The 57,671-nt window shown below is 59.8% G+C and carries 46 protein-coding genes and 1 pseudogene (1 of these 47 running past the window's edge); 25 read left to right on the forward strand and 22 right to left on the reverse strand.

Annotation, left to right across the window (positions count from 1 at the left end; all coding sequences use genetic code 11):
* From CKW15_RS10130 to CKW15_RS10145, 4 genes are all read left to right on the forward strand, one after another.
* The coding region (locus CKW15_RS10130) for an S-type pyocin domain-containing protein (RefSeq protein ID WP_095058378.1) at positions 1-951 on the forward strand (951 nt) is incomplete at its 5' end.
* A gap of 15 nt (positions 952-966) precedes the next feature.
* A complete protein-coding gene (locus tag CKW15_RS10135) occupies positions 967-1,206 on the forward strand; it encodes a pyocin S6 family toxin immunity protein (RefSeq protein ID WP_095058379.1) in 240 nt (79 codons plus the stop codon).
* Positions 1,207-1,375: 169 nt separating this feature from the next.
* A complete protein-coding gene (locus tag CKW15_RS10140) occupies positions 1,376-2,437 on the forward strand; it encodes an S-type pyocin domain-containing protein (protein ID WP_095058380.1) in 1,062 nt (353 codons plus the stop codon).
* A 15-nt stretch (positions 2,438-2,452) separates the two neighbouring features.
* Complete coding sequence (locus CKW15_RS10145; protein ID WP_095058381.1) at positions 2,453-2,692, forward strand: pyocin S6 family toxin immunity protein; 240 nt, start codon at positions 2,453-2,455, stop codon at positions 2,690-2,692.
* A gap of 120 nt (positions 2,693-2,812) precedes the next feature.
* On the opposite strand, the gene CKW15_RS10150 is transcribed toward CKW15_RS10145, so the two are convergent.
* Positions 2,813-3,040 carry a Mor transcription activator family protein gene (locus CKW15_RS10150; protein WP_095058382.1) on the reverse strand — a complete coding sequence of 76 codons (228 nt, stop codon included), beginning with the start codon at positions 3,038-3,040 and terminating at the stop codon, positions 2,813-2,815.
* Between the two features lie 497 nt (positions 3,041-3,537).
* Between CKW15_RS10150 and CKW15_RS10155 the strand changes: the two genes are divergently transcribed.
* On the forward strand, positions 3,538-3,843 hold the full coding sequence (locus CKW15_RS10155; RefSeq protein WP_095058383.1) for a DUF6388 family protein: 306 nt from the start codon (positions 3,538-3,540) through the stop codon (positions 3,841-3,843).
* A 51-nt stretch (positions 3,844-3,894) separates the two neighbouring features.
* Here CKW15_RS10155 and nadC read toward each other — a convergent pair whose 3' ends face one another.
* Positions 3,895-4,743, reverse strand: coding sequence for a carboxylating nicotinate-nucleotide diphosphorylase (gene nadC, locus CKW15_RS10160; RefSeq protein ID WP_095058384.1), 849 nt, complete (start codon positions 4,741-4,743; stop codon positions 3,895-3,897).
* A gap of 214 nt (positions 4,744-4,957) precedes the next feature.
* Between nadC and ampD the strand changes: the two genes are divergently transcribed.
* From ampD to CKW15_RS29050, 3 genes are all read left to right on the forward strand, one after another.
* Complete coding sequence (gene ampD, locus CKW15_RS10165; protein WP_095058385.1) at positions 4,958-5,518, forward strand: 1,6-anhydro-N-acetylmuramyl-L-alanine amidase AmpD; 561 nt, start codon at positions 4,958-4,960, stop codon at positions 5,516-5,518.
* The gene (gene ampE / locus CKW15_RS10170; RefSeq protein ID WP_095058386.1) at positions 5,515-6,354 is read left to right on the forward strand and encodes a regulatory signaling modulator protein AmpE; all 840 of its coding nucleotides are present in this window, start codon (positions 5,515-5,517) and stop codon (positions 6,352-6,354) included. The genes ampD and ampE overlap by 4 nt, the downstream gene beginning before the upstream one ends.
* A gap of 1,513 nt (positions 6,355-7,867) precedes the next feature.
* Positions 7,868-8,572, forward strand: coding sequence for a methyl-accepting chemotaxis protein (locus CKW15_RS29050; RefSeq protein ID WP_371856293.1), 705 nt, complete (start codon positions 7,868-7,870; stop codon positions 8,570-8,572).
* A 108-nt stretch (positions 8,573-8,680) separates the two neighbouring features.
* Here CKW15_RS29050 and CKW15_RS10180 read toward each other — a convergent pair whose 3' ends face one another.
* Together CKW15_RS10180 and cra are read right to left on the reverse strand one after the other, a co-directional pair.
* Positions 8,681-9,460 (reverse strand): TatD family hydrolase, encoded by a 780-nt coding sequence (locus CKW15_RS10180; RefSeq protein ID WP_095058388.1) that lies wholly within the window; start codon positions 9,458-9,460, stop codon positions 8,681-8,683.
* A 3-nt stretch (positions 9,461-9,463) separates the two neighbouring features.
* On the reverse strand, positions 9,464-10,459 hold the full coding sequence (gene cra / locus CKW15_RS10185) for a catabolite repressor/activator (protein WP_095058389.1): 996 nt from the start codon (positions 10,457-10,459) through the stop codon (positions 9,464-9,466).
* A gap of 289 nt (positions 10,460-10,748) precedes the next feature.
* On the opposite strand from cra, the gene ptsP reads away from it, so the two are divergent.
* From ptsP to CKW15_RS10205, 4 genes are all read left to right on the forward strand, one after another.
* Entirely contained in the window at positions 10,749-13,610 is a 2,862-nt protein-coding gene (gene ptsP, locus CKW15_RS10190) for a phosphoenolpyruvate--protein phosphotransferase (RefSeq protein WP_095058390.1), read from the forward strand.
* Entirely contained in the window at positions 13,610-14,551 is a 942-nt protein-coding gene (gene pfkB, locus CKW15_RS10195) for a 1-phosphofructokinase (RefSeq protein WP_095058391.1), read from the forward strand. Before ptsP ends, pfkB begins: the two co-directional genes overlap by 1 nt.
* A gap of 11 nt (positions 14,552-14,562) precedes the next feature.
* Positions 14,563-16,302: a PTS fructose-like transporter subunit IIB gene (locus CKW15_RS10200; RefSeq protein WP_095058392.1), complete on the forward strand. Its 1,740-nt coding sequence runs from the start codon at positions 14,563-14,565 to the stop codon at positions 16,300-16,302.
* Positions 16,303-16,491: 189 nt separating this feature from the next.
* Positions 16,492-18,033 carry an alkaline phosphatase gene (locus CKW15_RS10205; protein ID WP_095058393.1) on the forward strand — a complete coding sequence of 514 codons (1,542 nt, stop codon included), beginning with the start codon at positions 16,492-16,494 and terminating at the stop codon, positions 18,031-18,033.
* 120 nt (positions 18,034-18,153) lie between these two features.
* Here CKW15_RS10205 and CKW15_RS10210 read toward each other — a convergent pair whose 3' ends face one another.
* Together CKW15_RS10210 and CKW15_RS10215 are read right to left on the reverse strand one after the other, a co-directional pair.
* A complete protein-coding gene (locus CKW15_RS10210) occupies positions 18,154-20,682 on the reverse strand; it encodes a sulfite reductase flavoprotein subunit alpha (protein ID WP_095152083.1) in 2,529 nt (842 codons plus the stop codon).
* A 235-nt stretch (positions 20,683-20,917) separates the two neighbouring features.
* A complete protein-coding gene (locus CKW15_RS10215; RefSeq protein WP_095058395.1) occupies positions 20,918-23,242 on the reverse strand; it encodes a TonB-dependent siderophore receptor in 2,325 nt (774 codons plus the stop codon).
* A 208-nt stretch (positions 23,243-23,450) separates the two neighbouring features.
* On the opposite strand from CKW15_RS10215, the gene CKW15_RS10220 reads away from it, so the two are divergent.
* A complete protein-coding gene (locus tag CKW15_RS10220; RefSeq protein ID WP_095058396.1) occupies positions 23,451-24,131 on the forward strand; it encodes a Fe2+-dependent dioxygenase in 681 nt (226 codons plus the stop codon).
* A 57-nt stretch (positions 24,132-24,188) separates the two neighbouring features.
* Positions 24,189-24,902 (forward strand): tetratricopeptide repeat protein, encoded by a 714-nt coding sequence (locus CKW15_RS10225; protein WP_095058454.1) that lies wholly within the window; start codon positions 24,189-24,191, stop codon positions 24,900-24,902.
* 146 nt (positions 24,903-25,048) lie between these two features.
* On the opposite strand, the gene CKW15_RS10230 is transcribed toward CKW15_RS10225, so the two are convergent.
* The 5 genes from CKW15_RS10230 to CKW15_RS10250 form a co-directional block, all read right to left on the reverse strand.
* Positions 25,049-26,212 (reverse strand): type III PLP-dependent enzyme, encoded by a 1,164-nt coding sequence (locus CKW15_RS10230; RefSeq protein ID WP_053154457.1) that lies wholly within the window; start codon positions 26,210-26,212, stop codon positions 25,049-25,051.
* Positions 26,213-26,872: 660 nt separating this feature from the next.
* On the reverse strand, positions 26,873-28,030 hold the full coding sequence (locus CKW15_RS10235; protein WP_095058397.1) for a betaine/proline/choline family ABC transporter ATP-binding protein: 1,158 nt from the start codon (positions 28,028-28,030) through the stop codon (positions 26,873-26,875).
* Positions 28,027-28,680: an ABC transporter permease gene (locus CKW15_RS10240; protein WP_095058398.1), complete on the reverse strand. Its 654-nt coding sequence runs from the start codon at positions 28,678-28,680 to the stop codon at positions 28,027-28,029. Before CKW15_RS10240 ends, CKW15_RS10235 begins: the two co-directional genes overlap by 4 nt.
* Before the next feature lie 12 nt (positions 28,681-28,692).
* Positions 28,693-29,586, reverse strand: a complete 894-nt coding sequence (locus CKW15_RS10245; protein WP_095058399.1) for a glycine betaine ABC transporter substrate-binding protein — start codon at positions 29,584-29,586, stop codon at positions 28,693-28,695.
* Between the two features lie 20 nt (positions 29,587-29,606).
* The gene (locus tag CKW15_RS10250) at positions 29,607-30,323 is read right to left on the reverse strand and encodes an ABC transporter permease (protein ID WP_095058400.1); all 717 of its coding nucleotides are present in this window, start codon (positions 30,321-30,323) and stop codon (positions 29,607-29,609) included.
* Positions 30,324-30,852: 529 nt separating this feature from the next.
* Between CKW15_RS10250 and CKW15_RS10255 the strand changes: the two genes are divergently transcribed.
* A complete protein-coding gene (locus tag CKW15_RS10255) occupies positions 30,853-32,436 on the forward strand; it encodes a peptide chain release factor 3 (RefSeq protein ID WP_053154472.1) in 1,584 nt (527 codons plus the stop codon).
* 280 nt (positions 32,437-32,716) lie between these two features.
* Here the strand turns inward: CKW15_RS10255 and CKW15_RS10260 are convergent, their stop codons facing one another.
* Both CKW15_RS10260 and CKW15_RS10265 read right to left on the reverse strand, forming a co-directional pair.
* The gene (locus tag CKW15_RS10260) at positions 32,717-33,085 is read right to left on the reverse strand and encodes a DUF4440 domain-containing protein (RefSeq protein ID WP_095152084.1); all 369 of its coding nucleotides are present in this window, start codon (positions 33,083-33,085) and stop codon (positions 32,717-32,719) included.
* Positions 33,086-33,132: 47 nt separating this feature from the next.
* On the reverse strand, positions 33,133-33,786 hold the full coding sequence (locus CKW15_RS10265) for an HD domain-containing protein (RefSeq protein WP_095058402.1): 654 nt from the start codon (positions 33,784-33,786) through the stop codon (positions 33,133-33,135).
* 275 nt (positions 33,787-34,061) lie between these two features.
* On the opposite strand from CKW15_RS10265, the gene CKW15_RS10270 reads away from it, so the two are divergent.
* The gene (locus tag CKW15_RS10270; RefSeq protein ID WP_095058403.1) at positions 34,062-34,319 is read left to right on the forward strand and encodes a hypothetical protein; all 258 of its coding nucleotides are present in this window, start codon (positions 34,062-34,064) and stop codon (positions 34,317-34,319) included.
* Positions 34,320-34,473: 154 nt separating this feature from the next.
* Here CKW15_RS10270 and CKW15_RS10275 read toward each other — a convergent pair whose 3' ends face one another.
* From CKW15_RS10275 to CKW15_RS10315, 9 genes are all read right to left on the reverse strand, one after another.
* Complete coding sequence (locus tag CKW15_RS10275; protein ID WP_095058404.1) at positions 34,474-35,454, reverse strand: peptide ABC transporter ATP-binding protein; 981 nt, start codon at positions 35,452-35,454, stop codon at positions 34,474-34,476.
* Positions 35,454-36,422 (reverse strand): ABC transporter ATP-binding protein, encoded by a 969-nt coding sequence (locus CKW15_RS10280; protein WP_095058405.1) that lies wholly within the window; start codon positions 36,420-36,422, stop codon positions 35,454-35,456. The genes CKW15_RS10275 and CKW15_RS10280 overlap by 1 nt, the downstream gene beginning before the upstream one ends.
* 10 nt (positions 36,423-36,432) lie before the next feature.
* Positions 36,433-37,359, reverse strand: a complete 927-nt coding sequence (locus tag CKW15_RS10285) for an ABC transporter permease subunit (protein WP_095058406.1) — start codon at positions 37,357-37,359, stop codon at positions 36,433-36,435.
* A 10-nt stretch (positions 37,360-37,369) separates the two neighbouring features.
* Positions 37,370-38,380, reverse strand: coding sequence for an ABC transporter permease subunit (locus CKW15_RS10290; protein ID WP_095058407.1), 1,011 nt, complete (start codon positions 38,378-38,380; stop codon positions 37,370-37,372).
* 73 nt (positions 38,381-38,453) lie between these two features.
* Positions 38,454-40,049: an ABC transporter substrate-binding protein gene (locus CKW15_RS10295; protein ID WP_095058408.1), complete on the reverse strand. Its 1,596-nt coding sequence runs from the start codon at positions 40,047-40,049 to the stop codon at positions 38,454-38,456.
* 79 nt (positions 40,050-40,128) lie between these two features.
* Positions 40,129-41,547, reverse strand: coding sequence for an OprD family porin (locus CKW15_RS10300; protein ID WP_095058409.1), 1,419 nt, complete (start codon positions 41,545-41,547; stop codon positions 40,129-40,131).
* A gap of 173 nt (positions 41,548-41,720) precedes the next feature.
* Positions 41,721-43,319: an ABC transporter substrate-binding protein gene (locus tag CKW15_RS10305; protein ID WP_095058410.1), complete on the reverse strand. Its 1,599-nt coding sequence runs from the start codon at positions 43,317-43,319 to the stop codon at positions 41,721-41,723.
* A 299-nt stretch (positions 43,320-43,618) separates the two neighbouring features.
* Positions 43,619-45,244 carry an ABC transporter substrate-binding protein gene (locus tag CKW15_RS10310; protein ID WP_095058411.1) on the reverse strand — a complete coding sequence of 542 codons (1,626 nt, stop codon included), beginning with the start codon at positions 45,242-45,244 and terminating at the stop codon, positions 43,619-43,621.
* Between the two features lie 446 nt (positions 45,245-45,690).
* Complete coding sequence (locus CKW15_RS10315) at positions 45,691-46,407, reverse strand: SIMPL domain-containing protein (RefSeq protein ID WP_095058412.1); 717 nt, start codon at positions 46,405-46,407, stop codon at positions 45,691-45,693.
* Positions 46,408-46,636: 229 nt separating this feature from the next.
* Between CKW15_RS10315 and CKW15_RS10320 the strand changes: the two genes are divergently transcribed.
* From CKW15_RS10320 to CKW15_RS10360, 9 genes and pseudogenes are all read left to right on the forward strand, one after another.
* A complete protein-coding gene (locus CKW15_RS10320) occupies positions 46,637-47,899 on the forward strand; it encodes an ATP-binding protein (RefSeq protein ID WP_095058413.1) in 1,263 nt (420 codons plus the stop codon).
* Positions 47,892-48,452 (forward strand): response regulator transcription factor, encoded by a 561-nt coding sequence (locus CKW15_RS10325; RefSeq protein ID WP_085611319.1) that lies wholly within the window; start codon positions 47,892-47,894, stop codon positions 48,450-48,452. The genes CKW15_RS10320 and CKW15_RS10325 overlap by 8 nt, the downstream gene beginning before the upstream one ends.
* Before the next feature lie 97 nt (positions 48,453-48,549).
* Positions 48,550-50,277 (forward strand): ABC transporter ATP-binding protein/permease, encoded by a 1,728-nt coding sequence (locus tag CKW15_RS10330; RefSeq protein ID WP_095058414.1) that lies wholly within the window; start codon positions 48,550-48,552, stop codon positions 50,275-50,277.
* Between the two features lie 179 nt (positions 50,278-50,456).
* Positions 50,457-51,206 carry a FadR/GntR family transcriptional regulator gene (locus CKW15_RS10335; protein WP_095058455.1) on the forward strand — a complete coding sequence of 250 codons (750 nt, stop codon included), beginning with the start codon at positions 50,457-50,459 and terminating at the stop codon, positions 51,204-51,206.
* Positions 51,207-51,580: 374 nt separating this feature from the next.
* Positions 51,581-52,492, forward strand: a complete 912-nt coding sequence (gene kdgD, locus CKW15_RS10340; RefSeq protein WP_095058415.1) for a 5-dehydro-4-deoxyglucarate dehydratase — start codon at positions 51,581-51,583, stop codon at positions 52,490-52,492.
* A 60-nt stretch (positions 52,493-52,552) separates the two neighbouring features.
* The gene (locus tag CKW15_RS10345) at positions 52,553-53,998 is read left to right on the forward strand and encodes an aldehyde dehydrogenase family protein (RefSeq protein ID WP_095058416.1); all 1,446 of its coding nucleotides are present in this window, start codon (positions 52,553-52,555) and stop codon (positions 53,996-53,998) included.
* 138 nt (positions 53,999-54,136) lie between these two features.
* Positions 54,137-55,537 (forward strand): annotated as a pseudogene (locus CKW15_RS10350) (MFS transporter); the annotation flags it as partial.
* A gap of 11 nt (positions 55,538-55,548) precedes the next feature.
* Positions 55,549-57,102, forward strand: coding sequence for a galactarate dehydratase (garD, locus tag CKW15_RS10355; RefSeq protein WP_095058418.1), 1,554 nt, complete (start codon positions 55,549-55,551; stop codon positions 57,100-57,102).
* Between the two features lie 156 nt (positions 57,103-57,258).
* On the forward strand, positions 57,259-57,671 hold the 5' portion of the coding sequence (locus CKW15_RS10360; RefSeq protein WP_095058419.1) for an AEC family transporter. 529 nt of this gene lie beyond the right edge of the window; only the first 413 of its 942 coding nucleotides appear in the window; the start codon lies at positions 57,259-57,261; its stop codon lies beyond the right edge, outside the window.

Genomic DNA, 57,671 nt, shown 5'->3' on the forward strand with positions numbered 1-57,671 from the left:
CCTGAAAACTGGTGTCGCACCGAGGCAGGCGCGACCCCGGAGCCTGCCTCCAATTTTGGGACGGTCATGGTGGCAGCTTCGATGCTGCTGCCTGACGCTTCTACGGCGATTGCAATGGCCATCGGCGCCGATGCTGGGCTAGGTCGAATGGCCGGTGGTGGCATCATGCAAAACCGCATGAATTGGGTGTTGCGCGGGGCGGCTGGGCCAGCCAGCATTTTTGTTATGGGGATGCTCCCCAGCAAAATGGGGGACGGTACGCTGCACACTGATGAGCAACTGCGCACCATGACTCAAGCCACCACCCGTGTACGTTTCCAGTTCCGTCGTGATGCCGAGGGCGTGCTACAGGTGTATGGCATCCACACTGGCGCATCAGGTGATGATTCCGTGCGTACCGTGCAGGTCAAATGGAACGCCACCAAAACCGCAATGGAAGCCACGCTCAATGGCCTCACCATTCTCTGGACGCCTCAGCGCGGGCCATTGGGTTTGATGCCGCCGTTGACCTATCCCGACAACAGCGGCGCGCACCTGGGCACGATCCTGGTACACCCGATTGCCGATGGTATCGACAGTCAGATTGAAGGCTTGCCAGGCGAGAACATCACCACTGATGACTGCATTCTAGTGTTCCCTGTTGATACAGGCCTGAAGTCGCTGTATGTGGTGTTCGCACGACCTATTGGCGGCGACCACAGCTATCACCCAGCCCCCAAAGGGCTGACGGCTTTCCCAGATGCAGTGAGGGACAAGTCAAAAAACTCGGTAAAGGGCGGCGGCGGCCTGCGCAGACGCTGGAGAGATCGCAAGGGCCGGATCTATGAATGGGACTCCGAGAATGGAAGGGTTGAGCTATACGACAAGCAAGGCAAGCATCTCGGAGAGTTCAACCCTGAAACGGGAGAGCGAACAAAAGACGCCGAGCCTGGCCGAAAAACACCGAAGTAATTAAAGGGGAAAATCATGCATCTATGCATCACTGGTTTTTTGAAGGGCGACAGCGACGACACCGCGCTGAAGTATGAGTTAGACGTAGGGCTAGGCTCTGAACAAGCTGTACTGGAGGTAATGGGGTGGAAAAGCCTTGCAGAAAGCCCTGATGGCGAGTGGCTGCTAACGGACGAGCAATCTCAAAGAATTGCGGTTGCGGTTGATGAGCTGCTACCAAGCGATCTAGATCTATTCATCGCTGTAGAGGCTTAAGTCGCATTGCGGGCGCCTGTTGAGACCTGGATCAGTACCTCAAACAACTGCACTGATGTGCATTGAACCGGGATGAAGTGCACTGCTGTGCTCCGGCGTTCGTATGGTACTGGCGGCTGTCAAAGTGGGATGAGCCGGGATAAAACGGGATGAGGCGGGATGGCGCCTGGTGTTAATCGCTTGGCGCCACCCCAAGGATTACCCAAACCTGACGGTCAGCCAAGGAAGATTGGCGCGTCCGAAAGCACGCACCGACCAAGTTTTTGCGAAGTCCTGCACCTCTGAAAACTGGTGTCGCACCGAGGCAGGCGCGACCCCGGAGCCTGCCTCCAATTTTGGGACGGTCATGGTGGCAGCTTCGATGCTGCTGCCTGATGCTTCTACGGCGATTGCAATGGCCATCGGCGCCGACGCCGGGCTAGGTCGAATGGCCGGTGGTGGCATCATGCAAAACCGCATGAATTGGGTGTTGCGCGGGGCAGCCGGTCCGGCCAGTGTTTTTATTTTGGGCATGCTCCCCAGCAAAATGGGAGACGGCACGCTGCACACTGATGAGCAGCTGCGCACCATGACTCAAGCCACCACCCGTGTACGTTTCCAGTTCCGTCGTGATGCCGAGGGCGTGCTACAGGTGTATGGCATCCACACTGGCGCATCAGGTGATGATTCCGTGCGTACCGTGCAGGTCAAATGGAACGCCACCAAAACCGCAATGGAAGCCACGCTCAATGGCCTCACCATTCTCTGGACGCCTCAGCGCGGGCCATTGGGTTTGATGCCGCCGTTGACCTATCCCGACAACAGCGGCGCGCACCTGGGCACCATCCTAGTACACCCGATTGCTGATGGTGTTGACAGTCAGGTTGAAGGCTTGCCAGGCGAGAACATCACCACTGATGACTGCATTCTGGTGTTCCCTGTTGAGACCGGCCTGAAGTCGCTGTATGTGGTATTCGCTCGACCTATTGGCGGCGATCACAGCTATCACCCCGCGCCCAAGGGACTGACTGCGTTTCCAGACGCAACACGCGCAAAACAGATGTCGAGCGTCCAAGGTGGAGGCAAAAAACGAAGTCGTTGGAAAGATCGTAAGGGCAAAATTTATGAATGGGATTATGAAAACGGCAGGGTTGAGCTATACGACAAGCAAGGTAAGCATTTGGGAGAATTCGACCCTGACACGGGGGTGCAAACCAAAGATGCTGAACCGGGGCGCACTACATCAAAGTGATATCGGAGAGCAAAAATGTTTTTAGAGATTACGGGTTTTCTGGCGGAACACGACGAAGATGATTCAATCAAATTTGAACTCGATATAAGTCCTGAGTTTGAGCAAGCAGTTATGGCGGTGCTGGGCTGGCAGGATTTAGCGGCAGAGGCTGATGGCGAGCTTCCGCTAACCAGAACGCAAGTGCAGCAGATTGCCGTAGCAATCAATGAGCAATTGCCGACGAGTCTGGACCTATTCATCGGAGTACGAGCATAGCAACGCCGATCATGAGCGGGCATCAAGCACACTAAATGCGCTGGCCGGGATGAAATGCACCGGCTTCTGTAGTGTATTTACGGTTTTTAAAGTGGGGGGAGGCGGGATGGCTTCGGGTTGTTAGTCGCTTGGCGCCGTCCCCAGGATTACCCAAACTTGACGCTCAGACAGGGCGTACTCGAGCGCTATTCCCGTCACGATTGAACCAATTGAACGCCCCTGGGCAACGCCGTTTTCGACGGCCAGACATATGGACCTATTGCGTAACAGCTTTCTGGCAGCGGTGCGCGACGAGAGATACAGCGACGTGCCGCCGTAATGCTGCACCAGCAGCTTTGCCAGATGCATGTTTCCAACGGTCTTTGCGAATTGTTCCAGCGGGCGCTGCTGTAATCCCACGGGCACCCTGATGTGGTCCCACCCAGCCTCTCAACCAATCCAAGCGCTTTGTCGGCCCCAAGCCTGTGCACCAACCCATCAAAGCCGCTGAGTGGTTTTTGGCTGGCGTCGCTTGTCGCGTTCGGGCGATGCTCTGTATTTGTGTCGGTCATGATTGTTATCCGCGCTGATCGGAACTATTGTCGTGATGGCTGGGAGGCGTCTGTTTTTTTGCAACTGAGTTCCCAAGTGAGTACCCATTTTGTAATTGAACGATTCTGTTGTCAGCAAATATAGGGTGTTGAGTGGGTTGGTTTGGTTCCTGTCTCGGCACCAGCAACACTTGTTTTCAGATGATCCCGAATGGTTCTGAAGGCCAGACAACCGCGCTTCATACGGTTTTTTGCGTCAGAGAGATCCTTGATGATCCAGATCCATCTTCCATTCCCCAGATCAGCGAGAACGCCATGACCGTTAAAGAATTGACCCAAGAAGCCCGTCACGAAGAAGCGCTGAAAAAGTATGTGCTGGACGCGCCCGAGTTGATGGAAGAGATCAAGGACTTGCCTGCCGACGATCAGAAAGACCAGATCCAGTGGGCGTTCGAGGACGAAGCGGAGGCTCAGGGCTTGCAGCCGTGGGAGCTGACACTCAAGTACACCTCAACCCCTGAAGAGTTCGAAGCCAAACGCCTTGCTCTGCACAAGGAAGCGGCCGAAGTCCTGGGTGTCGCGTGGGAAGAGTACTGCGAGATGAACAATCTGGTGGTCTGACAAAAACGCCAGCCTCGAAAGGGCTGGCGTTTTTCATTTCGCAAGAAGCATTCAGATACTCAGGCGCATCGACAGGTCTACCGCCTTCACGTCCTTGGTCATCGCACCAATCGAGATGTAGTCCACCCCGGTCTGCGCAATCGGCAGCAACGTGCTTTCGTTGATTCCGCCGCTGGCCTCCAGTTTTGCCTTGCCTGCGTTCAAGCGTACGGCTTCGCGCATGTCATCCAGGCTCAGTTCGTCGAGCATGATGATGTCGGCACCGGCCGCCAGCGCTTCCTTCAGTTCGTCCAGGCTTTCAACTTCAATCTCTACCGGTTTGCCCGGTGCGATCTTGTGTGCGGCAGCGATGGCTTCAGGGATGCCACCGCTGGCAGCAATATGGTTTTCCTTGATCAGGAAGGCGTCATACAGGCCGATGCGGTGGTTGTGGCACCCGCCGCAGGTCACGGCGTACTTTTGCGCCAGGCGCAGCCCCGGCAGGGTCTTGCGGGTATCGAGCAGCTTGACCTGGGTTTCGGCGACGAAATCCGCCAGGTATTGCGCGCGAGTGGCCACGCCCGAGAGCATTTGCAGGAAGTTCAGGGCACTGCGTTCGCCCGTCAGCAGTGAGCGCGCCGGACCTTCGAGGTGGAACAGCACCTGATTGGGTACCACCCGTTCGCCATCAGCGACTTGCCAGTGCACCGCCACCCGAGGGTCCAGTTGCCGAAACACGGTATCTACCCAGGCAGTACCGCTGATGACGGCCGCGTCCCGGGTAATGATGGTGGCTTTAGCCAGGCGTTCGGCCGGGATCAACTGCGCGGTGATGTCGCCGCTGCCGATGTCTTCACGCAACGCACGGCGTACGTTGGCTTCGATTTCGGCGGTCAGATCGGCGAGACGTAGATTCGGCATAACGGACTCCACAAACAAAGTGGCTCGATTATAGGGGCATGGCGGGCCTCGACCCAAGACACCCGATGGGCTCAAGTTCTGCATTTGGTCGAATGCGTGACCAATCGCTTGTGGTGACAGGCCTCTCAAACACCTCAATCGCGGCAAGTGATCGCGCCCGGAGGGTCTATCGCGGCATACTGTTGCCAACACTGTCGTCGTAGAAGGAACCGGTATGCAGTTGGACCCCGCGAGCGGTTGGTGTCAGGGCGCGAAGTTATGCCCCTCGCCCAACTTCAATGCGCGCCCTGAGGGCGAAGTTTCCCTGTTGGTGATCCATAACATCAGCCTGCCGCCAGCGCAGTTCGCCACCGGCAAGGTGCAGGAGTTTTTCCAGAATCGTCTGGATGTCACGGAACATCCCTACTTTGAGGGGATTGCTGACCTGCGTGTGTCTGCGCACTTTTTGATCGAGCGTGATGGGGCCGTCACCCAGTTTGTCTCTTGCCTTGAGCGGGCATGGCACGCGGGTATCTCGTGTTTCGAAGGGCGGGAAACCTGTAACGATTTTTCGGTGGGCATCGAGCTTGAAGGCACGGATGATCTGCCATTCACCGATGCGCAATACCGCGCATTGACCGCCCTGACCCGACAACTGCAAAAGACCTACACGGCCATTACGACACAGCGCATCTGCGGGCATAGCGACATTGCACCCGGGCGCAAAACCGATCCGGGGCCGGCGTTCGACTGGGCACGCTATCGTACCGCCCTGGCACAAGAGGAAGGACAATGAGTTTTCTGGTGTTGCTGTTGGCGGTCTGGATCGAGAAGTTCTCGGCCCTGCGCCACAGGATTCAGCACGATGGTGGCTGGGTACGCGAGCTGAACAAGCTTGAAACCAACCCGCGACTGGAGAACCGCCCGTGGCTGGTATTGACGGTCTTGGTGCTGCTGCCGGTCGCGTTGCTGGGCTTGTTGCTGGTGGTACTGGAACCGGTGGCCTATGGATTGCTGGCGTTGCCGATTCACCTGCTGGTGGTTATCTACAGCCTGGGGCGGGGTGATTTGCTGGCGGATCTTGGACCGTTTCGCGATGCCTGGCGTCGAGAGGATCTGCAAGGCGCGGCTCATGTGGCCAATCGAGATCTCGGCATTTGCGCAGACAGTGCCGAGCAACTGCTGGAAAAGGTCGAGGGGCATTTGCTCTGGGAGGCGTACCAGAGCTTCTTTGCGGTGATTTTCTGGTATTTCCTGCTCGGCCCGGTGGCGGCGCTGAGTTATCGATTGCTGGCACTGGCGCAAGAGCATTCCCGGAACCCGGCCGTCGTCGAGCGTGCGGCCCAGCTGCGTCATGCGTTCGATTGGGTGCCGGTACGCCTGCTGGCGGCGAGCGTTGCCCTGGTCGGCAATTTCGTGGCGGTCAGCCGGGTGATGTTGCATGAGTTGCTGAACTGGAACATCAGCGCCGCGCAGCTGATCGAAAAGGTTGGGCTGGTAGCGGGTGAAATCCCGGCCCCGGTGGTGGGGCCTGAGGGCATCAACAACCTGGACCGGCTCTGGGAACTGCTGCTGCGTGCCGCCGTGCTGTGGTATGCCGGATTTGCGCTATGGACTGTTTTTCGGCCCTGATTTGCGCCTGGAAATAAAAGATCGCATTCATCTGGCGCTGCCGGTGTCTGCGATCTTTTGCCGTTTACCTTAAGTTACAAAACCTTCCGCCGATTTAAGTTATACAGAGATAGCGCCGCATAGTGGCTATCTGCTGTCGTTCTGCGCCTGCTTATAAAAAAAATAAGAAATCGAAGGGAGACACCCAGTGAAGAGCTTGCTCTATCCCGCTGTCGCGCTGATGAATCGGCTGAGTTTCGGCATGAAGTTCAGTCTGATCAGCGTACTGTTCCTGGTGCCGATGCTGGTGACCAACTTTTATCTGGTGCGTGACTCCTATCGCGAATTCCAGGGTACGCAGGTCGAACTGCAAAGCCTGGACCTGTTGGGCAGCAGCCTGACATTGCGTCGCGATCTGGAAACCCTGAACAATCTGGTGCAGATCAACGTCACGCTGGGTCAGTCCGGCAAGGCCAGTAACGTCGAGTCGAAAATCAGTGCCCTTGAACAAAATATTCTGACGCGCCTGCAAGGGCTGACGGCGATGACCACCGACCCCGAGCAGGTCGCGGTGTTTGATGGCAAACGCGATGAAATGATCGCCGCATTCAAGACCCAGCAAGCGGAAAGCTCCCTGCAAAGCAAAAGTGCGCTGATCGGCAAACTGGTGAGCAATGCCCAGGTTTTCAGCCAGGTCATCACCGGTCAGGCCGGTCTGAGCCGCGATAACCAGAGCGACATTCGTCAACTCAGCGAACTCGTTACCCTCGTCACCCCGCGCGTCACTCAGATTCTGGGAGAAGGTCGGGCGATGGGTTCTTATTCGCTGGGGCAGGGGTTTATCAACTCGGCTTCGAGTACCCGTTTCGATGAGTTACTGGCGCAGATTGAAAAGCTCCAGGCCGAGTATGGCCTGAAGTTGCAGGACGCTTTGAGCTCCAGCCCGGCGGCGCGCGCGACCCTGGCCGCCCAGGCCGATAGCAGCCGGGCATCCTTGAAGAAGGCCAGTGAGCTGTTCGAAGAACAGGTGGTCATGGCCGACACCCTCGATACGCCATGGCAGGGCTTTTACGATCAAGTGACGGTCTTGATCGATCAGACCTACCAGCTCAACGAAGCGACCCTGAAGTTTCTCGGCCCTCAATTGCAGCAACGGCTGGAGCAGAACCGCACGCACATGATCCTGCAGGCCGTGGCGCTGTCGGTGGTGTTCGTGTTGATTTTTTATCTCTACGGCGCGTTCTATGCCTCGACCCGCACCACGCTCAAACGCTTGGGGGCGGTGATGGACAAAGTGGCGGCGGGCGACATGACCGTGACCTTCAGTGCCAACAGTCGCGATGAACTGGGCGAGTTGGGCGAGGTGTTCAACGGCACGGTGAAAAAAATCCATGACCTGATCGAGCGGGTCGGACACACCGTCAGCGAAGTCGAGCGTCAGGCCGGGCAGGTGGAAAACGTATCCGCGCAGAGCAACCAGGCCGTCGCCGGCCAGCGCACGCAGATCGAGCAAGTAGCGACGGCGATGAACCAGATGTCGGCGACCTCCCAAGAGGTTGCGCGCAGTGCCGCCGCGGCGGTGAGCAGCGCCCACAGCGTCAATGACGAGACCATCAGCGGGCGCGGCCTGGTCGAGTCCCAGCAAGGCAGTATTGCGGCGCTCGCCAGTGAAATCGATCAATCGGTGGTGGTGATCAATCAACTGGCCAGTGACAGTCAGTCCATCAGCCGCGTGCTGGAAGTGATCAAGAGCATCGCCGAGCAGACCAACCTGTTGGCGCTCAACGCGGCGATTGAAGCCGCACGGGCCGGTGAGCAGGGCCGTGGTTTTGCGGTGGTGGCGGACGAAGTCCGGACCCTGGCCAAACGCACCCAGCAATCGACCGAAGAAATCGAGCAGATGATCACCAAGCTCCACGGTGGCGTCGGCGCAGCAGTCAAGGCCATGGGCACCAGCCATCAGATGGCCAATGGCACGGTGAGCCAGTCAGAGAAGGTCCAGCAGGCGCTTGAAAATATCCTCGGTGCAGTCGGCATGATCGTCGACCAGAACCAGCAAATCGCAGCGGCGGTGGAACAGCAAACCGCTGTGGCTCACGACATCGACCAGAACATCGTCGAGATCAACCGCGCCGGCGAGCGTACTGCTGAAGGCGCGCACCAGACCGAAGATGCCAGCCGAGCGTTATCGGCGCAGGTGGTGGAGTTGAAGCAGTTGATCAGCGCGTTTAGGGTTTGAAAAGTGTCCCGGGACCCTGTGGGAGCTGGCTTGCCAGCGATGGTGGCGTGTCAGGCGACGAAGGACATGGTTAAGACAGTTGCTCCCACAGTTGGCTGGTGCTGGCAGTTATGACCAGTTAAACAACTCGCAAGCATTGGCCGTACTGGCTACGGCCAATTGCTCGGGGGTGATCGCCATGATGTCGGCCAGTGCCGCGCAGATCGCCGGCAAATGCGCCGGGCTGTTGCGTTGGCCGGGGAACATGGCGGGCGCCATGTCCGGGGCATCGGTTTCCAATACCACAGCATCCAGCGGCAGCTCGGCGAGCACGCGGTGCATGCGCAGTGCTTGAGGCCAGGTCGCGGCACCGCCGAGCCCCAGCTTGAAACCCAGCTTGATGTATTCCCGGGCTTCTTCCTTGCTGCCGGCAAAGGCGTGGATGATGCCGGCGCGTTTGAGCTTGAAGCGTTTGAGCGTGGCAATCACCGCGGCATGACTGCGCCGTACATGGATCAGTGCTGGAAGATTGAAGTCCGCCGCCAGTTGTAGCTGTGCGTCGAACAATGCCTGCTGGCGTTCGCGGTCGAGGGTTTCGATGAAATAGTCCAGACCGATTTCGCCCACAGCGCACAGTTGCCGATGGCCGGCCAGACGGGTCAGCCAATCGCCGAGTTCGCTCAAGTCTTCAGGGCGATGATCGTTCAGATACACCGGATGCAAACCGAACGCCGCATACAGGTCGGGATCGCTTTGCACCCGCTCCCAGACCCGTTGCCAATTGCCTTGATAAACCCCCAGCACCACCATTCGCCGCACCCCGAGTGCGCGGCTTTCGGCCATCAGCGCCTGGCGGTCAGCGTCAAAATCCGGAAAATCCAGATGGGTGTGGGTGTCGATCAGTTCCACGGCTCAGTCCTGACGAATCCGCTGCTTGAACGTCCGCCCGATGGCTTGCACGCCAGGCTGGTAATCGGACTGTTCGATGGCGGCCAGTGCCAGCGCGAGGGCCTTGTCGGCAATCAGCTGATGTTGTTGGGACATGGCGTTGACCGGCAGCGGCAGGAAGTCCAGCAGTTGCGTGTCACCGAACGTGCCGAGGCGTAGCGGACGGTTTTTCAGCGGGAAGTCGTGCAAGGCGTCGAACACACCCTGGAGCAGCACGTAGGAAGTCGTCACCAACGCATCGGGCAAGTGCCCCAGGCGCTGCAGCAGATCTTCCATCAGTTGCTTGCCGCACTCGCGGCTGAAGGACTCGCCTTCTTCGATCAGCACCTCACCGTTGAAACCGGCCAGAGCCTCTTTGAACCCGGCGGCGCGTTCCTGACTGATGCTCAGCTCAGGGCGGGCACCGATCAGCACGATCTGTTTGGGCAAAGGATCGAGCAGGCTGCGGGTCAATTGCAGGCTGGCCTCGCGGTCGTCGCTGATCACCGAGCAAAAGTGCTCAGGATCCATGACCCGGTCGATGGCGATGATCGGAATGCCCTTGGCTTGCAACTGACGATAGCTGTCGTCACCGGCCGGCAGGCAACTGGCGACAATCAAGGCATCGCAGCGCCGGGCACGGAACAGTTGCAGTAATTGCCGTTCGCTGTCTGGTGCATCATCGGAACTGGCGATCAGCAACTGATAGCCCCGAGCCCGTGCACCTTGTTCCAGCAATTTGGCGATGCGCGCGTAACTGGGGTTTTCCAGATCCGGCAGAATGAAGCCCAATGTTCGGGTGTGTCGGCTGCGCAAACCGGCCGCTTGAGGATTGGGCGTGAAGCCGTGTTGTTCGACGACGGCGCGCACGCGATCAACGGTGGCACGGCTGATGCGCTGCTGTTCGGCCTTGCCATTGATGACGTAGCTGGCGGTGGTAACGGACACACCGGCCAACTGGGCAATATCACTGAGTTTCAACCCGCTGTTTCCTTGTTTTTTCGAGCTAGCCTCGAGATTTTCGTCAATCCTAACCGATTCAGCCAGGCGACCCGGTTGCAATGCATCCGACAAGTTGAGCTTCAAGGATGGGTCATTATCGAGTAACGTGCCATTTATTCTAGATTAAACGTTTCAGCAAGCGTATTTTCTACGCTTTAAGCGCCTTTGGCCGGTGCTGCCGTAAAACCGCCAAATGTAACGACCAAGCGCCTAAGCTGATCCATTCAAAACAATACCTGGTGCCCCAAGGCGCCAAAAAGGAGAACGCATGCTCGAGCTCACTGTAGAGCAGATATCCATGGGCCAATCGGCTGTGGATAAGTCCGCAGCGTTGCAGTTGCTGGCCGGGCATCTGGTCGCCGACGGCCTGGTTGCCGAAGGTTATCTCGCCGGATTGCAGGCGCGGGAGGCCCAGGGCTCGACCTTTCTCGGTCAAGGCATTGCCATCCCCCACGGCACGCCACAAACCCGCGATCAGGTGTTCACCACAGGCGTGCGGCTGATGCAGTTCCCTGAAGGGGTGGATTGGGGCGATGGTCATATCGTCTATCTGGCGATTGGAATTGCCGCCAAGTCCGACGAGCACCTGCGTCTCTTGCAACTGCTGACCCGCGCGCTCGGTGAGACGGATCTGGGCCAGGCCCTGCGCCGCGCCAGCTCTGCTGAAGCGTTGCTGAAATTGCTCCAGGGCGCGCCGCAGGAACTGGCGCTGGATGCGCAGATGATCGGCCTCGGTGTGGCCGCTGAAGACTTCGAAGAGTTGGTCTGGCGTGGCGCACGTCTGTTGCGCCACGCCGACTGCGTGAGCAACGGTTTTGCCGCCGTGTTGCAGCAGGTCGAAGCGCTGCCGCTGGGCGAGGGGCTGTGGTGGTTGCACAGCGAGCAAACGGTGAAGCGTCCGGGCCTGGCTTTCGTGACGCCGGACAAACCGCTGCGCTATCTCGGCCAGCCGCTCAATGGTTTGTTCTGCCTGGCCAGCCTGGGTGAAGCCCATCAGGCGTTGCTCGAGCGTTTGTGCGCGTTGCTGATTGAAGGCCGTGGCCACGAACTGGGCCGCGCCACCAGCAGTCGCAAGGTGTTGGAAGTGCTCGGCGGTGAATTGCCGGCCGATTGGCCGAGCGCACGCATCGCGCTGGCCAACGCCCACGGTCTGCATGCACGCCCGGCGAAGATCCTCGCGCAACTGGCGAAAAGTTTTGACGGTGAAATCCGCGTGCGCATTGTCGATGGTCAGGACAGCGCCGTGTCGGTGAAGAGTTTGAGCAAGTTGCTCAGCCTCGGCGCCCGCCGCGGTCAGGTGCTGGAAATCATCGCCGAGCCGAGCATCGCTGCCGATGCATTGCCCGCATTGCTGGCCGCCATCGAAGAAGGCCTGGGTGAAGAGGTCGAGCCATTGCCGGCAGTGATTGCGCCCTCCGAAGTGCCGGCCGATATCGCCGAGGTACTGCTCGCACCGGCCTCCGGCAGCCAGGTCCAGGCCATCGCCGCCGCGCCGGGCATCGCCATCGGCCCGGCTCACATCCAAGTGCTGCAAACCATCGATTACCCGCTGCGCGGTGAGTCCGCCGCCATCGAGCGCGAGCGACTCAAGCACGCATTGGCGCAAGTACGCCAGGACATTCAGGGCTTGATCGAGCGCAGCCAGGCCAAGGCGATCCGCGAGATCTTCATCACCCACCAGGAAATGCTCGACGATCCGGAACTGACCGACGAAGTCGACACCCGTCTCAAGCAGGGCGAAAGCGCCGAAGCTGCGTGGATGGCCGTGATTGAAGCGGCCGCCAGGCAACAGGAAGCGCTGCACGATGCGTTGCTCGCCGAGCGCGCCGCTGATTTGCGCGACATCGGTCGCCGCGTGCTGGCGCAACTGTGCGGCATCGAAACTCCGAGCGAACCCGATCAGCCGTACATTCTGGTGATGGATGAAGTCGGCCCGTCCGATGTGGCACGTCTGGATCCGGCGCGTGTGGCCGGGATTCTCACGGCCCGCGGCGGTGCGACAGCGCACAGCGCGATTGTTGCCCGGGCGCTGGGGATTCCGGCGCTGGTGGGCGCCGGGCCGGCGGTGTTGCTACTGGCGCCGGGCACGCCGTTGTTGCTCGATGGACAGCGCGGTCGCCTGCATGTGGATGCCGATGCCGCGACCTTGCAACGCGCCACCGCCGAACGTGACTCACGTGAACAACGCCTGACGGCCGCCGCCGAACAACGTCATCTACCGGCGCTGACCAGCGATGGCCACGCTGTCGAAGTGTTCGCCAATCTCGGTGAAAGCGCCGGTGTCACCCGCGCGGTGGAGCAGGGCGCCGAAGGTATCGGCCTGCTGCGCACCGAACTGATTTTCATGGCGCATCCGCAAGCGCCGGACGAAGCGACCCAGGAAGCCGAGTACCGCCGTGTTCTCGATGGTTTGGCCGGGCGCCCGCTGGTGGTGCGCACCCTCGACGTCGGCGGTGACAAACCGCTGCCGTACTGGCCGATCGCCAAGGAAGAAAACCCGTTCCTCGGCGTGCGCGGCATTCGCCTGACCTTGCAGCGCCCGAAGATCATGGAAGCGCAGTTGCGCGCCTTGCTGCGGTCGGCCGACAACCGTCCATTGCGGATCATGTTCCCGATGGTCGGCAGCGTTGACGAGTGGCGGCAGGCCCGAGACATGACGGAGCGCCTGCGCCTGGAAATCCCGGTCGCCGACCTGCAACTGGGGATCATGATCGAAGTTCCGTCCGCCGCATTGCTGGCGCCTGTTTTGGCCAAAGAGGTCGACTTCTTCAGCGTCGGCACCAACGACCTGACGCAATACACCCTGGCCATCGATCGCGGCCATCCGACCCTGTCAGGCCAGGCGGATGGCTTGCATCCAGCCGTGCTGCAACTGATCGACATCACCGTGCGAGCAGCCCATGCCAATGGCAAATGGGTGGGTGTGTGCGGTGAGTTGGCGGCTGATCCGCTGGCGGTGCCGGTGCTGGTCGGGCTGGGTGTGGATGAACTCAGTGTCGGCGGTCGCAGCATCGCCGAGGTCAAGGCGCGGATTCGCGAACTCAGCTTCACTCAGACTCAAACCCTCGCCCAACAGGCCCTGGCCGTGGGCAGCGCCGATGAAGTGCGCGCATTAGTGGAGGCCCTGTAATGGCCCGGATTCTCACCCTGACCCTCAACCCGGCGCTGGACCTCACCGTCCAGCTGCCACGCCTGGACGCTGGTCAGGTCAACCGCAGCGACGTCATGCACACCCACGCGGCCGGTAAAGGCGTGAACGTGGCACAGGTGTTGGCCGACCTCGGGCATCAACTGACCGTCAGCGGTTTTCTCGGCGAAGACAACCTGCAAGCGTTCGAAACCCTGTTCGCCAAACGCGGCTTTGTCGATGCTTTCATCCGTGTTCCCGGCGAGATTCGCAGCAACATCAAACTGGCGGAAAGCGATGGACGCATCACTGACATCAACGGCCCCGGCCCACACGTCGATGCAGCGGCGCAGCAGGCGTTGATCGAAAGACTGGAGCAGATCGCACCGGGGCATGACGCGGTCGTTGTCGCCGGTAGCCTGCCGCAGGGTGTCAGCCCTGAATGGTTGCAGGCGCTGATTGTGCGATTGAAAAGCCTGGGTTTGAACGTTGCCCTCGACACCAGCGGCGATGCGCTGCGTGCCGGGCTCAACGCGGCGCCGTGGCTGATCAAGCCCAACACTGAAGAACTGGCAGAAGTGTTGGGCTGCGACGTGGTGTCGGTCGTTGCCCAGGCTGAAGCGGCGGAGCGTTTGCACGCCCAGGGCATCGAGCATGTGGTGATTTCCCACGGTGCCGAAGGTGTGAACTGGTTCAGTGTTGGCTCGGCGCTGCATGCCACGCCGCCCAAGGTCCGCGTCGCCAGCACGGTGGGCGCAGGCGATTCGTTGCTCGCGGGGATGCTTCACGGTTTGCTCAGTGCCGACACGCCCGAGCAAACCTTGCGCACGGCCACGGCGATTGCCGCGATGGCGGTGACCCAGATCGGTTTCGGCATTGACGATGCGGCGCAGCTGGCGCGGCTCGAACAGGGTGTGCGCGTGCGTCCCCTGACAGAACAATAAGAGGGTTTGTCATGAAATTAGCCATTGTTACGGCCTGCCCGAACGGCATGGTCACCAGTGTGCTGTGCGCCCGGTTGCTGGATGCCGCGGCCCAGCGTCAGGGCTGGAGCACCAGCGTCGAAGTCAGCGATGCCGCACACCCTGAACGCCAATTGTCGGCCGCGACTATCGACGATGCCGAGTGGGTATTGCTGGTGACCAGCGCGCCAGTGGACATGTCCCGATTTGTTGGCAAGCGGGTGTTCCAGAGCGCGCCGGCCCAGGCCCTGCAAGATGTTGATGCGCTGCTGCGACGCGGAGCCCAGGAAGCGCAGGTGTACGCGGCGCCCGAAGCAATTGTCGAATCCGTTGCCGTTGCCCACAGCATCCCGCGACTGGTCGCGGTCACCGCCTGCCCAACCGGCGTGGCGCACACCTTCATGGCCGCCGAAGCCTTGCAGCAAGCGGCCAAACGCTTGGGTTATGACCTGCAAGTGGAAACCCAGGGCTCGGTCGGTGCGCGCAATCCGCTGAGCGCCGCGGCGATTGCCGAGGCGGATGTGGTGTTGCTGGCGGCGGACATCGAAGTCGCCACCGAGCGATTCGCCGGCAAAAAGATTTACCGTTGCGGCACCGGGATTGCACTTAAGCAAGCCGAAGCGACCCTGAAAAAAGCCTTGGCCGAAGGCAAGCAGGAAAGCGCGTCCACTGGGACCAGCGCGCCGGCCAAGTCTGAGAAAACCGGCGTCTACAAACACCTGTTGACCGGTGTGTCGTTCATGCTGCCGATGGTGGTGGCGGGCGGTCTTATGATTGCGCTGTCGTTCGTGTTCGGCATCACGGCGTTCAAAGAGGAGGGCACGCTGGCGGCGGCGCTGATGCAGATTGGCGGCGACACCGCGTTCAAATTGATGGTGCCGTTGCTGGCGGGTTACATCGCCTATTCCATTGCCGACCGTCCGGGCCTGGCGCCGGGGATGATCGGCGGCTTGCTAGCGAGTACCCTGGGCGCCGGTTTTATCGGCGGGATCATTGCCGGTTTTCTCGCCGGTTATGCAGCCAAGGCGATCAACCGTTATGCACGGTTGCCGCAAAGCCTTGAGGCGCTGAAACCGATCCTGATCATCCCGTTGCTGGCGAGCCTGTTCACCGGTCTGGTGATGATTTACGTGGTCGGCAAACCGGTGGCCGGAATGCTCGCCGGGCTGACGCATTTTCTCGACAGCATGGGCACCACCAACGCGATCCTGCTCGGTGTGTTGCTGGGCGGCATGATGTGCGTCGACCTCGGCGGACCGATCAACAAAGCCGCGTATGCGTTTTCGGTCGGGCTGCTGGCGTCGCAGAGTTATGCACCGATGGCGGCGACCATGGCCGCTGGCATGGTGCCGCCGATTGGCCTGGGCATCGCCACCTTCATCGCCCGGCACAAGTTCGCCCAGACCGAGCGCGAGGCCGGTAAAGCGGCGTTTGTGTTGGGGCTGTGTTTCATCTCCGAAGGGGCTATTCCGTTCGCGGCGAAAGACCCGCTGCGAGTGATTCCCGCGAGCATTGCCGGCGGTGCGCTGACCGGTGCGTTGTCGATGTATTTCGGCTGCAAACTGATGGCGCCCCACGGCGGTTTGTTTGTGCTGGCGATTCCGAATGCGATCAATCATGCCTTGTTGTATTTGCTGGCGATTGTCGCGGGGAGTCTGTTGACGGCGGTGGCGTATGCCGTGGTCAAACGGCCGGAGACGGTGGAGCTGGCGCTGGAGCCTGTCAAAGCCTGATCTCTCAGGTGGAGTGATCTGTGGCGAGGGAGCTTGCTCCCGTTGGGTCGCGAAGCGGCCCCTCTTTATCAAAAGAATGGGACTGCTGCGCAGTCCAACGGGAGCAAGCTCCCTCGCCACAGAGTTCGGTTCCTGTCACCTCTACTTCATCCAGCCATGCTTTAGTTTTTCCATTTCAGGGAGAACACCATGAGCGAATTCGATCCCGGGCGTCGCCGGGTCATGCAAGCGGTTGGTGCCGGATTGCTGTTGCCGGGGCTGGCGCCGGCGGTGATTGCGTCGGTCAAGGATCGGCCGCAACTCACGGATGGCGTGCAGTCCGGTGACCTTTTGGGCGACCGGGCGATTATCTGGAGTCGCAGCGACCGTCCTGCGCGGATGGTGGTCGAGTGGGACACCCGCAGCGTGTTCACCAACCCCCGACGATTCGTCTCTCCCCTGGCCGATGCCCGCACTGATTTCACCGCCCGGGTCGAACTCACCGGGCTGCCCGCCGATCAGGCGATTTTCTATCGTGTGCAGTTTGAAGATGCCCAGACCGGCGTGACCAGTGAGCCCTGGTTCGGTCACTTGCGCAGTGTGCCGCAGACCCGCCGCGACATCCGTTTTGTCTGGAGCGGCGATACCGTCGGCCAAGGCTTCGGCATCAACCCGGACATTGGCGGCATGCGCATTTATGAAGCCATGCGTCGGCGCCTGCCGGACTTTTTTATCCACAGCGGTGACAGCATTTACGCCGACGGTCCCGTGCCAGCTCAGCTCACCACCGAAAGCGGCCGGGTGTGGCGCAACATCACCACCGAGGCCAAGAGCAAAGTGGCTGAGACCGTGGATGATTACCGTGGCAATTATCGCTACAACCTGATGGACGAAAACATCCGTCGTTTCAACGCCGAGGTCCCGCAGATCTGGCAGTGGGATGACCATGAAGTGGTGAACAACTGGTCGCCGGGAAAACAACTGGACGCGCGCTACCTGAGTAAAGATATCCACAGCCTGGTGGGCCGTGCACGTCAGGCCTGGCTCGAATATGCACCGATGCGGTTGCAGAGTGCCGATGGTGGCGGGCGGATGTATCGTCAGCTCGGTTACGGGCCGCTGCTTGATGTGTTCGTGCTCGACATGCGCAGTTATCGCGGTGCCAATGACGACAATCTCGGTGCTGCAAAACCGTTCCTTGGGCGCGAGCAACTGGACTGGCTGAAGACGTCGCTCAAAGCGTCGAAAGCCCAATGGAAAATCATCGCCGCCGACATGCCGATTGGCCTGGGTGTGGGCGACGGAGAAGTCAGCCCCGGTGTGCCGCGCTGGGAAGCGGTGGCCAATGGTGATCCCGGACCGGCCCAGGGACGAGAGCTGGAGGTCGCTGAACTGCTCGGTTTTCTGCGGGCGCAGCAAGTGCGCAATTTTGTGTTCATTACGGCGGATGTGCATTACTGCGCGGCGCATCATTACCATCCGGACAGGGCCGCTTTTCAGGATTTCGAACCGTTCTGGGAGTTCGTTGCCGGACCGCTGAATGCCGGCAGTTTCGGGCCTGATGCGCTGGATAAAACCTTCGGCCCGGAGGTCGTGTTCGAGAAGGCGGCGCCAGTGCAAAACGCCTCGCCGTTTGCCGGGTTTCAGTTTTTTGGCGAGGTGAACATTGACGGGCAAACAGGGGAGTTGAGTGTGGTGTTGCGGGATCTGGATGGGGTGTCGGTGTTCGAGCAGAAGCTACAACCGGTTTGATTAACCCTTGAATCCCTGTAGGCGCGAGCCTGCTCGCGAAGGCGTCGTGTCAGTCAACATCATCGTTGCTGACATTCCGCTTTCGCGAGCAGGCTCGCTCCTACAGTGGGATGCGGTGAATCAGTAGACGTCGCGGCGGTAGCGGCCTTGTTCTATCAGCCGTTCGACTTCGGCGGCGCCAAGTAGGTCGTTGAGCACCTGATCCACGCCTGACGCCATGCCCTGAAGGCTGCCGCAGATGTAGATCACCGCACCGTCCGCCAGCCATTGTTTCAACTCGTCGGCCGACTCGCGCAGGCGATCCTGTACGTAGATTTTTTCGGCCTGGTCGCGGGAAAACGCCAGGTCGAGGCGTTCGATGTCCCCGGCAATCAACCATTCTTCCAGCTCATCGCGGCACAGGTAATCGTGTTCGCGATGGCGCTCTCCAAACAGCAGCCACTGGCGCTGCTGACCATCGGCAATCCGCGCCTTGAGCAGGCTGCGCAACCCGGCGAGTCCGGTGCCATTGCCCAGCAGAATCATCGGCACCGGTTCGGCCGGCAGATGGAAGCCGCTGTTGCGGCGCACGCGCAGGCTGATCGCGCTGCCTACCGGAGCGTGTTCGGTCAGCCAGCCCGAGCCGACGCCGAGGTTGCCATCGGCATGCACTTCCTGACGCACGATCAACTCCAGCACACCATCGGCCGGGATCGAGGCGATTGAGTATTCGCGCATGGCCAGCGGCACCAGGGCATCGGCCAGCGCTTGCGCGTGCAGGCCGACCAGATGGGTGCGGTTTTCCGGCAGTTGGCGACTGGCCAGAGCCTGTTCGAGGGTTTCCTCCAGGCCGTTGATCCGCACCTTGGTTTCACCGTGAATGCCCAGACCATCAAGGAAGTGCTCGATGGCCCACAGGCAATTGCGCGGCATCACTTCGACGAGGTCGCCCGCCAGCCAGCTGCTGGTGGAGGGCGGTTTGAGGCCCAGCAGGTACACCGGCGAACCACTGCTGTCCGGGTTGAGCAGATCGCGGCGGGTCAGGGTCCAGTTGTCGTAGCTTGGCGCTTGCCAGGTATCCACCGGTGCCTGACCGGTCAGTTGGCCCAGTTGCTGCTGCCAGTGACGCAGGGCGTAAGGATCGCCGCTGTCGACTTCCACCGGGGCGAACAGCGTCTTGCCGCCGTGTTCACCGAGCCAGCTGTGCAAGCGTTTGGCGAAACCGCAGAAGTGCTGATATTGACGGTCGCCCAGTCCGAGGACGGCATAGTTAAGGCGGCCAAGGCTAGGCGTGCGGCCCAGCACTTTGCGTTCGAACCCGCGGGCGCTGTCCGGTGCTTCGCCGTCGCCGAAGGTGCTGACCACGAACAGCGCATTGTCCGAATCATGCAAATCCTGCTCGCTGATGTCGGCCAGTGGCTGCACCTTCACCGGTAAACCGGCGGCCTGCAATTGCCCGGCGGTTTGCCACGCCAGTTGTTCGGCAAAACCGCTCTGGCTGGCGAAACCGATCAGCCAGGCCGGCCCATCGCTGCCCGTTTGCACGAGACCGCTGCGAGCGTCCTTGATCTGGCGTTTCTTGCGGCGGCGATCGAGGTACAACAGCCAGCCAGTGACGAAGAACAGCGGCATGGTCAGGGAGGTGATCATCAGGAGGATGCGCCCGACAATGCCGAAGTAGCTGCCGACGTGCAGCGCGTAGATGCTGGTCAGCAGTTGTGCCTTGAAACTCTTGTCGCTGTAGCGCTCCACTCGCTTGACCACGCCGGTGGCCGGGTCGAGGGTGATCTGGTTGAGCGCACGGTCATGAGGCGAAGTGCTCAGCAGGTAGTAAACCGTCGCAGGTTGGCCGGCCACGGGTGGCATGCGCACGTTGTAGGAACTGAGTTGCGGACCGGCGGCGCTGTAGATGCTGCTCCACATTGCTGCGTAATCGGCGGTCGGTGCCGGACCGCTTGGCCCGGGACCGCGTCCGCCGCGAACGCGTTCGTTCTGCGGCGAATCGGAGAGCAAGCGGGTCAGGCCCTTGTTGTACCACTCATAAGACCAGGTCAACCCGGTCAGCGCCGCCAGAAGGTAAAACACCAGGCACCACGTACCGGCGACCGAGTGCAGGTCCCAGTTGAAGCTGCGGCCCTTTTTCTTCCAGTCCAGGGTCAGCCAGGTGCGCCAGCTTTTCCACTGGCGCGGCCAGCGCAGGTAGAGACCGGACAGGCAGAAAAACACCAGAATCAGCGTGCAGGCACCGGTGATCTGCCGCCCGGTGTCACCCATGGCGAGGAAGCGGTGCAGGCGCAGCATCAGGCCGAAGAAGTCCTGGCCGGTGGCATCGCCCAGGAACTCGGCGGTGTACGGGTTGAAGTAGCGCATCTCGCCGCGGCGTTCACCCGGTGGCGGGGTGAAGAACACTTTGGCGGCATTGCCACTGTCGGTTTCCACCGTGAGCATCGAGACTTTCTTGCCGGAGGCGGCTTCGATTCTCTCTACCAGTTCGGCGGGCGGCAGTACGCCAGCCACCGTTTTTTCGACCTGCAACACAGAGGGGTTGAGTACGCTCAGGATTTCATCCTGAAACGACACGCTCGCCCCGGTGATACCCATCAGGGCCAGGACCAACCCGGCGCTGATGCCGAAAAACCAGTGCAACTGGAACAGGGTTTTCTTCAACACGTCACTCGCCTTGTTCGTTCGAAATTGTCATCACGGCGCGCATTATGCCGTGGGGTTGTCGAGAAGCATTCTTTTTTACGTACAAAAGCCCCGCTCATCTGGATGAACGGGGCCTGGTCCAACACCAACTATGTAGGAGCGAGCTTGCTCGCGAAAAACTCGAGAACGACGCGGGGTGTCAGGCTAGGCGCGTTATCGTTGACGACCATCGCGAGCAGGCTCGCTCCTACATTGATCAGAAGTGGAAGTTGGTGCTCAGCAGCGCGGTACGACCGGCCGCCTGGTTGGCGAAGTGAGTCGAGAACGCCTTGTCGTAGTAGGTTTCGTCGGTCAGGTTCTGCACGTTCAGTTGCAGGTCGACGTTTTTGGTCAGCTTGTAAGCCGCCATCGCGTCGTAGCGAACGTAGGATTCGACCATGGTGGTGTTGGCGGCACTGCCGAATACGTCGTCGACATAGAACGCACCGCCACCGAGGGTCAGCTTCGGCGTGACTTGATAAGTCGTCCACAGGCTGGCGCTGTTTTTCGGTGTGTTCGGCAGTTCGTTACCGTCGTTGGCTTTGTTGGCCGGCATGTCGCCGCCGTCAACTTGCTCGCTGTCCATGTAGGCGTAACCGGCGAAGACCTGCCATTTGTCGGTGAGCTTGCCGCTGGCCGACAGTTCGAAACCTTGAACGCGGGTTTTGCCGACGTTTTCGTACGTGGTGGTGTTGGTTTGCACACGAGCGTTGTCTTTCTCGGTGCGGAAGATGTCAGCGGTCAGCGACAGACGATCATTCAGCAGATCCCACTTGGTACCGATTTCGTAGTTCTTGGTGGTTTCCGGCTCCATGTCGCTGCCCAGCAAGTTGCCGTTGCGATCAGGGGTGCCGCCCAGCGGGTTGCCGTCCTGGCCTTCGCCGAGGGTTGCGCCCGGTGGCGTTGCCGACGTCGCGTAGGACGCATAGATGCTGCCGTTTTCGGCTGGTTTGTAGACCACACCGAATTGACCGGTGACGAACTCGCTGACGTCATCGCCCTTGGAGGTCGTGGTGCCTGCGGCGTTGTAGGTCTTGTAGTCGGTGTCGAAATGGTCGTAGCGCAGGCCCATGTTCACCAGCCACTGTTCGGACAAGGTCAGGGTGTCGAACACGTACAGCGCGTAGGTTTTACCCGTGGTGTCGGTGCCGGCGTAGTTGCGTGTAATCGAACCGTTCCATGGGTCGTTCGGGTTCGGGTTGGACAGCGAGGTGCAGTTGTAACCGCTTGGCGCACCGATCTGCGCCGGATTGCAGGTATTGGTCGCCGCAGCGGTTCTTGGCGTGGTGTCGGTGTTGACGGTGTACGAAGACTTCTGGCTTTCCTCGCGGCTCAACTCGATACCGGTGGCGAAGCTGTTCTTGAACCCGGCGATGTAGACGTCACCAAACAGGTCGGTCTGGTTGGTCGTCGTTTCGGTGTTGCTGACACGGGTGTTGGCCCGGCGCCAGACGCTGCCGTTGTTGACGTTGCCCTTGCTGTCGTCCGGCTGGGTCAGGATGTAGTCCTGCATGCTGTTGCCGTGACGCAGGGTGTTCTTGACGGTCAGCGCGTCGTTCAGGTCGTGCTCGACGGCGATGGTCGCGGTGTCGGTGCGGCCCTTGCGGAAATCGCGGTCGTTCAAGCCGTAGAAGTTGCTGCTGTCGCCACCGTCGTTCGGCTTGTCCGGGTTGGACTTGGTGCGCGCTGCCGAACCTGCAGTCGGGATCGAGTACGGAATGCCCGAGTCCGGGGTGTCGTTGCTCTCGAGATGGTAGTAATCGAGGTTGACGCGGGTGGCGGTGCCCAGGCCGAAGGCCAGGGATGGCGCGATGCCCCAGCGGTCGTAATCGACGCTTTCACGGCCGGCGACGTTGCTTTCGTGGCTCATCAGGTTCAGACGGCCAGCGGCGGTGTCGGTGAACTGGTAGTTGCCGTCGAAGGTGTAGCGCTGGGTCTGGTCGGAACCCCAGGTGAAGCCACCGTCAAGCGAATCGCCCAGGTGCGCTTTTTTGCTCACCAGGTTGATGCTGCCGCCAGCAGCGCCACGACCGCCGATAGCGGAGTTCGGGCCTTTGCTGACTTCGATCGATTCCACGGCGAAGATCTCGCGGCTCTGCGAACCGGTATCGCGCACGCCGTCCAGATAAGTATCGCCCTGGGCGTCGAAGCCGCGAATGAACGGACGGTCGCCCTGTGGGTTACCGCCTTCACCGGCGCCGAAGGTGATGCCTGGAATGGTGCGCAGGGCGTCCTGCATGTTCATGGCGCCGGTGTCTTTCAACACTTGTTGCGGAATGACAGTGACCGAGCGCGGTGTGTCCACCAGCGGTGCGGTGTACTTGGGCGAGGAGGCTTTCTCAACGTTGTAGGAAGTCTCGTCCTGAGCTTCGCCGGTGATGGCGGTAGCGCCCAGGGAAATCACGTTATCCGGAGCTTTTTCGTCGGCCTTTTCCGCCGCGAAAACCATGTGTCCCGCCGAACCGGCAGTAATTGCCATGCCGATGGCCGATGCGAGCAAACGTGGTGAACTGACCGGTACTTGTGGTTGTGAACGTGACATTTGGACTTCCCCTCCCCAAGGATTTGAGGCGGCGGAATATAGGGTAAACACGTATTTGTATCAATTGCGAAACATTACTATTCGTACTGAATTTACATTCTTTACAATTTACCCTTACGGTTTTTACTACTTCATTCGTCTGGCGGGTTTTACACGGGCAATAAGAATCAATACCATTGCCGTCCCTTTGCCATCTGGTGTCGTTGTCATGTTGCTGCACATACCCGGCCTGTTCGAAAAAGACGAAGTACAGCGCATTCGCGAAGCGCTGGAGCAGGCTGATTGGGCGGATGGCAAGATCACGGCGGGCTTTCAGTCGGCCAAGGCCAAGCACAATCTCCAGTTGCCGGAAAACCACCCTCTGGCCAAGGAAATCGGTGCGGCCATGCTGGAGCGGCTGTGGAAAAGTCCGCTGTTCATGTCAGCGGCGCTGCCACACAAAGTCTTTCCTCCGTTGCTGAACTGTTACACAGCCGGCGGCAGTTTCGACTTCCACATCGATAACGCCGTGCGTCAGCCCAAGGGCAGTATGGAGCGGGTGCGCACCGACCTCTCGGCCACGTTGTTCTTCAGCGAGCCCGAGGACTACGACGGCGGCGAACTGGAAATCCAGGACACTTTCGGCACCCAGCGGGTGAAGTTGCCGGCGGGTGACATGGTTCTGTACCCCGGCACCAGTCTGCACAAGGTCAATGCCGTCACGCACGGAACGCGATACGCCTCGTTCTTCTGGACCCAAAGCCTGGTGCGTGAAGACAGCCAGCGTGCACTGTTGTTCGAGATGGACGGCGCGATCCAGCAACTGACCCGGGACCTGCCGGATCACCCCTCGCTGATCCGCCTCACCGGCACTTATCACAACCTGTTGCGTCGCTGGGTCGAGGTGTAAGTGGCGGACTTTCGGTTACGCCGCGAGGAAGTGCTCGACGGTGAGCGGCTCAAATCCATGCTCGACGAAAGCCCGGCGCGTGCAGCCCAGGCGATTCTGATCGCGGCTCGCGAAGACGTCCTCGATGCCCAGGCGCTGCTCGGGCAGATTCTGCTGGACGGGCAGGGCATCGCTCAGGATCAGCCGCTGGCGGTGCGCTGGTTCGACATCGCTGCGCGTCGTGGGCATGTGATGGCGCGCAACATGCTCGGCCGTTGTCATGAGCATGGTTGGGGCTGTGCGGCTGATGTATCGTCAGCGGCCAGGCATTATCGACTGGCCGTCACCGCCGGGCTGGATTGGGCGATGTACAACTACGCCAATCTGCTGGCGACCGGGCGCGGGGTGGTTGAGGATCAGCTTCAAGCGCTGAGTCTCTATCGCCGCGCTGCCGAGTTGGGCCATGCAAAATCGATGAATCTGTTGGGACGGTATCTGGAAGAAGGGCGGGTCTGCCCGAAGGATTTGAAAGCCGCGCATGACTGGTATCGGCGTTCGGCCGAGGGTGGTGACTTTCGTGGCCAGTTCAGTTTTGCAGCAGTGTTGGCGGATCAAGGGAATATCGACGAGGCATTGCAATGGCTGCGCAGGGCGCTGACCGGCGGCAATCTGAATTTCCTGCGGGTCGCGAGCAAAGCGTTGTTAAACGCAACCGATCCGCAAATTCGAGCGTTGGCACCGGCGTACGCCCAGCGCTCCGCCGAACTCGAACAGGGCATCAAACCTCTGTAGGTGCCGGCTTGCTGGCGATTAACGGTCACGCGGCGCGGTGCATCTGGTTAACGGCGGTGCCTGGATCGCCAGCAAACCGGCTCCTACAGGGTCACCCACAAAAAAGCCCATGACAGGTCATGGGCTTTTTGTTTTCTACGCAGTTTTTACACGTAGAACGACTTCAGCGGCGGGAAGCCGTTGAATTCAACAGCGCTGTAGCTGGTGGTGTAGGCACCGGTCGACAGCCAGTACAGGCGATCACCGATGGCCAGGTTCAGCGGCAGGCCGTACTTGTAGTTTTCGTACATGATGTCGGCGCTGTCGCAGGTCGGGCCGGCGATGACCACTTCTTCCATCTCGCCTTTCTTCTCGGTCCAGATCGGGAACTTGATGGCTTCGTCCATGGTTTCGATCAGGCCGGAGAACTTGCCCACATCCGTGTACACCCAACGCTCGACGGCCGTACGGGATTTACGTGCAACCAGTACCACTTCGCTGACCAGGATGCCGGCGTTGGCGATCAGCGAACGGCCTGGTTCCAGGATGATTTCCGGCAGGTCGTCACCGAAGTCTTCCTTGAGGAAGCGGATGATTTCTTCGGCGTAGGTTTCCAGGCTGTTGGTGCGGGTGATGTAGTTGGCCGGGAAGCCGCCGCCCATGTTGATCAGCTTCAGGTGGATGCCGTCTTCTTCCTTCAGGCGTTCGAAGATCACTTTGACCTTGGCAATCGCCGCGTCCCAGACGCTGATGTCGCGCTGCTGCGAGCCAACGTGGAACGAGATGCCGTAAGGCACCAGGCCCAGGTCGCGGGCGAGGATCAGCAGGTCCATGGCCATGTCGGTCTGGCAACCGAATTTGCGCGACAACGGCCAGTCAGCGGTGGTCGAGCCTTCGGTCAGGATGCGCACGTAGACTTTCGAGCCCGGCGCGGCCTTGGCGATGTTGCGCAGGTCGGCTTCGGAGTCGGTGGAAAACAGGCGCACGCCCTTCTCGTAGAAGTAGCGAATGTCCTTGGATTTCTTGATGGTGTTGCCGTAGCTGATACGGTCGGCGCTGACGCCGCGATCCATTACTTTGTCCAGCTCATAGATCGAGGCGATGTCGAAGCTCGAGCCTTTCTCTTTGAGCAGGTCGATGATTTCAACGGCCGGGTTGGCCTTGACCGCGTAGTAGACCTTGGCGAATTCGAAACCGGCGCGCAGGTCGTCGTAGGCCTGGCTGATCATCGCGGTGTCGATCACCACGAACGGGGTTTCGTGCTTGTCGGCGAACGCCTTCATTTTGTCAAAAGTGGCGCGCGCGAAATAATCTTCGACCTGAATCGACATACTTGGGACTCCTAGTGGCAAACGTCGTTAATCAATGGGTGCAAATGAACGTCCTCCGTATCCCCACTTTGGTTCGCCTACTTCCCAAGGCATGTCGCCGAAAGCAAAAAGGCCATGGGAAGTGCTGCTTTTCCCTTGGCCTTGCTGTCTCGTCGTCAGTACTTGAGCCGGATGGATCGTTTCCAGCATGGACGTTCGGCGCGAACTTTAGGGCGTGAGGGGCTTGAGATCAACAAAAAATGTCGCGTTTTTGCACGCTTCTGACGTGCGTCGTGCGCATCACTCTTTGTAGCCGACCGAGATGACGGACAGATGTTCCCTTGAAATTTTGAAGTGTTAAAAATACCTGCACGTTCGACGCTTTTGTGCGCCAAGTCCCTTGGAAGTACGATAGCGTCAACATCGGCGACGTTGGCTGCGAAAAGGTTTGTTGTGGGGGATTTTGGCTGTTGCAGTAGGTGTTTTTGAGGCGCTGTTACAGGCGCAGCTGTTGATATTTTTTTCCGGCCTTGAAAGTATTCAGCTTTCGCACCGAACCTGTGGGAGCCAGCCTGCTGGCGATGACAATTTCATCATCACCACAGTGTTGACTGGTATTTCCCTATCGCTAGCAGGCTAGCTGCCACAGGGTTTTGCGTTTTTACCGGGCGATTGGTGTGATCAGGCGACCACTGCCTCGGCAGGCGAAACGATGCTGGTCTTCATCCCCCGCGAACGACCCGAACTCAAATAAGCCGCAATCGACTCCTGCGTCACCTCGCCCAGAAACACCCGCTCGGCATCCATCACCGGCAGCCACGCCCGGTTGAACTCGTACATCCGCGACAGCAGGATACGCAAATGCTCGTCGTACGCCGCGGTGGCGTTGAACTCGCGAAGGTACTGCGCGCAGGTGCCGGTCTGACGGTGCAGGTCGCGACGTCTTACATAACCCAGGGCTTTATTCTCGGTACAAGTGACCACCACATAGCGGCGGTCATGCTCGTCCATCAATTCCAGCGCATCGGCCACCGACGTTTCCGGGCTTGCGGATGGCGCGTTGTCCGCTGCATCTTCGGCCTTCACCAGCAGCAGACGCTTGAGCGTGCTGTCCTGGCCGACGAAGTTGCTGACAAACTCATCCGCCGGGTGCGCGAGCAACGTGTCCGGGTGATCGATCTGCAACAGCTTGCCGGCGCGGAAGATCGCGATCTTGTCGCCGAGCTTGATCGCCTCGTCGATGTCGTGGCTGACCATGATCACCGTCTTGTTCAGCGCCCGCTGCATTTCGAAAAATTCGTTCTGGATCATTTCGCGGTTGATCGGGTCGACCGCGCCGAAGGGTTCGTCCATCAGCAGCAACGGCGCATCCGCCGCGAGTGCGCGAATTACGCCGATCCGCTGTTGTTGGCCACCGGACAATTCCCGTGGATAACGATGCAGGTATTGCTTGGGTTCAAGCTTGATCATGCTCATCAATTCGCGGGCACGGTCGTGGCATTTCTGCTTGTCCCAGCCGAGCAGTTTCGGTACGACCACGATGTTCTCTTCGATGGTCATGTTGGGGAACAGGCCGATCTGCTGGATGACGTAGCCAATGTTGCGACGCAGGGTCACTTCGTCGAGCTCGGTGGTGTCTTCGCCGTTGATCAGGATCTTGCCCGAGGTCGGTTTGATCAGGCGGTTGATCATTTTCAGCGTGGTGCTTTTGCCGCAACCCGATGGCCCGAGGAACACGCAGATTTCGCCTTCATTGACGGTCAGGCTTACCGAGTCCACGGCTTTGACGTCTTTGCCGTTGCTTTGGAAGGTCTTGCTGAGGTTTTGAAGTTCGATCATTTGAGTAATCCTTTTGGAGTCAGCGAACGTTGCAGCCATTGCAAAAGCAGGTCGGCGAAGATGGCCAGCACACTGACCACCACAGCGCCGACGATCAGCATCGACATGTCGCTGCGGCTGATGGAAGCGAGGATGAGCACACCGAGGCCACCGGCGCCGATGGTGGCGGCGATGGTCATGACGCCGATGTTCATCACCACGGCGGTGCGCACGCCGGCGAGGATCACCGGTACGGCGATGGGCAACTCGACCATGCGCAGGCGCTGGCCGAAGGTCATGCCGATACCGCGTGCGGCTTCGCGAATGCCCGGTTCGACGTTGGTCAGCGCCAGGTAGGTGTTACGCATGATCGGCAGCAGCGAGTACAGGAACACCGCAGTAATCGCCGGCATCGGCCCCAGACCCTGGCCGAACTTGGAGTAGAGCGGCAGCAGCAGGCCGAACAGGGCAATCGACGGCACGGTCAGCAATACGGTGGCGCTGGCTTGCAACGGACCGGCGAGGCTCGGGAAGCGTGTCATCAGGATACCCAGCGGCACGCCAACCAGAATCGCCAGGGTCACGGCGACACCGACCAGCGTGATGTGTTGCCAGGTCAGGTGAAGCACTTGGGCCCAGTCGAGATGGGAAAAGGCATTGAGAAAATCCATGTCGTCTCCTTCTCAGTTCAGTGGGTGTTGGCGCAGGAAATCGGCGGCAACGGATGAAGGACTTTGGTGATCGACATCGACCCGTGCATTGAGCTGGCGCATGGTTTCGTCATCGAACAGGTCGGCTAGCGGCTTGAGTTGCGCGGCCAGTTGCGGGTGCGCGTCGAGATACTCTTGGCGCACCACCGGTGCGGCGGTGTAGTCGGGGAAGTAGTGTTTGTCGTCTTCCAGCAACTTGAGCTTGAAGGCGCTCAAGCGTCCGTCGGTTGTGTAGACCAGACCGGCAAACACCTGGCCATTGCGCAGGGCGGTGTAGACCAGTCCCGCGTCCATTTGACGGATATTGCGGCGGGTCAGGTCCATGTCGTAGAGCTTGACCATGCCGGCCAGGCCGTCGGAACGGTTGGCGAACTCGGTGTCCAGCGCCACCAGTGGATTGTCTTTGGCTTCGTCGCGCAAGGCCCGGTCAAGGTCACTGATGGTTTGGATCTGCGGGTACTTGGCTGCGATTTTTTCCGGCAGTGCCAAGGCGTAGGTGTTGCTGAATTTCGACGGTGAGAGCCAGGTCAGGCCTTTCTTCGCATCCAGCTCGGTGACTCGTGCCAGTGACTGCTGGCTGTCGAGTTTTTCCGTGACGTGGTTGTAGGAAACCAGCGATACGCCGGTGTACTCCCAGACCATGTCCAGTTGTCCGCTTTCCTGGGCACTACGGGCCAGGTTACTGCCCAAGCCACCGGTGACCTTGGCGTCGTAGCCTTTGGTGCGCAGGTATTGAGCGGTGATTTCCGCGAGCAGGGTTTGTTCGGTGAACACCCGGGCGCCGATGCGGATCAAGGGTTTTTCCGCGGCTTGGGCAAATCCTGCGAACAGCAGGACGCAGCCTAGTAAAAAGCTAGAAGTTTTCATGACGATTCCTTTGCCGAGGCTTAAGACGGGCGCAAGCCGCGTTCGAGCCAGAGGCGGCTGGCGAGTGTCACCAGGCCGTCGAGCAACAAGGCCAGCAGGGCGGTGCAAGCGGCGCCGAGCAGCAATTGCGGCTGATTGTTCAAGGCGATGCCGGGGAAGATCAGGCTGCCGAGACTGTTGGCGCCGATCAGGAACGCCAGCGGCGCCGTCCCGACATTGATCGCCAGGGCCACGCGCACACCGCCGATGATGATCGGCACGGCGTTGGGCAACTCGACTTTCCACAGCACCTGGCGCGGGGTCATGCCGATGCCGACGGCGGCTTCCTTGAGCGAGCCCTGAACGTTTTTCAGGCCTTCGTAGGTGTTGCGCACGATGGGCAGCAGCGAGGCGAGGAACAGGGCGAAGATGGCAGGGCCGCTGCCGATGCCGAGGAAGCCGAGGGCGATGGCCAGGACGGCGAGGGGCGGAACGGTGTTGCCGATGTTGAAGAACTGCATGAAGCGTTCGGCGCGGCCGACCATGGACGGGCGGCTGAGGAGGATACCGGCAGGAATGCCCACGACAAGGGCGGCCAGCATGGAAGCGAGGACGAGAATCAGATGAGCTTGCAGGTAAAACAATAAATCGTCGCGGTAAAGTTCGATCGTATTGATGCCGATCCAGTGGATCAGCAGGGCCAGAAGGGCGATTACCAGCGCGCCTCCTATCAGCCCTTTGCCATAGTGGATAGCCACAGGCGGACTCCTTTTTTCAGTCGGCGAACACTTTCTCGTGTGGCAACGCCATTCCTGGCTGCCGAAAAAATGATCGCGATAAGCAGCTCATGCCGAGCGCGTTCCACTGTAGGAGCGAGCCTGCTCGCGAAAAACGTCCAGACAACGCGTACCTTCAGGTACCCAGCGTTATTGTTGACGTCCATCGCGAGCAGGCTCGCTCCTACAGGGGTTAGGCGCGCAGCAATCGAGCCATGAGCACAGCCTCGTCAGGCCGATTTGCAGGTGTTTCTGGCCCCCGACGAGTGGTCGTAACGGGGGAGTGGACGTCTCCGTGCTTTAAAAGGTTCCCACGTTCGACACCATTTTGCCACCCGTAGGAGCTGCCGAAGGCTGCGATCCTTTGATCTTTGGCGTGGTTTGAATCGCCAAAATATCGCAGCCTTCGGCAGTTCCTGCAGGTGCTCACCCCCTACGGACGGTGGTCCGTCGGTTACTTTTTAAGCTATACTCGCCGCCCTTTTTTGAATCACCTGCCAGGCGATTTCCCATGACCAAACAGGCCGCCGAAGTCGCGAAACGCCGCACTTTCGCCATTATTTCCCACCCCGATGCCGGTAAGACCACCATCACCGAAAAGCTCTTGCTGATGGGCAAGGCGATTGCGGTGGCCGGCACGGTGAAATCGCGTAAATCCGACCGCCATGCCACCTCCGACTGGATGGAAATGGAAAAGCAGCGTGGTATTTCCATTACCACGTCGGTCATGCAGTTCCCGTATCGCGAGCACATGATCAACCTGCTCGACACCCCGGGCCACGAAGACTTCTCCGAAGATACCTACCGTACCCTGACGGCGGTCGACTCGGCCTTGATGGTCCTCGATGGCGGTAAGGGTGTAGAGCCACGGACCATCGCCCTGATGGACGTCTGCCGTCTGCGTGACACGCCGATTGTCAGCTTCATCAACAAACTCGACCGTGACATCCGCGACCCGATCGAACTGCTCGACGAAATCGAAGCCGTCCTGAAGATCAAGGCAGCGCCGATCACCTGGCCGATTGGTTGCTACCGTGATTTCAAAGGCGTGTATCACCTCGCCGATGACTACATCATCGTGTACACCGCCGGTCACGGCCACGAGCGCACCGAAACCAAGATCATCGAGAAGCTCGATTCCGATGAGGCGCGTGCGCACCTGGGCGACGAGTACGAGCGCTTCATCGAACAGCTGGAACTGGTGCAGGGCGCCTGCCACGAGTTCAATCAGCAGGAGTTCCTCGACGGTCAGCTGACCCCGGTGTTCTTCGGTACGGCACTGGGCAACTTCGGTGTCGATCACGTGCTCGACGCCGTCGTCGATTGGGCACCGCGCCCACTGGCCCGCGTGGCCAACGAGCGCACCGTGGAGCCGGTGGAAGAGAAGTTCTCGGGCTTCATCTTCAAGATCCAGGCAAACATGGACCCGAAACACCGCGACCGCATCGCCTTCATGCGTATCTGCTCCGGCAAGTACGAAAAAGGCATGAAGATGCGCCACGTGCGCACCGGTAAGGACGTGCGAATCGGCGACGCGCTGACCTTCTTCTCCTCCGAACGTGAGCAACTGGAAGAAGCCTTCGCTGGCGACATCATCGGTCTGCACAACCACGGCACCATCCAGATCGGCGACACCTTCACCGAAGGCGAAGTCCTGGGCTTCACCGGTATCCCGCACTTCGCCCCGGAACTGTTCCGCCGCGTTCGCCTGAAGGATCCGCTGAAATCCAAGCAACTGCGTCAGGGCCTGCAACAGCTCGCCGAAGAAGGCGCGACCCAGGTGTTCTTCCCGGAACGCAGCAACGACATCATCCTCGGCGCCGTTGGTGTGCTGCAGTTCGATGTGGTCGCCAGCCGCCTGAAAGAGGAATACAAGGTCGAGTGCTCCTACGAGCCGATCACTGTGTATTCGGCACGCTGGATCGAATGCGGCGACAAGAAGAAGCTTGAGGAATTCTCCAACAAGGCTGTGGAAAACCTGGCACTGGACGGCGGTGGTCACCTGACCTACCTCGCGCCTACGCGGGTCAACCTGGCACTGATGGAAGAGCGCTGGCCGGACGTGAAATTCCGTGCGACGCGTGAGCATCATTAAGCGCTGAGCTGAAAGGCCAGAAACCCCGTCGCGAAAGCTGCGGGGTTTTTTGTTGCCTGACGCAACCCTCTGTAGGCGCGAGCCTGCTCCGGGCGGCGTTCCGACGGTGATTTCAAGCGCACCGCGTTTATCCAGGCTGCGCACGTCATCGTTGACGTCCATCGCGAGCAGGCTCGCTCCTACAGTAATCCGGGACGTTCACAACATTCTCTGACTCGCCGCGGGCACTGTAGGAGCGAGCTTGCTCGCGAGGGATCCGGATTCGCCATGAATGCCTGCGTCATTGTTCACTGGGAATCAATGTCCCCTGGTGGAAAACCATCTGCCACTGCTCGCCCCGATTACGCCAGATGGAACTGCGCAGACTGTGGACTGCGCTGGGATGGTCGTGGCTGTCGACGTAACAATGATAAGTCACCAAGGCGGTCTCTTCTGACAATGGCTTGATGGCAAAGTGGCTGATGCTCCGTTGGATAAACGACTCATGGGGCAACTGCTCGACCACTTCGGCCTTGCTCCAGATGCCGCCACTGGCGCTGAACTCGATAAAGTCATCCGCGAGTAGGCGTGAGATTTCTTCAGCATTCCGTCGAGTCGTGTGTGACAGGAGGCGTCGTTCAAGTTGCAGCAGTGTTTGCGACAGATCCATGGCGCTTGTCCTTTCCTGAGTTATGCCGGTTCAGTGCTCCTGGCGTATCAGCCAATCCCGATCTCTTCCTTGAACTGTTCCAGAAACCCCTTCAAACGCTCATGACGAACCTGTGCCAGACGTTGCCCTGTCGCAGTCTGGAAGCCGTCTGCCAAGTGCAGCAGCTTGGTCTGGAAATGGTCGATGCAGAAGCGAGTGTCGTCATAGTCGCGGTCATTGGCCTGCGGGTCCTGCGGGTCGTAGAGGGCGCTGCCCATGCGCCCGGCAACGTAAAAGGTGCGGGCGACGCCGAGCATACCCAGGGAGTCGAGGCGGTCGGCGTCCTGCACGATTTTCGCTTCCAGCGAGGTCGGCGAGATGTTGGCGGAAAAGCTATGGGCTTCGATGGCGTGGGCGACGGCGGCGATTTTTGTCTCGCGCCAATCCAACTTCGCCAATACCCCTGACGCTTTGCGCGCTGCCAATTGCGATGCCTGCGAGCGCAACGGCGAGTTCTTTTCCACTGCTACACAATCATGCAACAACACCGCCGCCAGCAGCACCTCTAGATCGCCACCTTCCTGTGCCTGAATCAAGTGGGCGTTGTGCCAAACCCGTTGCAGGTGCGAAAGGTCGTGAGCGCCGTCTTCCGAGGGTTCCAGGGCGTGAGGTAGCAGGGTGGTGGCGAGTGATTGCATCGGTGCGAAGGCGTTGCTGATCATGCTGTGTCCTTTGATTAAACGTGTCGATCACGGGAAGTCCTGTCCTGCGTACATCCCGCGAATCCCGCGAATCCTGCGAGGGATTCTGTGGGTGCACAAGCGTTCTGGAAGGCGGAACACGCTTTGACCTTTTCGGCATAACTATTATTCAAAACCAATCTGCCAGGCATTGGCATTTTCTCTCATCTGTTAGCGTCCTATCTGGAGAACCCGGCTGATCGGAACTAGATTTTAATCAGCGCCAGAAAGGCACTCTATGAAGGAGGGATTCGACTATGAACAGATGGCTACGCGTTTTATTGATGTTGAAGGTGCTGGTGATGTTGACCTTGGGCAGTTCGGCGGTTTGGGCTGAGTGTGAGGAGCACGAGACACAGGCATCGAGCGGGCAGGGGGCGCATGGCGAGCTGATGATCGCCAAGTCCGAGTCCGAACCGGGCGATCAGGGGCAGGGTGGTGCTGCGAGCGATGACGATTCGACCACCGACGAGCCGGACTCCGATGAAGAGGAAGAGGGCGACAGCCAGACGTAAATCACAGACAAAATAAAACCCCTTCCAGTGAAGTGGAAGGGGTTTGGTCAACAGAAACCCTGTGGGAGCTAGCCTGCTGGCGATAGCGGCATACCAGTCAACATTTGTGGTTACTGGCACACCGCAATCGCTAGCAGGCTAGCTCCCGCATTTTTTACGCCGCGCCGTCGAGGAATTGCTCGGCGTAATGGCAAGCCACCTGCCGGCTGTCGAGCAGGCGCAGGGCCGGTTCTTCAGTGCTGCAACGCTCGGTGGCGTACGGGCAGCGCTTGTGGAAAGCACAGCCGGACGGTGGGTTCAGCGGGTTGGGCAGTTCGCCGACGATCTTGATTTTCGGCTTGTCCGGATCCGGGTGGATGGTCGGCGTGGCCGACAACAGGGCTTGGGTGTACGGGTGCAGAGGGCGGGTGTAGATGTCCTCTTTCGGGCCCATTTCCACGGGGCGGCCGAGGTACATCACCATCACGTGATCGGCGACGTGACGCACCACCGCCAGGTTGTGCGAGATGAACACGTAGGCCGTGTTGAATTCCTGCTGCAAATCCATGAACAGGTTCAGCACCTGTGCCTGAATCGACACGTCGAGCGCCGAGGTCGGTTCGTCCGCCACCAGCACTTTCGGTTGCAGCATCATCGCCCGGGCGAGCGCAATCCGCTGGCGCTGACCGCCGGAGAACATGTGCGGATAGCGCTGGTAATGCTCAGGCCGCAAACCCACCTGCTTCATCATCGCCTGGACTTTGTCGCGGCGTTCCGAGGCGCTGAGGTTGGTGTTGATCAGCAATGGCTCGGCCAATTGATCACCGACTTTCTGCCGCGGGTTCAACGAGGCGTACGGGCTCTGGAACACCATCTGCACGTCTTTGCGCAGTTGCTTGCGCTGGGCCTTATCGGCGCCGGCGACTTCCTGTCCGGCGATTTTCAAGGAACCGGAGGACGGCTCTTCGATCAGGGTCAGGGCACGGGCGAGGGTGGACTTGCCGCAGCCCGATTCACCGACGACGGCGAGGGTCTTGCCGGCTTCCAGTTCGAACGACACACCGTTGAGGGCGCGTACGGTCGCGTGTCCCTTGAACAGGCCACGGGACACTTCGTAGTGACGGGTCAGGTCGCGGGCGGTAAGAACGACGGCCATTACGCCACCTCCTGGTTCAGCGGGTAGAAGCAGCGGGCGAGGCTGTGGCTTTTCGGATCAAGGCTCGGACGCTGCGCACGGCAGTTGTCCTGCACATACGGGCAGCGCGGCGACAGCAGGCAACCCTGCGGACGGTCGTAGCGACCGGGCACGATGCCTGGCAACGTCGACAAGCGCGCGGCGCCGAGGCTGTGTTCCGGAATCGCCTTGAGCAGCGCTTCGCTGTACGGGTGTGCCGGGATGTCGAACAGTTGCGGCACCTGGCCGACTTCGACGGCTTGACCGGCGTACATCACACACACGCGCTGGGCGGTTTCAGCCACGACGGCGAGGTCGTGGGTGATCAGCACCAGGCCCATGTCCTGCTCTTTCTGCAACGCCAGCAGCAGGTCCATGATCTGCGCCTGGATGGTCACGTCGAGGGCGGTGGTCGGTTCGTCGGCGATCAGCAGTTTCGGTTCACCGGCAATCGCCATGGCAATGGCGACACGCTGGCTCATACCGCCGGAGAGTTGATGCGGGTAAGCGTCCATGCGGCTCGCGGCACCCGGGATTTCAACTTTTTCCAGCAGTTCGATGGCGCGTTTGCGGGCGGCCTTGCCGGACATTTTCAGGTGCAGGCGCAGCACTTCTTCGATCTGGAAACCCACGGTGTAGCTCGGGTTCAGCGCGGTCATCGGGTCCTGGAAAACCATCGACAGGTCTTTGCCGACGATTTGCCGACGCTGACGGTTGCTCAACTTGAGCATGTCCTTGCCGTCAAAGCTGAGCGAGTCGGCGGTGACGATGCCGGGATGCTCGATCAGGCCCATCAGCGCCATCATGGTCACGGACTTGCCCGAACCCGACTCGCCAACGATGGCCAGCACTTCGCCCTTGTCCACTTTCAGGTCGAGACCGTCGACCACCGGCACGGCGTTCTTGTCGCCGAAGCGAACGTTGAGATTCTTGATTTCTAGCAGTGACATGGGAATCTCCTCAGGCGGCGTTCTTGAGTTTCGGGTCCAGCGCATCGCGCAGGCCGTCACCCATCAAGTTGATTGCCAGCACGCTGAGCAAAATGGTCAAACCCGGCAGGCTCACGACCCACCACGCGCGTTCGATGTAGTCGCGGGCCGAAGCCAGCATGGTGCCCCACTCAGGGGTTGGCGGTTGTACGCCAAGGCCGAGGAAGCCCAGGGCGGCGGCATCGAGAATCGCCGAGGAGAAGCTCAGGGTCGCTTGAACGATCAGCGGTGCCATGCAGTTGGGCAGCACGGTGATGAACATCAGGCGCGGCAGACCGGCACCGGCCAAGCGGGCGGCAGTCACGTAGTCGCGGTTCAGTTCGCCCATCACCGCCGCGCGGGTCAGACGAACGTAGGACGGCAGGGACACCACGGCGATGGCGATTACGGTGTTGATCAGGCCAGGGCCGAGGATGGCGACGATCGCCACAGCCAGCAGCAAGGAGGGCAGGGCCAGCATGATGTCCATCAAACGCATGATGGTCGGGCCGAGTACGCGCGGGAAGAACCCGGCGAGCAAGCCCATCAGGATGCCCGGGATCAGCGACATGACCACCGAGGACAAGCCGATCATCAAGGACAACCGCGAACCCTGGATCAGGCGCGACAGCAAATCGCGGCCCAGCTCATCGGTGCCGAGCAGGAACTGGATCTGCCCACCTTCCAGCCAGGCCGGCGGGGTCAGCAGGAAGTCGCGGTATTGCTCGCTCGGATCATGGGGCGCAACCCACGGGGCGAAGATGGCGCAGAAAATCACCAGCAGCATGAACATCAGGCCGGCGACGGCGCCCTTGTTCTTGGAGAACGCTTGCCAGAATTCTTTGTACGGCGACGGGTACAGCAGGCTCTGATCCACGACGGGCGTGGCGGTGGCTACTGAGGATGTTGGAGTGCTCATGGTATTGACCTCAGCGCTGATGACGGATGCGTGGGTTGGCAAAGCCGTAGAGGATGTCCACCACGAAATTGACCAGAATCACCAGGCAGGCGATTAACAGGATGCCGTTTTGTACGACCGGGTAGTCCCGGGCGCCAATGGCTTCGATCAGCCATTTGCCGATGCCGGGCCAGGAGAAGATGGTTTCGGTCAGGACCGCACCGGCCAGCAGGGTGCCGACTTGCAGGCCGACCACGGTCAGCACCGGAATCAGCGCGTTGCGCAGGCCGTGCACGAACACCACGCGCGACGGCGACAGGCCTTTGGCGCGGGCGGTACGGATGTAGTCCTCGCGCAGCACTTCGAGCATCGAGGAACGGGTCATCCGCGCAATCACCGCCAGCGGAATGGTACCCAGCACGATGGCCGGCAGGATCAGGTGATGCAGGGCATCGAGGAACGCGCCGACGTCATCGGCCAGCAGCGTATCGATCAGCATGAAACCGGTGCGCGGCTCGATGTCGTACAGCAGGTCGATCCGCCCGGACACCGGGGTCCAGCCCAGGCTCACCGAGAAGAACATGATCAGGATCAGGCCCCACCAGAAGATCGGCATCGAGTATCCCGCCAGGGAGATGCCCATCACCCCATGGTCGAACAAGGACCCTCGCTTGAGGGCCGCGATCACCCCGGCCAGCAGGCCCAGGATGCCGGCGAACAGCAGCGCGGCCATGGACAGTTCCAGGGTCGCGGGGAACAGGGAGGTGAACTCGGTCCACACGCTTTCACGGGTGCGCAAGGACTCGCCGAGGTCGCCGTGGACCAGCTTGCCGATGTAATCCAGGTACTGGGCATACAGGGGTTTGTTCAGACCTAGGCGTTCCATTGCCTGAGCGTGCATTTCCGGGTCGACTCTGCGTTCGCCCATCATGACTTCCACGGGGTCGCCAGGGATCATGCGAATCAACGCGAAGGTCAGCAAGGTGATGCCGAAGAACGTGGGGATCAGTAACCCCAGTCGGCGGGCAATAAAACTAAACATCGTAAGGTGTACCTCATCAGCCGGTTAGGCGTGCCCGGCATGCCTGGGTCGGGTATGCCGGGAGTTTTCTTATTTACTTCACCTGGGTGGTGGCGAAGTTATTCGTGGTGAGGGGGCTAATGTGATAGCCCTCTACGTTGTTGCGCATTGCGGTGAACATTCTAGTGTGTGCCATGCTGATCCAAGGCTGGTCCTGATTAAAAATAACCTGGGCCTGCTCGTAGAGTGCTGCGCGTTCGGCCGGATCGGTCTTTTCCCGGGCCTGATCGAGCAGCGCCTGGAACTTGTCATTGCACCAGCGTGCATAGTTTTCGCCGTTCTTGGCGGCTTCGCAACTGAGCATAGGCGTCAGGAAGTTATCCGGGTCGCCGTTATCGCCCGCCCATCCGGCGGAAACCATGTCGTGCTCGCCGTTTTTGGCGCGCTTGAGCATTTCGCCCCATTCCATCACGCGGATGTCGATCTTGATCCCGACCTTGGCCAGGTCGGCCTGCATCATCTGCGCGCCGAGCATCGGGTTGGGGTTGGTCGGACCGCCACCGTTGCGGGTGAACAGGGTGAACGTGGTGCCTTCCGGTACGCCGGCTTCCTTGAGCAGGGCACGGGCCTTGTCGAGGTCACGGACGGGGTTCTTCAGGCTGTGGTTGTAACCCAGCAGGGTGTCCGGGTACGGGTTGACCGCTGCTGTCGCATTGCCTTTGCCGAACAGGGCATTGACGTAGGCTTCCTTGTCGAACGCGATGTCGATGGCTTTGCGCACCCGCACATCACTCATGTATTTGTGCGTAGTGTTCATCGCGACGTAGGACACGGTCATCGCGTTCAGTTCGTCGACTTTCAGGTTCGGGTCTTTCTTGATGCTCGGGATATCGTCCGGCTTCGGATACAGCGCCACCTGACATTCGTTGGCCTTGAGCTTTTGCAGGCGCACGTTGTTGTCGGTGGCGATGGCCAGGATCAGCGCTTCGGCCGGTGGCTTGCCACGGAAATAATCCGGGTTGGCCTTGAAGCGGACCTGGGCGTCCTTGTTGTAACGCTGGAACACGAACGGACCGGTGCCGATCGGCTTGTTGTTCAGATCGCCAGTCTTGTTGGCCTTGAGCAACTGGTCAGCGTACTCGGCGGAGTAGATCGACGAGAAGGCCATGGCGATGTCGGCCAGGAACGGCGCTTCGCGACGGGTCAGGGTGAACTTGACCGTGTTGTCGTCGACTTTCTCGACGCTTTTTAGCAGTTCCTTGAAACCCATGCTTTCAAAGTACGGGAAGCCCACGCTCGACAGCTTGTGCCACGGGTGATTCGGGTCCAGCTGACGCTGGAAGCTCCAGACCACGTCGTCGGCATTCATGTCGCGGGTCGGCTTGAAGTAATCGGTGGTGTGAAACTTGACGCCTTTGCGCAGGTGAAAGGTGTAGCTCAAACCGTCTTCGCTGATGTCCCAGGAGTCGGCCAGGGCCGGAATCACGTCAGTGGTGCCGGGCTTGAAGTCTGCCAGGCGATTGAAGATGGTTTCGGCCACGGCGTCGGCGGTGACTGCAGTCGTGTACTGGACCATGTCGAAGCCTTCGGGGCTGGCTTCGGTGCAGACCACCAGCGGCTTGGCCGAGACACCGACAGCGACACTCAGCAAGGCGGCTGCGATGGCCGCACGTAGGGGAAGCATTTTCATCTATAACCCTCTGCAATCGATTGCAAGGACAAAAGCCGAACGGCCGGTTCATTGCTGAATCAGCCGTTCGGCAGGTGCATTACAAAATGTTGAACGGGATGGTGGTCACGAGACGGAACTCGTTGATGCTGCCATCAGCCTGGTTTTCGCTGGCGCGGTGAGCGGTGTAGGTGCCACGGATCGTGGTGGCCTTGAGCGGACCGCTCTGCACGGCGTATGTGGTACCGATGCCGTATTCATAGTGGTGTTCACCGTCCATGGACTGCACGCTGGCGTAAGCGCCGCCATTGTTATGAGTACCGTCGATGCCCCAGCCGCGGGCCTGATAGATGTTGAACTTCAGCCCCGGCACACCGTATTCGGCCATGTTCAGGCCATAGGCCACCTGGAAGGATTTCTCGTTCGGGCCGTTGAAGTCCGACAGCAGGGAGTTGGCCAGGTAGATGCCGTTGGTTTCGTGCAGGTAATCGAAGTACTCGTTGCCGTTCACTTCCTGGTACGAGAAGGTCAGGGTATGGGCCTGATGGGTCAATCCGAACGACAGGGAATAGGTGTCGTTGTCGATGTCGCCCAGCAGTTTTTTGCCTTCGTCGACCGTCTTGTAGTAGTTCAGTCCGGTGGTCAGGCTCAGTACCGAGCTGTCCCCCAGCACGTGACTCGCGCCGAAGTAGTACTGGTTCCACAGGTCTTCGGCCTGGGTACCCCACAAACTGGTGGTCAGGCTGGCGAACGGCTGGTAGGTGATCCCCGCAGTGTTCACGTGGTCGGCTTCGATGACCGTGTCGGCGTATTCGGCGCGGAATTTACGCAGGCTTTCTTCGGTTCGCGGTGAGTTGCGATCGAACGTGGCCAGGTCGAATGACAGGTTTTCCAGCTCTTCGCTGTGCAGGCTCACACCCTGGAAACTCGAGGGCAGGGCACGGTTGCCGATCACGTCGACCATCGGGCTGCTGAAGTTCTGGCGGCCGGCGGTCAGTGTGGTGTTGGAGAGACGAGCCTTGACGTTAGCCAGACCCAGTTTGCTCCACTGGTCTTCCGCCTCGCCGCCGTTTTCAGTCAGGGTCCGGTTGTTACCCAGACCGGGAACGCCATTGAGCGGTGCTCCGCCATTGGCAGAGGCGAGGTTCTTGCGATCACGCTCAAGGGCGACGGCGTTGTAGGCAGCGACTTCAGTGCTGAAACCGACGGTGCCCTCGGTGAAGCCCGAGTTGTACTTGATGATGGTGCCTTGTACCCAGTTGATGCGGCGGTCCGTGTTGGTCAGTACACCGTTCTTGTTGTACTTGAAATGGGCACCACGTTTCAGTTGTTCGTTGGCGTACCAGTTGCGCGTGGTCCCGCCGATCGACTGGCCTTCGACAAAGCCGCTGGCTTCGCTCTGGGCACTTTTCTCTTTCACGGTCACGGGCGTGAAAGCCTGGCTCTGGGTTTCAGCGTACGCCGTGGCGGTTACGCTGCTGATGGCCAAGGCCAGTATCGTTGTGCTGCTCAGTTTCATGGGTAAAGCTCCTTGCTTTCTATTTTTATGACCGGTCTTTTTTCTGTGATCCGGTTTGGTTTGGAACTCATTTACGTCATCGCAAACGTTTGCTTGATGCCAGGATGGCGAAAAAAGGCAACACGCCTGCGTGGGGATGGAAAATCCACCCCCTGGCGTTTTTGGCTAATCGGTTATTTTTCTAGGCCGACACCCGAGAACACGTTGCGGCCGAAGGGGCTTACTTTGAACCCTTCGATTTTGGTGCTCAGCGGTTGGTTGACCGTTGAGTGGGCGACTGGCGTGATCGGCACCTGCTGTTTGAGCAACTGCTGCGCCTGTTTGTAGAGCACGGTGCGCTGGTCGCGGTCGGTGACGACCTTGGCCTGCTTGATCAACTTGTCGTAAGCCGGATCACACCACATCGAGTAGTTGTTGCCGCCAATGGCGTCACAGCTGTACAGCGTGCCCAGCCAGTTGTCCGGATCACCGTTGTCACCGGTCCAGCCGATCAGGCTGATGTCGTGCTCGCCATTCTTGGTGCGCTTGATGTACTCGCCCCATTCATAGCTGACGATCTTGACCTTGAGGCCGATCTTCGCCCAGTCGGCCTGGAGCATCTCGGCCATCAACTTGGCGTTGGGGTTGTACGGGCGCTGCACAGGCATGGCCCACAGGGTGATTTCGGTGCCTTCCTTCACACCGGCCGCCTTGAGCAATTCCTTGGCTTTTTCCGGGTTGTAGGCGGCGTCCTTGATGGTTTCATCGTAGGACCATTGGGTTGGCGGCATGGCGTTGACGGCCAGTTGCCCCGCACCCTGGTAAACGGCATTGAGAATGCCTTGCTTGTTCACCGCCATGTCCAGCGCCTGGCGCACTTCGAGCTGGTCGAAGGGTTTGTGGCGCACGTTGTAGGCGATGTAGCCGAGGTTGAAACCGGGCTTCTCGATCAGTTGCAGTTTCGGGTCATTCTTCAGCGCGGGCACATCGGCAGGGCGAGGGTGCAGCGTGATCTGGCATTCGTTGGCCTTGAGTTTCTGCACCCGCACCGACGCATCGGTGTTGATGGCGAAAATCAGGTTGTCGAGCTTCACGCGGCTCGGGTCCCAGTATTGCTTGTTACCGGTGTAGCGGATGTTCGAGTCTTTCTGGTAGCTCTTGAACACGAACGGCCCGGTGCCGATCGGCTTCTGGTTGATGTCGCTCGGTTTGCCTTCGGCCAGCAGTTTGTCGGCGTACTCGGCGGACAGGATGGCGGCGAAGCTCATGGCGATGTTCTGGATGAACGCGGCGTCCACGCTGTTGAGCGTCATGACCACGGTCAGCGGCCCGGTCTTTTCGACCTTGGCGATGTTCTTGTTCAGGCTCATGCCGTTGAAGTATGGGAACTCGGTCGGATAAGCCTTACGGAAAGGTTGTTGCGGGTCGAGCATGCGATTGAACGTGAACAGCACGTCATCGGCGTTGAAATCACGGGTCGGCGTGAAGTACTTCGTTGTATGAAATTTCACCCCTTCGCGCAGGTGAAAGGTGTAAGTGAGGCCGTCCTCGGAAATATCCCAGCTAGTGGCCAGGCCCGGTACGACATTGGTCGCGCCTTTTTCGAACTCTGCCAAACGGTTGTACAGCGGCTCGGCGGCGTCATTGTCGGTCGCCGTGGTGTACTGCGCCGTGTCGAAACCGGCGGGGCTGCCCTCGGAGCAGAACACCAGGCTGCTGGCGGCCTGGCTCATGGAGGTGGCGGCCAACAGGCCGCTGCCCAGCAATGCGGATAAAACCAAGGTATGGCGCATAACGCTCCCTTTTCTCAAAGTGTGGTCAATGAGTCGCCATCTCGTCCAGGACGTGGCGGCAGCACTGAGTTCAAGCCATACAGGCAGCAAAACCGATCAGCCACAGATGCACGGGTCGGTACCCGACGGTAGGGACCGTGGGACCGGCAGTAAATGCGTAGAGTCCTAAAGACTCGTAGGAAATGGCAACGCGTCCGACTCGAATGCTGTAGTCAGCTTCGGATTCGGATGTAGGCAAATTCCTGCTTTCTCGGTAGATAAAGCAACGGCGACGTCAGAAACGTCGCCGTTGCAACACCTTACTTGCTGACGCTGACGCCGTAGAAGGAGTTCAAGCCAAATGGGCTGATCTTGAAGTCCTGCACGTTGGCGCGCATGGGTTGGAACACCGTCGAGTGAGCGATAGGTGTCATCGGGACGGCGTCTTTGAGGACGTGTTGCGCTTGTTTGTACAGCTCAGTGCGCTTGCCTTGGTCCGAAGTGCGCTTGGCTTGTTTGACGATGTCGTCGAACTTCTTGTCGCACCACTTGGAGAAGTTGTTGCCTTCCAGGGAGTCGCAACCGAACAGCACGTTGAGCCAGTTGTCCGGGTCACCGTTGTCGCCGCTCCAGCCAATCAGCATCGCGCCGTTCTCGCCGCCCTTGGAGCGCTTGATGTACTCGCCCCACTCGTAGCTCTGGATCTTGACCTTGAGGCCGATCTTCGCCCAGTCGGACTGCAGCATTTCAGCCATCAGCTTGGCGTTCGGGTTGTACGGACGCTGAACCGGCATCGCCCACAGGACGATCTCGGTACCTTCCTTGACGCCGGCTTCCTTGAGCAGCTCTTTGGCTTTCTCAGGATCGTACTTGGCGTCCTTGATGGTGGTGTCGTAGGACCACTGGGTCGGCGGCATGGCGTTGACCGCCAGTTGGCCGGCGCCCTGGTACACGGAGTCAATGATCTGCTGCTTGTTGACGGCCATGTCCATCGCCTGGCGCACTTTCAACTGCGACATCGGGTTCGGCTTGTCGTCGCCCTTGATCTTGTCCATCACGTTGTAGGCGATGTAGCCCAGGTTGAAGCCCGCCTGCTCAGGCATCTTCAGGGATTTATCTTCCTTGAGCGCCTTCAGGTCGGCCGGACGAGGGAACAGGGTGACCTGGCACTCGTTCTTCTTCAGCTTCTGGATACGTACCGACGGGTCGGTGGTGATGGCGAAGATCAGGTTGTCGATCTTCACGTCATCCGGCTTCCAGTAGTCCTTGTTCCCGGTGTAGCGGATGTTGGAGTCTTTCTGGTAGCTCTTGAACACGAACGGCCCGGTGCCGACCGGTTTCTGGTTGATGTCGGCAGCCTTGCCGTCCTTGAGCAGCTGGGCAGCGTACTCGGCGGACTGGACCGAGGCGAAACTCATTGCCATGTTCTGGATGAACGCGGCATCGACGTCTTTGAGGGTGAACTTGACGGTGTGATCGTCGACTTTATCGATCTTGGTGATGTTGGTATCCATCCCCATGTCGGTGAAGTACGGGAATTCGGTCGGGTACGCTTTGCGGAACGGGTCATCCTTGTTAATCATGCGATTAAAGGTGAACAGCACGTCGTCGGCGTTGAACTCACGAGTTGGCTTGAAGTACGGGGTGGTGTGGAACTTGACGCCTTCACGCAGGTGGAAGGTGTAAGTCAGGCCGTCATCGGATACGTCCCAGCTGGTCGCCAGGCCAGGAATCACGGCGGTGCCGCCGCGCTCGAACTGGGTCAGGCGGTTGAACATGGTTTCTGCAGAGGCGTCGAAGTCGGTTCCGGTGGTGTATTGACCTGGATCGAAACCGGCCGGGCTCCCTTCGGAGCAGAACACCAGGTTGGTCGCTGCTTGGGCGAATGGTGCGCTGGCTAACAAGCTTGCGCCAACTAAGAACGGAATGACCGCGTTTTTAAGCATGGTGGCCTCATGATTTGTTGTCATTTTTGGAATGTGAGGACGACCTCGTGAGTCGTTCCTGCGGATACTTATGCAGGGGCCATACCCAATGCAAGATCCAGAGTGACTACAAGCCTTAAACGGTGGCACGAACGTACCTTAATGTCGCATCGGTGTAACTTCTGGCGCATTTGACCGTTTGCGCGACGTTTTTTCGGTGCAAATGCCGCACTTTGACGGTGCGCCCGGTGCTTGGGTTGCACCCGGTCAGGGCGGGGTGTTACTTATTCATACCCTGATTTTAAGGGTGGGTATGGCGTGAATAAGAGTGGTTATTGTTGCACCGATAGTGGCCAATCGACCGCTTTTTCGGGTAGACCTACCATTTATAGCTCATGCCTGAAAACTGCCAATAAAAAACGGCGATCATTTTTAATGATCGCCGTTTTTGTTGTCGGGTTATCGAATCAAGGCATCAGCACTTCAATCGACCCGTCTGCGGTCATGCTCACCTGGCTGGTTCCGGCTTCGACTTCCGGCGTGACCGGTGCACTGTCCATGGCCGCTGCTTTCATCATCATCGGCGCGCGCATGTACGGTTGTGGATAACCATTGCTGTTGAGGTTCAGGTTGACGATCTTGTAGCCCTTGCCGCCCAGCGCATCGGTGGCCAGTTGGGCGCGGGCCTTGAACGCGGTCACGGCGTCTTTTAGCAGGGCGTCTTCGCTGGCCTTGCGGGTCGGCGTGGCGATGGCGAAGTCCATGCCGCCCATTTTCATGTCGGTGAGCAATTCGCCGGTCAGCTTCGACAGCGCGGCGAAGTCCGAGCTTTCCAGGCGCAACTCGGCGCGTTCACGCCAGCCGGTGATCTTCTGGCCCTTGGTGTCGTAGATCGGATAGCTGTTGCGGCTGCCCTGGCGCAGGGAAATGTCCTTGACCTGCTTGGCCTGGGCCAGTGCCTTGTTCATGGTGGTGCTGACCTCGGCGGCGAGTTTGGCCGGGTCGGTGTTCTGTGCTTCGGTGTAGAGCGTCACGATCATCAGATCGCGGGCCACTTCCTGACTGACTTCGGCGCGCAGGGAAATCTGGTTGTAATGAAGCTCGTCGGCGGCCAGGGCCGGGAGGCTGGCGAGGGTGCCGGCACTCAGGGCGAGAAGGGCGGCGCTGCGGCGGAATGTGTGCATGAAGGCTCCTTGAAAGGTGCGCAGGTGTATGGTCCGGGCCTGCGTGAAACCATCAGACTCTATGGAGCAGCCGCAAGTTTCAAGCTGCAAGCCACAAGTAAAAGCTTGCAGCTTGAAGCTTATAGCTTGCAGCTGCTTCACTGTGGCCGTTTGCCGCACTTTTGCCTGTCAGCCCCCGCGCTTGGTTATACTCCCGGTGATCCGCCTGGAGCGCTCATCAGGAGAGCTCATGCTCGCCCCCGTTCAAATCACTTCCGCCACTCGCCAGAACCTCTGGCGGCTGACGTTCATCCGCACGTTGGTGCTGGCCGCCCAGGCCGGTTCCGTGGGCCTGGCCTACTGGTTCGAATTGCTGCCGCTGCCCTGGTTCCAGCTGGCCGCGACGCTCGCGTGTTCAATGCTGCTGTGCGTGTTCACGGCCATTCGCCTGCGCACTTCGTGGCCGGTGACCGAGCTTGAGTACGCCGTGCAACTGGCTTGCGACCTTTTTATCCACAGCGCGTTGCTGTATTTCTCCGGCGGTTCGACCAACCCCTTCGTCTCTTATTACCTGGTGCCGCTGACCATCGCTGCGGTGACGCTGCCATGGCGTTATTCGGTGATTCTGTCGGGTATCGCGCTGACGATGTACACGTTGTTGCTGGCGCAGTTCTACCCATTGCAGACCTTCCCGATTGCCCGGGAAAACCTGCAGGTGTACGGGATGTGGCTGAGCTTCGCCCTCGCTGCGGCGGTCATCACGTTCTTCGCCGCACGCATGGCTGAAGAGCTGCGACGCCAGGAAGAATTGCGCGCTATCCGCCGCGAAGAAGGCCTGCGCGATCAGCAGTTACTGGCCGTCGCCACCCAGGCCGCGGGCGCTGCCCATGAGTTGGGCACGCCGCTGGCGACCATGAGCGTGCTGCTCAAGGAAATGCGTCAGGACCATCACGACCCGATGCTGCAAGACGACCTGAGCGTGCTGCAGGATCAGGTCAAGCTGTGCAAGGAAACCTTGCAGCAGCTTGTTCGGGCAGCGGAGGCCAATCGCCGTTTGGCGGTGGAGATGCAGGACGTCACCGATTGGCTCGACGAAGCCCTCAATCGCTGGCACCTGATGCGCCCCGAAGCCAGTTATCGCTTCCAGCGCCTCGGCCAGGGCGCGGTGCCGCGCATGGCGCCGCCGCCGGACCTGACCCAGGCGCTGCTGAATTTGCTGAACAACGCCGCCGATGCCTGTCCCGAAGGTCTGCAAGTGACCCTGGACTGGGATTGGGAAAACCTGACCATCAGCATTCGCGACCACGGCGCCGGTGTGCCGCTGGCCATTGCCGAACAGATCGGCAAACCGTTTTTTACCACCAAGGGCAAAGGCTTCGGTCTGGGCCTGTTTTTGAGTAAGGCGAGCGTGACACGCGCTGGCGGCTCAGTGAAACTCTACAGTCATGAGGAAGGTGGCACGCTCACCGAGCTGCGCCTGCCCCGTGTCGCCCGAGGAAACGAACATGAGTGAAGAGATCCAAGTCGAAGGCGAAGAACTGCCGCATTTGTTGCTGGTCGATGACGATGCAACGTTTACCCGCGTCATGGCCCGCGCCATGGCCCGCCGTGGTTTTCGCGTCAGCACTGCTGGCTCTGCTGAAGAAGGCCTGACCATCGCCCAGGCCGACCTGCCGGATTACGCCGCCCTGGACCTGAAAATGGACGGCGACTCGGGTCTGGTGCTGTTGCCGAAGTTGCTGGAGCTGGACCCGGAAATGCGCGTGGTGATCCTCACCGGTTACTCGAGCATTGCCACGGCGGTCGAAGCGATCAAGCGTGGCGCCTGCAACTACCTGTGCAAACCGGCCGACGCCGACGACGTGCTGGCAGCGTTGCTGTCCGAGCATGCCGACCTCGACAGCCTGGTGCCGGAAAACCCGATGTCCGTGGACCGCTTGCAGTGGGAACACATCCAACGCGTGCTGACCGAGCACGAAGGCAACATTTCCGCCACTGCCCGCGCCCTGGGCATGCACCGCCGCACGCTGCAGCGCAAACTGCAGAAGCGTCCCGTTCGTCGCTGAACCTGCGCTGAACGAATGCGGGCCGCTCCTCGCGACAAACCGAACCGATCATCTATGATCGGTTCGAACGTGTTCATTTCTTTATCGAGCCTTTTCCATGAATCAGAACGCTGAGTACTCCGCGGTCAATGATGCTGTGCGCGGGCAGTTTTTTCGCAAAGTGTGGGCGATGATCACGCCTTACTGGCGCAGTGAAGAGAAGGCCAAGGCCTGGACGCTACTGATCGCGGTGATCGCGCTGTCGCTGATCAGCGTGGGGATCTCGGTGTGGTTCAACACCTGGTACAAGGATTTCTACAACGCCTTGCAACAGAAGGATGAAGCCGCGTTCTGGCGGTTGATTCTGTACTTCTGTGCGATTGCCACCGTGGCGATTATCGGCGCGGTGTACCGACTCTACCTGACCCAGATGCTGACGATCCGCTGGCGCGCCTGGCTCACCGAAAAGCATTTCTCGCGTTGGCTCGCCGACAAGAATTACTACAAGCTGGAGCAGGGTGGCTACACCGATAACCCGGACCAGCGGATTTCCGAAGACCTCAACAACTTCACCTCCGATACCTTGAGCCTGGGCATTGGCTTGCTGCGCAATGTCGTCAGCCTGGTGTCGTTCTCGATCATCCTGTGGGGCGTGTCGGGCAGCATCGAAGTGTTCGGTGTGACCATTCCCGGCTACATGTTCTGGTGCGTGCTGGTTTACGCCGTGGTGGGTAGCTGGCTGACGCATTTGATCGGTCGTCGCCTGATCGGCCTGAACAACCGGCAACAGCGCTTCGAAGCCGACCTGCGTTTCTCCATGGTGCGGGTTCGCGAGAATGCCGAAAGTATTGCGTTGTACAACGGCGAGCCCAACGAAAACCGCCGCCTGAGCAGTCGCTTTTCGATGGTCTGGCACAACTTCTGGGACATCATGAAGGTGTCCAAGCGCCTGACCTTCTTCACGTCCGGTTACGAGCAAGCGGCAATCATTTTCCCTTTCATTGTCGCCGCACCACGTTACCTCTCCGGCAAGATCGAATTGGGCGAGCTGATGCAAATCAGCTCGGCATTCGGCAATGTCCAGGACAGTTTCAGCTGGTTCATCACTGCATACCAGAGCCTCGCCTCGTGGCGCGCCACCTGCGATCGTCTGCTCAGCTTCCGTCAGGCCATGACCGACAACGAACAACGCGCGCCGGCCATCGATGTGCAAACCACGGGCTCCGCGTTGAAGGTGCACGACCTCGGCCTCGATCTGGCAGACGGTCGTCATTTGTTGACCAGTGCCGACATGATCGTGGAGGAAGGCGAGCGCGTGATGCTCAGCGGTCGTTCCGGCAGCGGCAAGTCGACCTTGCTGCGGGCGATGGGGCACCTGTGGCCAACGGGGCACGGCAGCATTCGTTTGCCGTCGGCGCGCTATCTGTTCCTGCCGCAGAAACCCTATCTGCCGATTGGCACGTTGCGTGAGGCGCTGAGTTATCCACAGGTCGCCGACACCTATCCCAACGAGCGCTACGTGCACGTGCTGGAAACTTGCCGTCTGCCGCATCTGGTGGCGCGTCTGGATGAAGCCAACCACTGGCAGCGCCTGTTATCGCCGGGTGAACAACAGCGCCTGGCCTTTGCCCGCGCTCTGCTTTACGCGCCGCAATGGCTGTACATGGACGAAGCGACATCGGCGATGGATGAAGAGGACGAGGCGTCGTTGTATCAGGCGTTGATCGATGAGTTGCCGGGGTTGAGCATCGTCAGCGTCGGCCATCGCAGCAGCCTCAAGCGCTTCCATCCGCGGCACATTCGTATCGAGAATGGCCACCTGGTGGACCAGACTGTGACCGCCTGAACACCACGCCCCTGTAGGAGCTGGCTTGCCAGCGATGAACGATAACGCAGTTTCACAGACGGACCGCGTGATGGCCATCGCTGGCAAGCCAGCTCCTACAGAGGGCGGGGTGATCGTACAACCGCGTTGCGCTATGATGCGCTTTCAACAGCCGAATCTTTTCGAGACAGATGTTCACCATGGAAAACCCGAACGCCACACCACGTCTCCCTCGCAAGCGGCGCAGCCTCGCTCAGGAACTGGTGACGGTGCTGTCCGAGCAGATCCGCGACGGTCAGCTCAAGCGTGGCGACAAATTGCCCACCGAGTCGGCGATCATGGATGCCCATGGCGTCAGCCGCACCGTGGTGCGCGAAGCGATTTCCCGTTTGCAGGCGGCGGGGCAGGTCGAAACCCGGCATGGCATCGGCACCTTCGTGCTCGACACGCCGAGCCCGAGCGGTTTTCGTATCGACCCGGCGACCGTGGTGACCTTGCGTGACGTGCTGGCGATTCTTGAATTGCGCATCAGCCTGGAAGTGGAATCCGCCGGCCTGGCCGCGCAACGCCGCAGCCCGGAACAACTGGCGACCATGCGTGCCGCTCTGGATGCTTTGAACGAAAGCGCGGCCCACGCCAGTGACGCGGTGGCGTCGGACTTCGCCTTTCACCTTGAAATCGCCTTGTCCACCGGTAACCGCTATTTCACCGACATCATGACCCATCTGGGCACCAGCATCATTCCCCGCACCCGGCTCAACTCCGCGCGACTGGCCCACGATGACCAGCAGCACTACATGAGTCGCCTGAGCCGCGAGCACGAAGAAATCTACGATGCCATTGCCCGTCAGGATTCCGATGCGGCACGGGCCGCCATGCGCCTGCACCTGACCAACAGCCGTGAGCGGTTGCGTCATGCGCATGAAGAGGCTGAGGCGCAGCGGGGTTAAAACCTCTGCCAGCGACTCATCGCCTGATAAGCCGTCATCGCGAGCAGGCTCACTCCCACCGTGTTTTGTGTACCGGACCCCTGTAGGAGCGAGCCTGCTCGCGATAGGGCCGCAAGCCATAAAATAAAACCCGTGCCTAAAATCTTCCGACAACGTATCTCTCAAACGACCGTTCATCACGGCGCTCGCAACTGTCCTCCCTCCGTTGAATCCCTCTAAAAATCTAGCTCGTAGCTTATTTTGTCGAACAATTTCCCCCCGTCGCGATGAAATGCAGTTGACGATTATCTTTTAAGTTGTACGATGACCTACAACTTCGGCGCAGGCTGAACGGTTTTCTCACACACAACGTCGCAATCCAGGGTGTTCGAATAATGAATCCACAAGAACTGAAGTCCATCCTCTCTTCCGGTCTGCTGTCTTTCCCGGTCACCGATTTCAATGCCCAGGGCGATTTCAACCGCGCTGGCTACATCAAACGTCTGGAATGGCTGGCCCCATACGGCGCCTCGGCTCTGTTCGCCGCGGGCGGCACCGGTGAGTTCTTCTCTCTGGCGGCCAGCGAATATTCGGAAATCATCAAGACTGCCGTCGACACCTGCGCTACCAGCGTGCCGATTCTGGCCGGTGTCGGTGGTTCGACCCGCCAGGCCATCGAGTACGCTCAGGAAGCCGAGCGTCTGGGCGCCAAAGGTCTGTTGCTGCTGCCGCACTACCTGACCGAAGCCAGCCAGGACGGCGTTGCCGCCCACGTTGAAGCCGTGTGCAAATCGGTCAACATCGGCGTCGTGGTCTACAACCGTAACGTCTGCCGCCTGACCGCACCGCTGCTGGAACGTCTGGCCGAGCGCTGCCCGAACCTGATCGGCTACAAGGATGGCCTGGGCGATATCGAGTTGATGGTGTCGATCCGTCGCCGCCTCGGTGATCGCTTCACCTACCTGGGTGGTCTGCCGACCGCCGAAGTCTACGCCGCTGCCTACAAGGCTCTCGGCGTGCCGGTCTACTCCTCGGCGGTGTTCAACTTCATCCCGAAAACCGCGATGGATTTCTACCACGCGATCACTCGTGAAGATCACGCCACCGTTGGCAAGATCATCGATGACTTCTTCCTGCCGTATCTGGACATCCGTAACCGCAAGTCCGGTTACGCCGTGAGCATCGTCAAGGCCGGGGCAAAAATTGCCGGCTATGACGCAGGTCCTGTGCGTGCACCGCTGACCGATCTGACGGGCGAAGAGTACGAAATGCTCGCCGCGCTGATCGACAAGCAGGGTGCGCAGTAACACATCCGATTAAGTAAGGCCGCTGAGCAATCAGCGGCCTTTTGCGTGAGGAGATCTCAAGTGGCAGATGCAAAGCGTTTTGATAACTACATCAACGGCGAATGGGTTGCCGGTGGCGATTATTCGACCAACATCAACCCGTCCGAACTGAGCGATGCCATCGGCGATTACGCCAAGGCTGACCTGACTCAAGTCCACGCCGCCATCGACGCCGCCCGCGCCGCGTTCCCGGCCTGGTCCACGTCCGGCATTCAGGCACGTCACGATTCTCTCGATAAAGTCGGTACCGAAATCCTCGCCCGGCGCGAAGAGCTCGGCAACCTGCTGGCCCGGGAAGAGGGCAAGACCCTGCCTGAGGCCATCGGCGAAGTGACTCGCGCCGGTAACATCTTCAAGTTCTTCGCCGGTGAATGTCTGCGCTTGTCCGGCGACTACTTGCCGTCGGTGCGTCCGGGCGTCAACGTTGAAGTCACTCGCGAAGCCTTGGGCGTGGTCGGTCTGATCACCCCGTGGAACTTCCCGATTGCCATTCCGGCGTGGAAAATCGCCCCGGCCCTGGCCTACGGCAACTGCGTCGTGCTCAAGCCTGCTGACCTGGTTCCGGGTTGCGCCTGGGCGCTGGCCGAAATCATCTCCCGCGCAGGCTTCCCGGCCGGTGTGTTCAACCTGGTGATGGGCAGCGGTCGCGTGGTGGGCGATGCACTGGTCCACAGCCCGAAAGTCGACGGCATCAGCTTCACCGGTTCCGTGGGCGTCGGTCGTCAGATCGCGGTCAGCTGCGTATCGCGCCAAGCCAAGGTCCAGTTGGAAATGGGCGGCAAGAACCCGCAGATCATTCTCGACGACGCCGACCTCAAGCAAGCGGTCGAGCTGTCGGTGCAGAGCGCGTTCTACTCCACTGGCCAGCGTTGCACGGCCTCGAGCCGCTTTATCGTCACCGCTGGCATCCACGACCAGTTCGTCGAAGCCATGGCCGAGCGCATGAAGTCGATCAAAGTCGGCCACGCACTGAAAGCCGGCACCGACATCGGCCCGGTGGTCTCGCAAGCCCAGCTTGAACAGGACATGAAGTACATCGACATCGGCCAATCCGAAGGTGCGCGTCTGGTCAGCGGCGGTGGTCTGGTGACGTGCGACACCGAGGGTTACTTCCTCGCGCCAACGCTGTTTGCCGACAGCGAAGCGTCGATGCGCATCAGCCGTGAAGAGATCTTCGGCCCAGTGGCCAACATCGTCCGTGTGGCTGATTACGAAGCTGCGCTGGCCATGGCCAACGACACCGAATTCGGTCTGTCGGCGGGCATTGCCACCACGTCGCTGAAATACGCCAACCACTTCAAGCGCCACTCCCAGGCCGGGATGGTGATGGTCAACCTGCCGACCGCCGGTGTGGATTACCACGTTCCTTTCGGTGGGCGTAAAGGTTCATCCTATGGATCACGTGAGCAAGGTCGCTATGCGCAAGAGTTCTACACGGTCGTGAAGACCAGCTACATCGGTTCGTAAACGCAATACCCCTGTAGGAGCGAGCTTGCTCGCGATGGTCTTGAGTACGCGGCGCTCAACCTGATGCCCCGCGTCATCGTTGACCACCATCGCGAGCAAGCTCGCTCCTACAGGGGAGAAACAACAGATTCACCCGCGCATAAAAATAATCAGTGGGAGTACATCTACATGCAATCGACCCAGAAGCCGACTCACGTCCGCTATTTGATTCTGCTCATGCTTTTCATCGTGACCACGATCAACTACGCCGACCGGGCTACCATCGCAATCGCCGGCTCCAGCCTGCAAAAAGACCTCGGCATTGACGCGGTCACCCTCGGCTATATCTTCTCCGCATTCGGTTGGGCCTATGTGGCCGGGCAAATCCCCGGTGGCTGGCTGCTGGACCGTTTCGGTTCGAAAAAAATCTACGCACTGAGCATCTTCACCTGGTCGCTGTTCACCGTGCTGCAGGGTTATGTCGGCGAGTTCGGCATGTCCACCGCAGTGGTTGCGCTGTTCATGCTGCGCTTTTTGGTGGGCCTGGCTGAAGCGCCATCCTTCCCCGGCAACGCACGCATCGTGGCCGCCTGGTTCCCGACCGCTGAACGCGGCACCGCCTCGGCGATTTTCAACTCGGCGCAATACTTTGCCACCGTGTTGTTTGCACCGCTGATGGGCTGGATCGTCTACAGCTTCGGCTGGCAGCACGTGTTCATCGTCATGGGCGTGATCGGCATCATCTTCTCCGGGATCTGGCTGAAAGTGATCTACAGCCCGCGCCAGCACCCGCTGATCAACGAGGCCGAGTTCAAGCACATCGCCGACAACGGCGGCATGGTCGACATGGACCAGGACAAGGGCAAAGGCAAAAAGGGCGACGGTCCGAAGTGGGACTACATACGCCAACTGTTGACCAACCGCATGATGCTCGGCGTGTATCTGGGCCAGTACTGCATCAACGGCATCACCTACTTCTTCCTGACCTGGTTCCCGGTGTACCTGGTGCAGGAGCGCGGCATGACCATCCTCAAGGCCGGTTTCATCGCGTCCTTGCCGGCGATCTGCGGCTTCATTGGTGGTGTACTCGGCGGGGTGATTTCCGATTACCTGCTGCGTAAAGGTCATTCCCTGACCTTCGCCCGCAAGGCGCCGATTATCGCTGGCCTGTTGGTTTCCAGCAGCATCGTGGCGTGCAACTACGTGGACGTTGAATGGATGGTCGTCGGCTTCATGGCCCTGGCATTCTTCGGCAAAGGCGTGGGCGCATTGGGCTGGGCGGTGGTGTCCGACACCTCGCCGAAGCAGATCGCCGGTCTCAGCGGTGGCTTGTTCAACACCTTCGGCAACATTGCTTCGATCACCACGCCAATCGTGATCGGCTACATCATCAGCTCCACCGGTTCGTTCAAATGGGCGCTGGTGTTTGTTGGTTGCAACGCACTGGTCGCGGTGTTCAGCTATCTGGTGATCGTGGGCCCGATCAAACGTGTGGTGCTCAAAGAGCCGCCTGCGAACGGTACTGAAGCCCCTGGCAAATTGTCTCAAGCGCATTCCTGAGGAGCGGCGTCATGCAGTTGATTGAACATTCCGATTCGCCGCGCTACATCCGTCTGCACGAGCGGGACAACGTGGTGATCGTGGTCAATGATCAGGGTGTACCGGCCGGCACCGAGTTTGCCGATGGCCTGGTTACCGTGGACTTCGTGCCGCAGAGCCATAAGGTCACTCTGGAAGACATTCCCTCGGGTGGCCAGGTGATTCGTTACGGCCAGGTCATTGGCTACGCCTTGCAGCCGATTCCGCGCGGCAGTTGGGTCAAGGAAGATCAACTGCGCATGCCGACCGCGCCACCGCTGGACAGCCTGCCGCTGTCCACCGAAGTGCCGGCCGCGCAGGCACCGCTGGAAGGGTTTACTTTCGAGGGTTATCGCAACGCCGACGGCACCGTCGGCACGCGTAACATCCTCGGTATCACCACCACGGTTCAGTGCGTAACGGGTGTGCTAGACCATGCGGTAAAACGCATCAAGGACGAGTTGCTGCCCAAGTATCCGCACGTCGATGACGTGGTGGCGCTGACCCACAGTTACGGCTGTGGCGTGGCCATCACAGCCACCGACGCCTACATCCCGATTCGTACCGTGCGCAACCTGGCGCGCAACCCGAACCTGGGTGGCGAAGCCTTGGTGATCAGCCTGGGTTGCGAGAAATTGCAGGCCGGGCAGGTGATGCACGAGAACGACAGTTCGGTGGATCTCAGCGAGCCGTGGTTGTATCGGCTACAGGATTCCAGTCACGGCTTCACCGAGATGATCGAGCAGATCATGGAGCTGGCCGAGACGCGTTTGAAGAAGCTCGATCAGCGCCGCCGGGAAACCGTGCCGGCGTCCGAGCTGATTCTTGGCATGCAGTGCGGCGGCAGTGATGCGTTTTCCGGCATCACCGCTAACCCCGCATTGGGCTATGCCTCGGACTTGTTGCTGCGGGCTGGCGCGACGGTGATGTTTTCCGAAGTCACCGAAGTGCGCGATGCGATTTATCTGCTGACTTCTCGGGCGCAAACCAAGGAAGTCGCGCAGGAACTGGTGCGCGAAATGGACTGGTACGACCGTTACCTGGCCAAGGGCGAGGCGGACCGCAGCGCCAACACTACGCCGGGCAACAAGAAGGGCGGGTTGTCGAACATTGTCGAGAAGTCCCTGGGGTCGATCGTCAAGTCCGGCAGCAGCGCGATCACTGGCGTGCTTGGCCCTGGCGAGCGCTTCAAGGAAAAAGGCCTGATCTTCTGCGCGACCCCGGCCAGTGACTTTGTCTGCGGGACGTTGCAGCTGGCGGCAGGGATGAACCTGCACGTGTTCACGACCGGTCGTGGTACGCCGTACGGTTTGGCGATGGCGCCGGTGGTGAAGGTCTCGACCCGGACGGAACTGGCCCAGCGCTGGCCGGACCTGATCGACATTGACGCCGGACGGATCGCTACTGGACGCGCTTCCATCGAAGACCTCGGTTGGGAGTTGTTCCACTACTATCTGGACGTGGCCAGCGGCAAGAAGCAGACGTGGGCGGAGCAGCACAAACTGCATAACGACATCACCTTGTTCAACCCGGCGCCGATCACGTAAGACCGCGTCGCCTGCATCGCTGGCAAGCCAGCTCCTACAAGGATTGCGCTGAACCTTTAGGAGCTGGCTTGCCAGCGATAGCGATCTACCAGACGCCAACGTCTGCGGTGGCTTATCATTAGCCACCTAACGACGCCCACCAAGGTTACCCCCGGCATGCTGGCAATTTTCCTCGAAACCCTGAACATCACCGCACCGGTGTTCGCCATGCTGTTTCTGGGGGTGTTGCTCAAGCGCGTCGGCTGGATCAATGACAACTTCATCCACACCGCGTCGGCCCTGGTGTTCAACGTCACCATGCCGGCGTTGCTGTTTCTGGGCATCCTGCATGCCGACCTGCACGCCGCACTGCAACCGGCGCTGCTGATCTACTTCTCCCTCGCGACCCTGGTGTGTTTTGCCATTGCCTGGGGGTGGGCGATCTTCAAGTGCCCGCGTGAAGACCGGGGGATTTACACCCAGGGCGCGTTTCGCGGCAACAACGGCGTCATTGGCCTCGCGCTGGCCGCGAGCATGTATGGCGACTACGGGATTTCCCTTGGGGCGATTCTCGCGGCGCTGGTGATTCT

This window comes from Pseudomonas sp. Irchel s3b5, from assembly GCF_900187435.1.
GTDB lineage: Bacteria > Pseudomonadota > Gammaproteobacteria > Pseudomonadales > Pseudomonadaceae > Aquipseudomonas.

What these genes read in the sequence shown, in the direction of transcription:
- CKW15_RS10310 (WP_095058411.1), bottom strand. Translation starts at nt 45,244, where the DNA reads ATGCTTAAAAACGCGGTCATTCCGTTCTTAGTTGGCGCAAGCTTGTTA.
- CKW15_RS10300 (WP_095058409.1), bottom strand. Translation starts at nt 41,547, where the DNA reads ATGAAACTGAGCAGCACAACGATACTGGCCTTGGCCATCAGCAGCGTA.
- ptsP (WP_095058390.1), top strand. Translation starts at nt 10,749, where the DNA reads ATGCTCGAGCTCACTGTAGAGCAGATATCCATGGGCCAATCGGCTGTG.
- CKW15_RS10270 (WP_095058403.1), top strand. Translation starts at nt 34,062, where the DNA reads ATGAACAGATGGCTACGCGTTTTATTGATGTTGAAGGTGCTGGTGATG.
- CKW15_RS10295 (WP_095058408.1), bottom strand. Translation starts at nt 40,049, where the DNA reads ATGAAAATGCTTCCCCTACGTGCGGCCATCGCAGCCGCCTTGCTGAGT.
- CKW15_RS10235 (WP_095058397.1), bottom strand. Translation starts at nt 28,030, where the DNA reads ATGATCGAACTTCAAAACCTCAGCAAGACCTTCCAAAGCAACGGCAAA.
- CKW15_RS10240 (WP_095058398.1), bottom strand. Translation starts at nt 28,680, where the DNA reads ATGGATTTTCTCAATGCCTTTTCCCATCTCGACTGGGCCCAAGTGCTT.
- CKW15_RS10320 (WP_095058413.1), top strand. Translation starts at nt 46,637, where the DNA reads ATGCTCGCCCCCGTTCAAATCACTTCCGCCACTCGCCAGAACCTCTGG.
- CKW15_RS10245 (WP_095058399.1), bottom strand. Translation starts at nt 29,586, where the DNA reads ATGAAAACTTCTAGCTTTTTACTAGGCTGCGTCCTGCTGTTCGCAGGA.
- CKW15_RS10285 (WP_095058406.1), bottom strand. Translation starts at nt 37,359, where the DNA reads ATGAGCACTCCAACATCCTCAGTAGCCACCGCCACGCCCGTCGTGGAT.
- ampD (WP_095058385.1), top strand. Translation starts at nt 4,958, where the DNA reads ATGCAGTTGGACCCCGCGAGCGGTTGGTGTCAGGGCGCGAAGTTATGC.
- CKW15_RS10260 (WP_095152084.1), bottom strand. Translation starts at nt 33,085, where the DNA reads ATGGATCTGTCGCAAACACTGCTGCAACTTGAACGACGCCTCCTGTCA.
- CKW15_RS10280 (WP_095058405.1), bottom strand. Translation starts at nt 36,422, where the DNA reads ATGTCACTGCTAGAAATCAAGAATCTCAACGTTCGCTTCGGCGACAAG.
- CKW15_RS10255 (WP_053154472.1), top strand. Translation starts at nt 30,853, where the DNA reads ATGACCAAACAGGCCGCCGAAGTCGCGAAACGCCGCACTTTCGCCATT.
- nadC (WP_095058384.1), bottom strand. Translation starts at nt 4,743, where the DNA reads ATGCCGAATCTACGTCTCGCCGATCTGACCGCCGAAATCGAAGCCAAC.
- CKW15_RS10335 (WP_095058455.1), top strand. Translation starts at nt 50,457, where the DNA reads ATGGAAAACCCGAACGCCACACCACGTCTCCCTCGCAAGCGGCGCAGC.
- CKW15_RS10205 (WP_095058393.1), top strand. Translation starts at nt 16,492, where the DNA reads ATGAGCGAATTCGATCCCGGGCGTCGCCGGGTCATGCAAGCGGTTGGT.
- pfkB (WP_095058391.1), top strand. Translation starts at nt 13,610, where the DNA reads ATGGCCCGGATTCTCACCCTGACCCTCAACCCGGCGCTGGACCTCACC.
- CKW15_RS10215 (WP_095058395.1), bottom strand. Translation starts at nt 23,242, where the DNA reads ATGTCACGTTCACAACCACAAGTACCGGTCAGTTCACCACGTTTGCTC.
- CKW15_RS10200 (WP_095058392.1), top strand. Translation starts at nt 14,563, where the DNA reads ATGAAATTAGCCATTGTTACGGCCTGCCCGAACGGCATGGTCACCAGT.
- garD (WP_095058418.1), top strand. Translation starts at nt 55,549, where the DNA reads ATGCAGTTGATTGAACATTCCGATTCGCCGCGCTACATCCGTCTGCAC.
- CKW15_RS29050 (WP_371856293.1), top strand. Translation starts at nt 7,868, where the DNA reads ATGTCGGCGACCTCCCAAGAGGTTGCGCGCAGTGCCGCCGCGGCGGTG.
- CKW15_RS10265 (WP_095058402.1), bottom strand. Translation starts at nt 33,786, where the DNA reads ATGATCAGCAACGCCTTCGCACCGATGCAATCACTCGCCACCACCCTG.
- CKW15_RS10135 (WP_095058379.1), top strand. Translation starts at nt 967, where the DNA reads ATGCATCTATGCATCACTGGTTTTTTGAAGGGCGACAGCGACGACACC.
- CKW15_RS10155 (WP_095058383.1), top strand. Translation starts at nt 3,538, where the DNA reads ATGACCGTTAAAGAATTGACCCAAGAAGCCCGTCACGAAGAAGCGCTG.
- CKW15_RS10315 (WP_095058412.1), bottom strand. Translation starts at nt 46,407, where the DNA reads ATGCACACATTCCGCCGCAGCGCCGCCCTTCTCGCCCTGAGTGCCGGC.
- CKW15_RS10225 (WP_095058454.1), top strand. Translation starts at nt 24,189, where the DNA reads ATGCTCGACGAAAGCCCGGCGCGTGCAGCCCAGGCGATTCTGATCGCG.
- ampE (WP_095058386.1), top strand. Translation starts at nt 5,515, where the DNA reads ATGAGTTTTCTGGTGTTGCTGTTGGCGGTCTGGATCGAGAAGTTCTCG.
- CKW15_RS10220 (WP_095058396.1), top strand. Translation starts at nt 23,451, where the DNA reads ATGTTGCTGCACATACCCGGCCTGTTCGAAAAAGACGAAGTACAGCGC.
- CKW15_RS10330 (WP_095058414.1), top strand. Translation starts at nt 48,550, where the DNA reads ATGAATCAGAACGCTGAGTACTCCGCGGTCAATGATGCTGTGCGCGGG.
- CKW15_RS10325 (WP_085611319.1), top strand. Translation starts at nt 47,892, where the DNA reads ATGAGTGAAGAGATCCAAGTCGAAGGCGAAGAACTGCCGCATTTGTTG.
- CKW15_RS10290 (WP_095058407.1), bottom strand. Translation starts at nt 38,380, where the DNA reads ATGTTTAGTTTTATTGCCCGCCGACTGGGGTTACTGATCCCCACGTTC.
- CKW15_RS10145 (WP_095058381.1), top strand. Translation starts at nt 2,453, where the DNA reads ATGTTTTTAGAGATTACGGGTTTTCTGGCGGAACACGACGAAGATGAT.
- CKW15_RS10275 (WP_095058404.1), bottom strand. Translation starts at nt 35,454, where the DNA reads ATGGCCGTCGTTCTTACCGCCCGCGACCTGACCCGTCACTACGAAGTG.
- CKW15_RS10305 (WP_095058410.1), bottom strand. Translation starts at nt 43,319, where the DNA reads ATGCGCCATACCTTGGTTTTATCCGCATTGCTGGGCAGCGGCCTGTTG.
- kdgD (WP_095058415.1), top strand. Translation starts at nt 51,581, where the DNA reads ATGAATCCACAAGAACTGAAGTCCATCCTCTCTTCCGGTCTGCTGTCT.
- CKW15_RS10150 (WP_095058382.1), bottom strand. Translation starts at nt 3,040, where the DNA reads ATGCATCTGGCAAAGCTGCTGGTGCAGCATTACGGCGGCACGTCGCTG.
- CKW15_RS10230 (WP_053154457.1), bottom strand. Translation starts at nt 26,212, where the DNA reads ATGTCGATTCAGGTCGAAGATTATTTCGCGCGCGCCACTTTTGACAAA.